Genomic DNA, 57,671 nt, shown 5'->3' with positions numbered 1-57,671 from the left:
TCGAATGACGGCCATGAACCCTCGAATCCTTACGATGGAGGTACAGCACTACCTCCGTGAACAGGAGCAGACCGTGCCAGCTGACATGGCACTGCGCCGGAGCCCTTTTCCCGGGGTGTCGGCAGCGGAGCTGGCCCAGCAACTGGACGGCAGGCAGCGGTGCCGCCTGAAATTGCCCCTTTGGTATGAAACCCCGTGCATTTATTATCCGGGCAAATTATCCATCGAACAAGCGTCGTCACATATCACCGCGGCATACAAAGCCAGCCTGATACCGCATGGAAGTCGGATGGCCGACCTCACCGGCGGCTTCGGCGCCGATGCCTATTTTTTTTCCAGGCATGCAACGTCTGTGGTGCATTGCGAAAAACAGCAAGTGCTCTCACAGATTGCCCAGCATAATGCGGCTGCGCTGGCCGCAGACAACATCACGTTCGTAGCTACCGACGGCCTGGCCTACCTGCTGGATCAACCCGCCGACACGTTTGATTGCGTGTATATCGACCCGTCGCGGCGCGTGCAGCAGCGCAAGGTGTTCCGGCTGGAAGATTGCGAACCCAACGTGGTGAAATACCAGGCACAGCTTTTGGAAAAAGCCGAAAAGGTAATCATCAAAGCAGCACCATTGCTCGACATCTCCATGGCACTCGAAGCCTTGCCGAACATCAGTGAAGTCCACGTCGTCAGCACCGGCAATGAGTGCAAGGAATTGTTGCTGGTGGCCGAGCGGACTCCCGCACCTGCGCCGCGCATTGTCGCAGCAATGGCCGATGGCGTTCAACCGCACATCTTCCCTTTCCACCTGGCCGAAGAAAAAGCCGCCGTACCCCAATTCGGGCTGCCGGAACGTTACCTCTACGAACCGGATGCCGCGCTGCTCAAAGCGGGAGCATTCAAGCTTACCGCCCAGCGCTATGGGCTGAAAAAGCTCCATCAGCACACCCATCTTTATACTTCAGCGGAAGCCATACCCCAGTTCATGGGCAGAAGATTTTATGTAGATAACATACAATATTACGCAGATTTTAAGCGGGATAAAAAAACAGTCCGCGGAAATGTCAGCACGCGTAATTTCCCCCTGAAGCCGGAAGAACTGCGCAAAAAGCACCGGATACAGGAGAGCGGTGATGCCTACCTGTTTTTCTGCAAGGGCATGAACGATAGCCTGTTGGTCATCTTTGCATCAAAATGCTGAAGGAAGCTTGCCCTTCCATACCGTAATGCAGTAATTTGCGGTTATGACTAAGCAAGTGAAGCTCTCTGCACTCGACCTTTCCATCGTCATCCAAGGAGGTGACGCCGCCACCGCCATTGCCCGTACGGTGGAAGTAGCGCAGCATATTGAACAATTGGGGTATACCCGTATCTGGCTTGCCGAACACCACAACATGGAATATGTTGCCAGTTCAGCCCCTACGGTCCTCATCGGCCATGTGGCCGGAAAAACCAGTCATATCCGTGTCGGTTCCGGCGGAGTGATGCTACCCAACCATGCTCCGCTGGCCGTTGCCGAACAGTTCGGTACGCTGGAAACGCTATATCCCGGACGCATTGACCTGGGGCTGGGCCGCGCACCGGGCACCGACCAGTTGACCGCCATGGCGTTGCGGCGCAACAACCTGAACACCGCATATAATTTCCCGTCGGATATCCGTGAATTGCAGCTGTATTTCAGCGACGACAATGCCGGAGGGCGTGTAAGGGCATTTCCCGGCGAAGGGCTCGACATCCCCATCTGGATACTGGGTTCGAGCACAGACAGTGCATACCTCGCTGCGGAGATGGGACTGCCCTATGCGTTTGCCGCGCATTTTGCACCGGCCCAGTTCCGGGCAGCGATAGCCCTTTACCGCCAGCATTTCAAGCCTTCGGCCTGGCTCGAAAAGCCCTATGTGCTGGCCTGTGTGAACGTCATTGCTGCCGACACAGATGAAGAAGCCCATATACTGGCCACCAGCATGTACCGCATGTTTCTGGGTATTGTGACCAATACGCGGCAGCCGCTGGCGCCCCCTGTACCGTCCATGGAGCCCTATTGGTCGCCCGAGGTGGAAGCCGCCGTTAAGCAGATGACCGCCTGCACCTTCATCGGAAACCATGAAACGTTGGCGGCCCAGCTTTCCCGGTTCATCGGGGAGACCGGCATCGACGAGCTGATGACCACGAGCAATATCTACGACCAAGGAGCGCGGCTGAAGTCATACCGCATACTGAAGGAAGTACTGTCATAACCGAAGGCTGGAAGTGCCCCTATTCCAGTCCGCTCACCCCCCCGGATACCACGAGCTTCATGGCATCCGTGGCGCTCATATTCAGTGGCTTCACCCGTTCCGATTTAACCACAACCACTTGACCAGCAAAAGAATAAGAATAAGGAAAGTAAACTATAACTTCACCATCCAAACCAATCTTAGTCAAGTCCCGCTGCGTTAAAAAACCAATTTTCTTCAATCCCGTTTCATTAACCTCCACAACCACCGGTTCGTTGAACTTTTTGGCATCGCCAACGAAGGCCTCCGTAAAATCCTTAATGGAAGAATACAAGGTGCTGAACAACGGAATCCGGCTGAGCACGTTATTGAACCAGTTGTATATCGGTTCAGTAACCACATTCGTGAAAACCATTCCCACAGCAACCAACAAAATCAGCACGGTAAGGATACCCAACCCCGGCACATAAAGCGGCGCCCCGCTTTCGTCTTCCCACAACCAGCTGCTCAGGTTAAGTGCCGAATCGATGCTCACCACCACCCACACAATCAGAAACAACGCGCCCGCCAGCGGCACCACCACCAATGTTCCCTTAATCAGATAATTAAAAAATAATCGTATCGTTCTATGTTTCATTCCACTAATTTACCTCTAATAAACCACCCGTTTAACCATAAAAATATACCCGTTTGACCCGCTGTGAGATACCTGCCAGCAGTTCATACGGAATAGTACCTATAGCAGCCGCCTGCCCTGCCAAATCTCCGAAAACAATTACTTCATCGCCTTCCCGTGCTTCCACCCCCGTGACATCCAGCATCGCCATGTCCATACAGATATCCCCCACCGTAGGCACGGTTCTACCATTAACGACCATGCTGCCCACCCCGTTCCCGAACCGCCGGTCATAACCATCGGCATACCCGATATTTACCGTCGCTATACTGCTCTCCCTCGCCAGCACACCCTTGCGGCCATACCCCACACTTTCGCCGGCCGGCACTATCCGGAGCTGCGCAATCGCGGTTTTTAATGTACATACCTGTTGCAGGTGCAAGGAACGCTTAGCCGCATTATGAATCCCGTATAAACCGATGCCTAAACGAACCATATCCAGATGTGCCCCGGGCCACCGCTGGATAGCCGCGGTATTGGCAATATGACGGATAAACGGATAGCCCAGCGCCGCACTCAACCGGCTTACCGCGCCGTGGAATGCCGCCAATTGCGTTTCGGTAAATGCGTCGTGTTCCGCTTCGCCCGCAGCCGCCAGATGAGAAAACACAGATTTAACTTTTACTGCATTTGTTTTAGATAAATCACTCGCTAACTTATCGATATCGTTCACGCCGAACCCCAACCGATGCATCCCTGTATCTATCTTAACGTGGACGGGATATCCGGTCATGCCCCTATTGGACAATTCCCGCACCAAATCAGCCAACACCGAAAAGCTATATACTTCAGGCTCCAGTTCATACCTGAGCAACAGCCCTATCGCAGCAGGGCTTGGGTTCATTACCATAATGGGCAGGTAAATACCCGCCTTGCGCAGCTCAACGCCTTCATCCACATAAGCCACGGCCAGGCAATCCACTTTATTGAACTGAAGAAGATTAGCCACCTCGAAACTGCCGCTGCCATAGGAAAACGCCTTAACCATGGCCATCAACTTGACCTGTGCCGGCAACAGCGATTTAAACCGGCCCAGGTTATGTTCCAGCGCGTTCAGATTAATCTCCAGCACGGTGTCATGCAGTTTCGCTGCCAGCAATTGGCTAATGCGTTCAAACGCAAACACCCTCGCGCCCTTTAGCAGTACTATCTCGTCATGGAAATCCATGCCCGGCAGCGCCTCAAGCAGCGCTTCCGTGTTGGCGAACGCCTCATGCCGCAATCCCCGGAATCGCGACGCCTGCGCGGCCAGTCCCTCCCCTACAGTAATCAATCGGTTAATATTATTATTAACCAATAACTTAAGTACCTTTTCGTAAACTTCATCTTCACGACCCCACGTACCGGGGATATCCGACAATACCAGCGTACGGGAAGGATGCTGATGCTGCTGCCGGAGAAAATCCAGCGCGATGGCAAGAGAAGCCAGGTCGTTGCTGTAGCTATCATCCACCAACGTGCAGCTATTGATACCCCGTTTCATCTCCAGCCGCATCTCCACGGGCTGGAGTCCGGCCATCCGTTCGGCCACAACCGCCGGAGCATACCCCATCGCCAGCATCACGGCCCAGCAACAGGTGGCATTCTCCCGTGAGGCCTCATCCGTGAAAGGAATGGTGATATCCATCTCGTTCCCGCGGTAGCGCCCGTATATCCGGCAGCGGCGGTCGCCTATCCGCTCATGGCGGAGCACCTGCAACGCGGCGTCCCCATGTCCCCAAGTAACGCGGGTTGTGGCGGGCGGCACGGCCATGCCATGCAGGTAACCCGGCGAATATACCACGGTACCGGCTCCCTCAAACAGCCGGAGCTTCTCGGCAACCTTATCGTTCCGGGAAGCAAACCCCTCGTCATGCGCCGGGCCAATGTTCGTCAGCACCGCAATATCAGGCCGGATCATGCGCTGCAACGATTGCATCTCGCCGGGCTGGCTTATCCCCGCCTCGATGATGGCCAGGTTATGCGTGCCGTCTAACTGCCATAGCGACAGCGCCACCCCAATTTGCGAATTATAACTTTTAGGACTGCGGACAATGCGGAATTCCGGCGACAGCAGTTGCCTCAACCACTCCTTTACGATGGTTTTGCCATTGCTGCCCGTAATGCCGATAACCGGATATGAAAACCGGCTGCGATGGTATGCCGCCAGGGTCTGCAACGCGTCCAGCGTATCCCGCACCACAATAACGTTGGCATGAGGAAGCGCGGCAGCGGCCTCTTCCCCTTCGGCCACCACAAAATTACGGACACCCGCCGCATAGGCATCGCCGATATAAGCATGCCCATTGCGCCGCCCCTTGAGGGCAAAGAACAGCCCGTTGCCGGCGTCCGACAGCTTGCGGCTGTCGTACAGGAGCGAACTTACCGCTGCCGCCGGCGACGGCAGGAAGACCCGTACAGGGCTGAGCACATCAGCGATGTGCTGAACGGTATAAAACTGCTCCGGTATAGCCATGGCACGAATTTCAACATTTTTTAGTGACTGCACCAATTTTTTCCCATTTTGGCCCGTATGGACCATTTCCGTGAACACAAACCCCGGGCGATGACGCCGCAACAGGCCAAATCCAAAGCCGAAGCGTATTGTGCATACCAAGAACGATCACAGCAGGAAGTACGCGACAAGCTGTACAGCCTGGGACTGCACAAAACCGACGTGGAAGCCATCATAGCCGACCTGATTGCCGAAGACTTCCTTAACGAGGAACGTTTTGCCCTGGCCTACACTTCGGGCAAATTCAGGATGAAAGGGTGGGGCCGCCACAAAATCAAGCAAGGATTGCAGCAGAAATCCGTGTCGCCCCCGCTCATCCGCATCGCCCTGGCCAGTCTGGACGAACGGGAATACCGGGCAAAACTCCATGATCTTTTGCAAACAAAAGCCCGCGGTGAGCGCGAGAACCACCCTTATAAACGCAAACACAAGCTGATGCAATATGCGCTGGGCAGGGGTTTCGAAAGCGAAATCATCATGGAAATATTGAATGACAACGACTTGTGATTTTTTTAAAAAAACTGTTGACAGTAGCCGAAATCTACACTATATTTGCATCCACAAACAGCAAGCGAAAGTAGCTCAGTTGGTAGAGCGCAACCTTGCCAAGGTTGAGGTCGCGAGTTCGAACCTCGTCTTTCGCTCCGGATGGAAACCCCTCCTATCGATGATAGGCGGGGTTTTTTCGTGTTTGAGGGATTTGGAAGGGAAAATCCCACCGGAAAATCCGAGGATTGGATTCCGCCTGCATAAGCCGGGCTCCCGCTCGTTAGATCCACTCAGTGGGTATTACGATGGTTTCCTGTTCACCTCGATAGACGGATTCCGCTGGGTCAATTCAGTGATCATTGCCCACTTATCTTTTGGCGAGATAACGACACTGTCGAAGCGGTTGTAGTGGATCTCAAGCCTGTCCAACGACGGCGCCGGAGCACTGATGGGATTACGCGTTTCGCTGATTTTACGGATAGCGGAGATCGGGATGTGCTTTTTATAAAACAGGCCGGCTTTGATGGTGAGGTGTTCGCCTTCAATAATGTATCGGGTAGCCAGAAAAAGAGGAATACAACAAGCGGAAGCACCCAACATAAATACCGTGAAGAGCCATCCCGTGACTTTGGCCTTTGGATCTGCCCCCACTAAGGCCAGCATGACCAATGGTACCGTACTGCCCACCAGAAGCGCAGCAATTGGTATGAAGAGCCACCAATCTATTTTTGCCTGAAACGTTTTCATGAATCGACCAAAGTTACGATAAATTGAACATAAGGATATCCTCCTTTCGCCAAGTCAACGGTTTGACCGCTACCGCTTTTACAGTATATTTGCGGTATCATGGTATTCCGGAATTATTTCAGGTTGCAGGTGTTGATGCTTAACCGGCGGATTGAGGAAGCCGGGGTGCCGTTCTACGTAGGCTACCTTATCGCCCTTGTTTTGTTCGCCGGTGTTTCGATAGGCGTATTCCGGCTGCCCGATTATCCTGAATATGTTTACCTTGTGCTGCTGGCAACGGTACTGGCCGGCATGGCTCATTATGAGAAGCACCGTTATCTGGTAACCGCCCTTGGTGCTGCCCGCACGGTACAGATCAGGGTACTTGAAAACCTCTTTGCGAGTTTGCCGTTCGCGGGGTTCCTTGCGATAAACGGCTATTTTGAGACCTGTTCGGCTAGCCTGCTGATTGGTACCGCCTCCGGCTTCGCCAAACCCCGCCGGATTACCGGCGGGCCATTGCCGACACCTTTTTCCAAATATCCTTTTGAGTTTCCGATGGGCTTCCGTAAGTACCTGCCGGTGCTTGCAGGAACCTATCTGCTGGTCGCTTATGCTTGTTATGCGGATAGGTTCGGACTGGGCTTGGCGATGTTGACAGTGCTTTTCTTCGTATGCTCGGCCTTTTACTCCCCACTGGAAGACCGGACTTATGTATGGGTACACCAGTGCAGCCCGACGGCATTCCTTATAAAGAAAATCGGTACCGGATTGGCGCTATGCGCGGCTGTGACCGCTCCGATTGCTATCGCGCTGCTAATCTTTTTCCCAGAAGACGTGGGGTGGCTATGTACAGTGGTTTTACTGGGGCTGTTGTACCTGACGGCTGTTATCATGGCTAAATACTGGGCGTTCCCCCACGAAGTGAACCTGATGCATGTGCTGGTGGTGTCATTAGTGGTATGGTTACCTCCGTTATACCTGGTTTTCTTACCGTTCTTGTTCCAGCGGTCGCGCCGGAACCTAAAACAACTGCTGCAATGATTACCATCGAGGGACTGACAAAAATCTACGGAGACGTAACCGTGCTTCACGGCATCCATCATCACTTTGAGATGGGCAAAGTACACGGCATTATCGGAGCGAACGGGGCCGGGAAGTCGACATTTTTCCGGTGCCTTACCGGATTGGAAAAATACAGCGGCCAGATAAAGGGCCTATCCGGCATGCACGGCGCTATCGGCTATCTACCTACCGATCCGTTTGTTTTCAAGCGGATAACAGGCAGGGAATACCTGCGGTTCCATTGCCTTGCAAGAAACATCAGGGATATTGACATTGACAAACATAATGCCTTTGACCTACCATTGGACCGCTATGCCGCGCAATACTCTACCGGCATGCTGAAAAAGCTCGCCCTCACGGCGGTGCTGCTACAGCGAAACGAGGTGTTTATCTTTGACGAACCTTTTAATGGTGTTGATCTGGAAAGCAACATGCTGATTACCGCCATCATCAGAAGGCTTGGTGAACAAAAGAAGACAGTTTTCCTCGCTTCGCATATCTATGCTACGCTCTCCGGATCGTGCGACTTCATCCACCGCCTGGCCGGCGGCAAGTTCGAACAGCCCGTTGGTACCGAAGACTTCCATGCATTGGGGCTGCAATTGGAAAATGAGATGGTTTCAACGAAATTGGATATGCTTCGTTTTGGATGACAGAAAGCACACTAATCCTTTACGGGATAAATATCGAGATCATGAAAATCGTAGCTCACGTCAGTGACCGGCGATACCGCTTTCATTCGTACGCGGTGAATGCTTCCGTCATGGTCGAGCGAAAATGTCACATACGCGTCGGCCCGAAGATCTCTGTTTTGCCACCGCACAACGAAAGTGTCATACTGCCAATGCTCCATTTCGCCGACCAATAAGGGGGTATGCTCAAAACGCATCACGAGCTGACCATCTTCCTCCATAATACTTATATCGCCATACCAAGCATCACGGTAGCTGCCTGCATAGGCTGCGATGGGCAGTGAAGGTCCCGATCCGGTGGCACGTTGGTTCACAGCCGCGCGTTCTTGATTGGCTATGTATTGAAAACGGCGATCTTCTTGCCTTCGGTAACCGGTAATCCAATCAAACGGTTCCGCACCCATTACGTGGTCTACAACAGCGTTAATCACTGCCATATAGGCGTTGGTGCTTTCCTGATTAGTCAATACACAAATACCTAAATCAAGGTCGGGGAAGAACATGACACAAGACACGAAACCATCCAATTTACCGCCGTGTGTCACGGCCTTTACATGACGATAAGTATGCACCCTGAAGCCCAGCGCATAGGCGTTAAAATCTGACTGGGCAGGCGCTATCCATTCCGGCACTTTAGGTATAGGCATGGGGGTTATCCCCCGCCACAGATTCTCGACCGACGCCGATGATAAAAGGTGTTCGCCTTTCGGTGTTCTGCCGGAATCCAGCTGTGTGAGCAGCCACTTGGCCATGTCGGCCGCATTGGAAACAATGCCTCCAGCCGGATTGGAAATGTCTCCCAGTCCTTGTTCGAAAAAATTCTCTAACACCCGCAGTTTGCCACCAACACGAGCATGGGAGGCCGCGCCATTTTGAACCCCTTTAAATTTGGAAAACCGAGATATGCTCGTCTCCATCCCTACTTTTTCGAAAATCCGTTGTCGAATAAATTCTTCCCACATCATTCCAGACACTTCCTCGATAAGCAAACCTGCCACCAGATAAAGCACATTGTCATAAGCATACGCACTTCGAAAGCTGGTGGCCAAAGGCAGGTAGCGAAGGCGTTCTACCAATTCCCGGCGTGTATAGGTGGTTGGCGGGAACTGGAGCAGGTCGCCCGCATATGGAGCAATGCCGCTGCGGTGCACCAATAGATCGCACACACTTAGCTCATTGGTTACCAAGGGATCCGAAAGCTTAAACCAAGGGAGGTATTCGACCACCGGTTTATCCCATTCCAGCTTACCTTCTTCTACCAGCATAGCCAGTGCTGCGCCGGTAAATGCCTTTGAGTTGGAAGCGATGGGAAAAAGTGTATGTTCATCAACCCCTGCGGGATCGTCCATCCTGCGTACGCCATACCCTTTTGCCAAGGCCACCTCGCCGTCTTTAACCACGGCCAGGGCCATGCCCGGCACCTCAAAGGTTTCCAGCACCCGCTGTACATACTGATCAAAGCCCCGTGGCAACACATCGGGTGACTGCGCCGTACTCTCCTCCCAAAGGACGACGACTGCAACAATGGCTATCCATAATTTACGCTGTACAAATTTCATTATTTTGGCTTTTGTAGGTTTACATTTTTACGATTGATCCAAACGTACACGGGCGCTCCCAACAGTACGATGACCACCCCTGGCCAACTCGTTGCTGGCCTGTATATCAGCAGGGAAACACATATTCCAGCCGCCAGCAGCATGTACACAACGGGCAGTACGGGGTAACCGAACGCTTTATAAGGCCGATATTCATGTGGCTTTTTCCGCCGCAACAGCAATACCCCCCCTACCGTAAGTATATAGAAAATGAGCTGCGCGAAAATGGCGTAAGCGATCAAAGCACTGTAAGTACCGGTAAGACACAGCAGACATGTCCAGACGCACTGGGCAACCAGCGCAAAACCGGGTACGCCCCGGTCGTTGATCTGTCCCGCCCTTGACAGAAACAGCCCATCTTTGGCCATTGCATAATACAGCCGTGCTCCGGCCAGAATCAATGCGTTGCAGGCACCAAACGTGGAAACCATGATTAGCACGGCTATGACGGCGACCGCTGCATCACCAAACACGGTGGCGAAGGCTGCCGTACCGACCCGGTCGTCCGCAGCAAACATGATACCCCGGCCAATGACATCGGGGGCGTCTGGATTGCCTTGGGCAGGCAGTAGCATCAGGTAAGCCACATTGACCAACAGATAAAGCACGGTGACCGTCAGCGTGCCCAAAAAAAGGCTCAATGGAATATTCTTACGGGGATTGATGACTTCCCCCGCTGTATAGGTAATGTTGTTCCAAGCTTCGCTGGCGAATAACGGGCCTACCAACGCACATCCTAACACACCCAATAACTGCCATCCCTTAAGCGGTTCCATAAAAACCCCTTCGGTATGACCGGCACGGGTAGTCGTCCGGAATGCATCCCATGCGTGCTCCATGTTCAACGGCCAATAACCGCTTCCGTAACCGGCCCATACGCCCACCACGATGATAGCCAGCAATGCCCATATTTTGGCTACGGTAAAAACACCCTGTACCAGTTTGCCGCTTTTCACGCCTTGTAGATTGACCCATGTGAGAAAAACAACGACCGATACAGCCAATAGATCCTGCGAAGTAATGTTAAAACCAACCGAGAACAATACGTTTGACGGACTCACCCAAGGCACCAAAACGCCGGTAAACCGAGCAAAGGCGATAGCTACCGCAGCGGCCACTCCGGTTTGGACCACAAAAAATATCGTCCACCCATATAAAAAGCCCGTCATCCGGTTGTACGATTCCCTCAGGTAGATGTATTGCCCCCCCGCCTTTGGCATCATGGCGGCCAATTCGCCATAGCTGAGCGCGGCAATCAACGTGATGACACCTGCCATACCCCATAAAAGCATCATGTACCCTGCCCCACCGACATCGCGCATCACCTCGGCAGAGACGATGAAAATGCCCGAGCCAATCATCGACCCCGCAACCAACATCGTAGAATCAAAAAGGCCCAGCGTTCGTTTTAAGCTTTGCTGCCCTTCAATAGTGGTTTTCGCTGAGCCGTTCACCGTGTTTCTTCCAGTTCCTCAAATGTTAAATCCATTAAGGGAAATTTTTCCCATCCGTTGAAATCATAGTGCCACCACTCATCGGGGTAGGTATCGAACCCGTGTTTCGTCATTGTTCCCTTTAGCAATTCCCGGTTGGCAATGACCGCCTCCGGCAACCCCGCATAGTCCACATGAGCTTCTGGAACAAAGTCGTCAAATCCCGTAGGCATAGGCAGCTCTTTACCCGTGGACAAATCCACGAGCGTGAGATCCACAGCGCACCCCCTATTGTGCCTTGATCCCGTGTAGGGGGAAGCCACGAACGTGGAGTCCAGCACTTCTTCGTAGAACGCCACGGTGACGCCATAAGGCCGGTAGGCATCCCAAATCTTCAGTCCATAGCCCTTTTGTTTCAATTCAGCTTGAACGGCCTGCAGGGCTTTTGCCGCTGGCAACCGTAGATATGCCGCCTCCTGGGTATACACCGGCCGGCGCATGAAGTTGTTATTTGTGGCATAAACCACCTCAAATTGCGCACCGGGAAGGTACGTCCGGAGGTCAACCAATGCCTGCTCGGGATTTTGCTCCACCTGGACCAGGTAATCTGTGACGGATGAGACCGTGTTCGCGCCGTATTTTTCGTAGTTGGCTTCCCTCGCTGATGATTGGATAGATGCCGGCAAAGCGAGCGAGGCAGACTGATTTGCACGGAATACTCGCATAAAATTGCCCCCCAAGATCTTCAGGACATCCGCCTCGCTATATCCCCGTTCAAGCAGGGCCTTGGTGAGTTTCGGAAATGACGACACATCGTCCATTTCTCCGACAAACGATTCCGCACCGTCAAAATCGCTGCCTATTGCTACGTGGTCCACTCCAATCAATTCCACGATATGATCGATATGGTCAATCATCATCGACAATGGGGGACGTATGCCATCTTGCTGTGCCTTAGGCAAGCCGCTGATGAGCTCACGTGCGGCGTGCATGGCATTGCCCTCATGCTTAGCCAAGAGGCTGTCGTATACCGACTGGTGGTAGGCCAGCAGACTATCCTTGCGGCGATTATAATCGGGATCAATGAAGCCCGAATAAAAATTAACACCTATCAGTCCACCGTTTTCCTTTATCGCCTTTATCTGTTCATCTTTCAGGTTCCGGGGATGAGGAGCCAAAGCATAACAGTTGCTGTGTGTAGCCATCACGGGTTTAGACGAAACCCGCAACACATCATAAAACGTCTGCTCGCCGGCATGGGAAAGGTCTATCATCACCCCCAGTTCATTTAGCCGTTTTACCACCTCTTCACCGAATCGCGTAAGGCCTTTGTGCGACAATTCACGTTCCGGGTCAGTTTCATCGGCAGCAGACGTGGCCCATGTGGTGCTGTTGTTCCAGGTAAGGGTAAGGTATTTCATGCCCCGCCTGTAAAGGCTATCAAGGTAGTCCAGCCGATCTTCAATCATATGTCCTCCTTCGACAGCCATTAATGCCGCTATTTTTCCCGAGGACGTGATGCGCTCCACATCGTCAGCACGATGAGCATACGCTACCTTGTCCGGATTGCGGGCCACTACGCTGTCCAGTGAATCGGCCATTCGGTTGGCGAAACTAAACGCGGTGCCCGGACCGTATTCCCCGTCGCAGAAAAGTACAAACACCTGCAGCCCGACGCCGCCGTCTTTGAGCCGATCCAAGTCGGTATCACCAACCTCGTTGCGCGCGGAAATGTCAATACCCCGCGAAACGGACGTAGTATATATCGCATCGTTGTGAATATCGGCCAACAGTGCTTTCTGGTGCACTTTCAGATAGTCCGCGTTGTTGGGCTGCTGGGCGCAGGACAACACAAAAAATGCCGGAATACAAATCTTTACATAAAATTTCATCTTCATTCGAAAGGTTTTCAATATCCAAAGTTAAACAAACGTCAAACGTATCCAACTATCCGGACCAGTTGGATCATTAGCGAGACGATACCGATTTGTATACCAATGACGCAGCCACCAAATCTTCGATAGCTAAGCCGACAGACTTAAACAGGGTGATTTCTTCCGGAGTTGTCCGCCCATCGTGTTCTTCCCTGCACAATTCCTTTATATCCGCTAAAATATCCCGTTGGCCGATCACACCTTCACGGGCCGGGATTCCCAGTTCGCCGGACTCGTTCAACGCCCCGTACCTTGAGTCAACAAAGATGCTGCTTTTGCTGACAGCAAGGTTGTCCGCCTCGCGCATCCCCATCTTGAATGAGCCTATCAAATCCAGGTGTTGACCGGCCCGAAGCCACGCTCCTTTAACCAGCGGCACTTCGGAAAGCGTAGCACATGAAATAACATCCGCCTTTCTGACGGCTTCCTCCAAGTGCCGCTCCCAGATTACGGGCACGGACAATGGTAACAGCCCGCGTTTAAACGTGTCAAAAGCCTCCTTACGGCGTGTCCACACCAGCACCTTTTGATAATCCCTCACGGCCAGATGCGCGGGTATCAACTCGCTGGCCACTTTACCCCCTCCTATCACAAGCAGGGTTGTTGGGTGTGCCGGGGCCAGGTAACGGGCTGCCAATGCTGAAGCACACGCTGTACGTATGGCCGTCAAACGGCCGGCATCCATCACCGCCATCAGCTGACCTGTGCGCGCATCCATTAAGCTGTATAAACCATGGATGGTGGGTATACCTTTTGCCCCATTTCCGGGAGCAGAAACCACTTGCTTAACCCCTATATAAGTATCGTTCCATGCCGGCATCAAGAGCAGTGTGTTTTCGGAACTTCCAGCTGGCCGATAAAAATGATGATGGCGATCGGGCTGTTCATACCGTTCCCTGAACCCTGTTGCCAATGCATCGATAAGCGACCGATGATTAAGTATTTCCCTTATTTGCTGTTCGGCGATTACGATCATACCTGTTTTGTGCTCCGGAACGGCGGCGTGCCGACGAATGTAAAACCTACACCCTTGCTGCCTCAAATCAAAACATGTCTATATCAGGCCAGTTGGTGGATGCGTTGTTCACTGCAGGCCAGACCAATTCATTCACTGCATTATCAAATCCGTCTGATGTATTGCGGGTGTTGAAAAAAATCGTCCAGGCGAAACCATTGGACGCCTTCACCATCCAGGTGCGGGTTCCGGCAAGTCCTCCGCCATGCCACCAGTTCTTGTTGACCGCACTGATGCGTATACCGCAGGCGTAGACAGAATTAGGTGAAGGTGTTGACATGACTTCGATGGTTGCCGGGCTCAATATATCGGACGGGGACGGTAGCCCATCGACATGCACAACCATCCGCAGGTAATCGATTGCCGACGCTATCCACCCTCCACAGGCCTCGAGCCGGGGAACAACTCCGGCGGCGTATCCATACGGGTTCTGCCCATGCTGGCCATAGTACTTTACTTCATTGGGTTTCCGTTCTGCCAGCGTTCCGCCGGCAATCTGCATATTTTTAATCCCCACTTTGTCAAATATTTCCTGCCGGATGTATTCTACATACGGCTTGCCGCTCACCTTTTCGATGATACGCCCTAGGAGGATATACCCTAAATTCGAGTAGTCCAGTTTCGTGCCCGGGGCTGCGGTTAGCGGTCGGTTTCTTATTGTCCATGCGATGAGCTCCCGGGCATTCAAACCGGGCTGCTGGAAAGCGGGATCGCCGCTGGAGTTGTTCCACCCGCCTATCTCATGCTGAAGAACATTCCGTAACGTGATATCGGTGATATATTGAGGATAAGGGGCGCCGCCATATTCGTCGCCCAGAATGGAGCCCGGGCCGAACACCTTGTCGTTCATATTCAGTTGCCCTTTATCAATCAATGTCATGATACCTACGGATGTGACAAACTTGGACAGGCTGGCGATTCTGAATAGGCTTGAAGTATCCACGGGCGTAGCCGATTCCCGGTCGGCCCACCCGTAACCCTTTGCGTACACCAGCTTCCCGTTCCTACTGATGGCGACGGACGCCCCAGGCACGTTGTAGCGGGCCATGAAATCGACGATGGGATCGTCAACCAGCGCAAGGCTAAATTCATGGTTACTACCCGGTTCCGGGAGGTCAGGCAAATCCGGCTGTAGATCCTGCTTGCTACAGGAGGTGAACACCAATGCCAACGCGAGCATCCAAATACCGGCGTGAAAAAAATGGCCGAAATGCCTCTTCATAACGCTATTCATAATAGAATAATTTATAAGTTTACGTTCCATCCATTCTAATTCCTAAACATTCCACCGATTAATTCCAGCCAGGATTTGGCTGAATATTCGGATTAGCATTCCGTTCCGCATACGGAATCGGCATGATAAACCGGTTGTTAGGATATTCGAATGTCCGGATTTGATTCGTCTGTATATGCACTAAAGACATCTTTTTACGGTTTATGTCAAATAACCGGTTGCCTTCAAAAGCCAGTTCCTTCCGGCGTTCCAAAATAATCCGTTCAACCAACGCGTCCCCCTGCAAGCCCGACACGCTTGCTTCAGGGTCGGCACGGCCTACGATCGCATTCAGATCACTTAAGGCACCTGCCGCTTTATCTGGCTGCGTTTTGCTTAGCTCTGCCCTGGCTTCCGCGCGGATGAGGTATACCTCCGATAGGCGAAGCACTTTTATGTTATCGTCACGTGATGAAGCCCCCAACGGGTATTTTTTAATAAAGTATGCTTCGGATTCGGCATTTTCCCGTGAGCCTGGCACGATGAGGTTACGACGGATATCCGTTTGCGAATAAGTATCGTAAAGTTCCTTCGTTGCCAACCATTCTCCGTATCCGCCTTGTTCAGACAGGTAACCTATACTGTTGGCGCCGTTGTTGTCCGTTGGCAGCATACCGATTTCGAGGATAGACTCAACACTGAATTTTTGCCCCCAACTGGCCACATAATCTGCATTGGACAGCAACGTATAGCCTGCACTTTCTTCAATCACCTTCGTCGCATAAATCTCGGCATTTTCCCAATCTTCCATGTACAGGTAAACCTTGGCCAGCAATGCCTGCGCGCCAGCTTTATTGAAATAGCCATTTTTCTTCGCGCTGCCCAAAAGCTCCTCGGCGCGCAATAAATCAGCCACGATATGCGTGTAAGCCTCTGCCACTGTGCCCCTCGATGGTGAGATGATTACCCCCGGCGGTTCAGTGACCAACGGTATTCCCAGATGCGAAGCATCTTCGGTGTAATTGTACGGCTGGGCGAAATAACGGACCATATCAAACCACGCCAGTGCCCGGCAGGCATATAATTCGCCCATGATTTGGTTGGCCGCTGCCCGCTGTCCCTCCGGGAAAGTCAGTTGGTTTCCTGCCTGAATGGCCAGATTTGCATTGGCAACCACACGGTTCATCTGCGTCCAAGCCCCTGTAACATAACCATCACCATTGGTGACGGTAAACCGGTCATGCCCGAGGTATCTCCCGCCATTGCGTATACTGATGAACGAGTTGTCGCCGAACAATTCAGGCGAAACGACAAATGTACGCCCATAATAGTTACTGTTGTTAAAGCTGTTGTACACCCCGGTGGTTGCCGCTGTGAGTGACTTCAAATCCTTGATGTGATCGAAACCGACGGACTGGGGGTTGGTTTCATCCAGGAAGCCCTCGCTGCACCCCGAACATAGTGCCGAAACCATGAGGAACATGCCGGCCAACCTACGGAGCTTTACCATATACTGAATCTTTGTTTCCATTTCAAATTAAATAAATTACCTAAACGAAATATCGATACCCAAGGCATACTGTTTGGCGATGGGCAAGTTCTGGTCATACTGGCCACCGTAGCCTACCTCAGGGTCGTAGGGCAGCAAATCATCCTTGACCCAGGTGTAGAGGTTGTTTGCCCGGAAATAAATACTGGCGCTGGCAAAAGGCAGGCGCAGGCGCTGTACGGGGAGCGAATAGGATAGCGTTACATCACGCAATCGAATGTAACTACCATCGTAAAGAAACCGGGTGGAATGATAGTCGTTTTGGCCCGATTGGTTTCCTCCGTATACAATCTTGGGATACTCGGCATCATCACCCGGCTGCCGCCAGCGGTGGCGATACACCATCCGGCTCATCAGCGCTGCTTCGCCCAGCATCGCCGAACCGTCTGAGTGCGTGTATGGCCCCCAAGGGTCATAAACGAAATTGCCCCAGTTGAAGTAAATCAAGGCAGAAAGTGAAAAACCCCTGTAGGAAAACGTATTGGTAAAACCCCCATAAAAATCAGCCAAAGCACTCTTTCCTTCCTGCTTGAAGATGCCTGCCTGATTGAATTCTGTGGTTGTGGCCGTCCGTGTACTGTCCGTAAACCACAAGGCCTGTCCCGTAGTACGTTCGACCCCTGCATAACCCCGCATCCGGAATTGGTAATAATCTCCCCCAACTTCGCGCACATAACGGCCTTCATAACGCCGGCCATCCTGGATAGCCGTTATTTTATTGTTGAGCGTAGTGATGTTGAAATCCGTACGCCAATCAAAGCTCCCGTTTTCGCCGACGACGTTATGTGAACTCAAGCTGATTTCCACACCGTAGTTTTTCATACCTCCCACATTGAAGTTCAATTGCGTTACGCCATTGGTATGCGACACCGGCATATCCTGAATCAGCCGCGATGTTTGCCGGGTATACCAATCGAAGGTTCCGCTCAACCGGTTATTCAACACGGAAAACTCCAGCCCAATATCCAGGGGCCTGTTCAGCTCCCATTGAAGCAACCCGCTCTCTATCTGTCCGATGGCAAAGCCCGGTTGGCCCATATAGTTCTGGTTGGTTGAGTAAAAACCCAAAGCTCCGTAATATTCGCCCAACATGTTACCACTGGTACCGTAACTGATCCGGAATTTCAGCTGGTTGACGAAATCTAAGTTCTCCATAAAGCTTTCCCGGTGTACATTCCATGACGCGCCAAGCGACCAGAAGTTGGCCCATCTCACCTGTTTACCGAAACGTGACGAGCCATCACGGCGTCCGGTAACATTCAAATAGTACTTCTGCTGATAGTTAAAACTGGTATTCAGGAAATAAGAAGCCAACGTCGCATGCGACCGGGAGCTCCAGGCAATGTAAGGCTCTGATGTATTTGCCAGGGTATACAGATCTTCAGCCACGAAGTTCTGAGCTTGCGTACTGACACTCTTCAAGTTGCGTTTTGCAGCCTCCTGACCCAAAGTCGCTGTGATACCGAAGTCGCCGAAGTCATCCTTGTATCGTAGGATATTATTTACCGTCCAGTTATTCCACAACCTATTATATTCCATGCCACGTCCGTTTACCCCCCGGCCATCCGGCCAGATTGGACTCCAATACCGGTAATCATCGGAATAATGGAAATCAATACCAGCCTTCCCTTCATACGTCAAATAATCCGTAAACTGATAAGCAGCCCCCACATTGCCGATAGCTTGATAAATATGGGTTTCGTATCTATTCTCGTTCTGCACAACCAATGGATTATAGGTGATTTGAGAATTATACTCGCCATTTTCATCCAGGGGAGACAGCCAGGGTACAAACCGATACAGGCTTCTCACCGGGTTCTGGCCGGTACCGGCCCCCGGCACGGTATTCAAATGCTGGGCTGTTAATGCGATTCGACCGTTAAACGATAATTTGTCATTGGCCTTGTGGTTGATATTCAACCGGCCTGTCTTCCGGTCGTAGCCCTGCCCCTTGGTTACGGCATCCTGCTTATAGTATCCGCCCGAAACAAAGAAGTTGGTTTTGTCATTGCCGCCCGATGCAGAAACATTGTACTGCGAATATTGCCCGATTTGGGTGATGACGTCCGTCCAGTCCGTATCAACATCCGGGTTAAGACCATTCTGAACCAAGTACAGGTAAGCCGCTTCGGGGGTCGTAATGGCTTCCAAGGTCGGGTTAATGTTACTATTGATAACCCCCTCAATCAGTAACTGCGTCATTTCCGCGGTGTTCAGGGGTTTGGCGCGGTCGCCAAAAGCCATGCGGTTCTGGCCATAATTTGCAGACATATTAATGCGGGTCTTCCCGGCCTTTCCACTTTTGGTAGTTATGAGGATAACGCCGTTCGCCCCTTGGGAGCCGTAGATGGAAGATGCCGAGCCGTCTTTCAGCACAGTAATATCCTCAATATCATTTGGATTGATGCCTGCACCGCTATTGGATGAGAAAGCCAGTCCCGCAACCCCCTGGGTGAGCATAGGCACTCCATCTATGACATAAAGCGGCGTAACCGTTCCGGAAAACGAGGTAAGCCCCCTCAGCCTAACCGTGGGGGCCGCTCCGGGTTGCCCGGTAGATTCCATTACCTGGAGTCCAGGTACATTACCCTGTAAAGAAGTTTGAAAAGTGCTCCGCGGCCGATCAGCCAGTTGTTCACCCTTGATAACGACGGCAGAACCCGTAATTGATGCTTTGGTTTCCGTACCATAAGGCACGGAAATTTCCACCTCGTCTATCGCCGTAACCATGGGTTCCATATACACGGTGAGATTCGCTAGTTCCCCGGCCAACGTGTATTCTTGAAGCGCATAACCAACAAAGGTAAACACCAGTACTGATCTGTTCGTAGGTACTTCAATAGCAAAGTTGCCCTGTCGGTCGCTAACCGTCGTACGGCTTCCCCCTTTAACGGCAATCGACACCCCCGACAGCGGTGAGCCGTCCTTTGCATCAACGACCCGCCCACGTGCAGTAAACTGCTGTACCGCTGAAATTGTTCCATTTGCAACATGGACGCCAATCGAAAGCAGCAGGATGGCCGAAATTAACACCTTATTTATATTATCTTTAATCATTTTGGTTGGCGTATGTCTCATTAATCTGATACTGTTCTCTAAGTTCAATTCAAATTCAGCACATGGCTTACTGTTGTGTAATCCTTCAGATTTATGCCGCTGGCCTGAAGCCCCCCGATTTCTTGCACTGGTACGACCACAATCCTCAATTTTTCAAAGGTTTCGGCTGCCGTCCCGCCGTCTACCCTTGCAATGTACAGCCTTGTCTGCGTTTCATTTTCAGGAAAGGTGTAGAATACGCGATAGGTTCTCCTCGGCGTTCCCACACTCGGTCCCGGCAGGTGTATCCAATTGATACCACGCGCAGCGTAAATCAGTATTACACTGCTTTCAAAGCCCTCTTTTGACAGGTCTTCCAACTGCACGTAATTTGAAGCCGAGGCTCCTTCGGGAACCGTAAAGTTCTCGTAGTTGTAAACTTTGGGACTAAACCCACCGGTGTCTCCTTTCTCTCCCTGTGGCCCCTGTTCGCCCTGCGGGCCTGTTTCACCGATAGGTCCTGCCGGCCCCATAGGCCCCTCTTTTTCACATGAAGACAAGTGGAACATCGTCAGGCAGCACAGCGCTGCATTCAAGATTAAGGTAACGGTCTTTTTCATATTGATTTTGATTAATGTTTGGTAAACGAAAAATGTTCTGCTCTCGGAATGCTTACGGTAAGTCCCATATGGCCATCCCTACTTCGGGTGAACGCGAAAAGTGCCCGCAACCCGTTTGAAAGCGTATAAAATCCTGCTTCATGGCCGTCTTCATAAGTGGGGTTAAGCGTCATGCTGTCGTGCGCTTTCCGGTACGCAACAAGTTTGCCGTCTTTAACCTTCAACTCGAGATCCAAGGAGAGTTCGTCATTCACGTAGCGCCCTTCCAACGCTTTCAGATCCTTTTCAGTGGGGTTGTACGCATTCACCTTTTTATATTCACGCACTTCATCAGCAGCATGTACCGCGATTGTACCTTCCGGCTTAAGGATATAGGTTGTATGTCCGGACACCAACGTGTCTTTCGCAATGGCGCCCAATGTGTCTTTACCTATAACAGCCACCGCGCCATCGGTCTTGATTTCGAAGCACTGAAAGTGATCGACCCCTTTATAGATACCCCGTAGATCAGCCAATTGGGAGGGCGACATGGCCACGAGGGATTTTGGCTCCGCCAACCTTTCTCCGGTTAACAGTTCACCGATGATATTGCGCACTTTCGCTATCTCGAACGATCGATCATTGGTAAGGCAGGCAACGGACACCTCTGCTTCCGGATAGTAAGCCAGCCAAGCCCTGTAACCGGCCACCAAACCACTGTGCGTGACCTCCCGTAGCCGGCCAAGATTCGTCACCCGCACCCCTCCGTAGGCATAAGCAATTTCACTCCCATCGATGAGTCGTCCCCTCGTTTCCCGCAATTTTCCCAAGGTTTCCCCGAATTTTCCGGATGCCCAGTGATTGCTCCACTTGATGAGGTCGGCGGCGGTCACCAACATACCAGCCGCACCGTGCGTCCGCTCCAACAGATCTTGCGTAAAATACCGGTTCGCTGCTTCGCTGAAGCGATAGGAATCTACCTTTTTGGTGACAACTTCCAGCGCATTGTCCCTCCACTTTGCATGCATGAAGCCCACCGGGTCAAGCACTTCACGGGTTGAAAACTTCACGAACGGCTCCTTGGTGATCCGGTATACGATGATGCTTAGGAGATCATAATTGGAGTTGGAATAGGAATATTTGGTGCCCGGCGCAAAATTCAATTCCCGCTGCCTGCAGATAATCTCTAGCGCGTCTGACTGGCTATAAGCACAGGCAAACGTAGCCTTTCCCATTAAATAGGTGATATTCCTCCAATCCCGCAATCCGCTGGTCATCGTAAGCAGATGCCGGATGGTTATTTCTTCGCCGTAGTCCGGCAACTCCGGAACGTATTTCCGCACATCATCGTCGAGCGAAAGGCGCTTTTGTTCTATTAGTTTGAGTACCGTGGCAGCGGTAAACTGCTTGGATACCGAGCCTGCTTCGAACACAGCGTCTGAAGTCATGGGTGTATTCCATTCCAGACTGGCCAATCCCATGGCCTTCTCGTAAATCAATTCATTGCCCGATGATATTGCCAGCACAACTCCCGGCTTACCCATATCCCTTCTCAATACGCTGTCCAGCCGAGCAACCCCGCCCCGACTCAGGGAGAATTGCGCCCAACATCCGTTATAAAAGCAGAAAATAAGCAAAAGACTACACCATTCTCTTTTCATAATCATGATAGACAAAGTTAACTACTATGTTTTCCCACCTATTACACGGGTTAATCACCTATAAACGAAAATTAATCAATTCGAAAACACCGGCGTTCGTTAAAAACAGGGCAATTCAATCCTCCCGGACCTGAAATAATCCGTCAGATCGGCACGAGAAAATCCGCTTTTTTATGCGGAAGCTGCAAAATTGAATGGAAGTCAATTTTTTACCGGAAAAAGCTCCAGATCATGAAAATCCCTGCTGAAATTGACCGCTGGTGAAAATGCTTTCATTTTTATCTCGTCCACTTTGCCTTCGGGGCCAATGATAAACGTAACGAACGCGTCGGATTTCAGGCTACGGTCGTCCCACCAGGCTACGAATGTATTATGCTGCCAATGCCGTAGCCGCCCCACCAACGCCGGAGTTTGCGAAAACCGTATGGCCAGGCTATCCCCTTCAACCTCAATAACCACATCGCCGTACCAGCGATCCCGGTACGTGCCAGCATATGCCTGCAAGTTCAATGACGGAGAAGATAAACTGTCGCGTTGCTGATGAGCTACTGATTCGATTGTGGCGACCCGTGCTTTTTGCAAATCCTCTTCCTGCTGATGGGCTGCCAACCAGTCAAACTCTGGTTTCACTTGCAGAAAATTATCCATTAAATGATGAGTAATGGCTTCAAAGGCATTGCGGGACTCCTGGTTGGTCAATACGGCTATCCCCAAGCCCAATCGGGGTACTAAGGTTACCCTCGAATAAAATGCACCACTCAATCCACCAGTATGCGTAACGATTTGATGATCACGATAGTTATGAATCCGGAAGCCCAGCCCGTATCCTGAATACTGTTGTTTCAATGGAGCCAGATGCGGGCGCGGTTTATACAGCGGCATGGGCGTTACGATAGTCCACAGCCGCTCAATAGCAGCCGGTGGCAGCAACCGCTTCCCGCTCGGTGACATCCCGGAATCCAGCTGGAATTTCAGCCATGCCGCCATATCACGGGCATTCGATGAGATCCCTCCAGCCGCATTAGATGCATCGCCCATCCGGATATCCGGAAAATTCCGGCCGACGGCCACCACACCCTCCACCGGCGTATGCGGATGAGCGATGTTGGGCTGCTTCATCAATTCAGAAATACGGGCGATACTCCCGCTCATCCCCAATGGCTGGAAAATACGGGATTCCACATTTTCCTCCCAGGATTTCCCAGTTATTTCCCGGATCAATTCACCTGCTACGACATAAAGGATATTATCATATGCATAAGCCTGCCGGAAACTCGTAGCTAACGGAATATATTTCAACCGCTCAACAATCTCTCTTGCGGAGTAAGTTGTGGGCGGAAACTGAAGAAGATCTCCCGCTCCCAAGCCTAGTCCACTTCTGTGCACCAGCAAATCCTCAATCGTAAGATGATTGGTAACATACGGATCGGCCATCTTAAACCAAGGTAAATGGTCAATTACCAAATCGTCCCAACCGATCTTACCCTCCTCTACTAAGAGTGCTAACAGCGTAGCAGTAAAGGCTTTTGAGTTGCTGGCGATGCAAAACAGCGTACGGTCGTCCACCGGATCCGGCTTATCCAGCACTTTTACGCCATACCCTTTCGCCAATAAGACTTCGCCGTCTTTCACCACGGATATGCTCACGCCCGGCACCCCGAATGCTTCCAGCACCTGTTGCACATATTGATCAAAACCTTCGGGCATCGCAGCGGTATGCGGTTTACCTGACTGAGCCACGGCCGTATTTAGCAGCAAAACCATCGCCAGCATCCGGGCAAGTGTATGAGCCAGCGTCCCGTGTTCCAATAATACCAACATATTGTTCATCTTATCGAGTTTTAGCCTGAATGTTATCTTGGAGCACCCTTAGCACATTAGCCCCCAAAATTTTAGTTACGTCTTCACTGGAATAGCCTCGGTCTGCCAGTGCTTGGGCAAGCCGAGGATATCCGGTCACGTCTCGTAACCCATCGGGGTAAGGGAAAGTAGCCAGCCCGAAATAATCGCTCCCGATGCCAACATGGTCTATGCCCGCGACCGACACAATGTGGTCGATGTGATCCACTACGCGGCCGATGGGCGGCCTCAATTCATCGCCCAGGTCGGGCTTGACCGACAACAAAGCAGCCGTCAGCCGATCATGGGAGTCATATCCGGCCGCTTTCAGGGAATCCACCACAAGGGGATACCGTTGCATGGCTTTCTCAATACGTTGGTTATAAGTATCGTCCAAAAACGGCGCGTAAAACGTTACGCACACTACTCCTCCCGTTTTGGCAATAGCGCTAATCTGATGGTCGGTTAAATTGCGGTGCACATTGCACAAGGCCCGGGCGTTGGAGTGAGAAGCCAGGATTGGCAGCTTAGACACCGCTATCACGTCATAAAACGTTTTTTCGCCCGCATGGGATACATCTACCGCCATGCCCAGCTTGTTCATCCGCCGCACCACCTGCTTCCCGAAATCAGTCAATCCCTTCCATTCCAGTTGCTTGCCAGCGTCCTCTTCGTCGGCAGACGATGTGGCCCAAGTGTTGCTGTTATTCCAGGTGAGGGTCATGTAAACGACCCCGCGTTTGGCCAGACTATCAAGGTTATCCAGATCGTCGCCCATCATGTGCCCCCCCTCCAGGCCGACCATGCCCGCTATCCTGCCCTCGGCAATCATTTCTTTTGCCTGTAGCACCGTATGTGCGACCCCAATTTTATCACGATGGCGGCGTGCAAGGGCATAAAGCGAGTCGATTTGCCGGTTTGCAAAACTAAAACCCTGGCTACCGGTATAACGCTGGTCGCCAAACACCGCAAAGATCTGTAATCCCACTCCGCCTGCTTTCAACCGGACAAAATCCGTATTTCCTGTGTCCAGCAGAACGGAGATATCAAAGCCCTTCAATACGGTGCCGGACAATACATCGTTATGCGCGTCCACGACGATGGGATCCGCCTTACGCTTAGACAATTCCCCGCATGAGGCTAATAGCCATACCAAAGACAATAACACTTCGTATTTCATGATAAAAAACTCTATGCCTTAAAACTCCTGAGGGTTGGGCCAGACGATTGTAGTATCGGAAACCACCGTGGTCAATACCTTCTCCAAGTCCGTAAAGAAATCACCACCGGTCACGCGGGTGTTGGTTAATACCGTCCAATTGAACCCATTGGCCATCCTCTTCAGGTGTGTCCCGGTGCCGGGAAGTGAACCACTATGCCACCAATTGCCATCGCCATCCACCCGCCATCCATAGGCGTAGGTGGTGTTATCCGTGGCATTGGCTACGGTTGTCATCAACTGGATAGTTTCATCGCTCAATATATCCGGCTTGTTGGAAAAACCATCCACGTGCGCCATTAAGGTCATTAAATCTTCAGCCGATGCCAACCATCCTCCATGTGCGTCCATCCGGGAAATGTTGTAAATGTAAGGATGCAGCCCGCCCGGTTGCTGCCCGTAATATAGGGTTTCCCCGGGAACACGGTCGGCCAGCGTATTGCCTCCTATCCGCATACTCTTGATTCCCAATCGGGTTAAGACCGAATTTTTCACATAGTTTTCATACGTCTGCATTGTCACCGTTTCGATAATCCGCCCTAAGAGGCAATAACCAAAATTGGAGTATATATACCGTTCGCCCGGAGTGTACTCAAGCGGAATGCTATCCAGCGTATAACTGATGAGTTTATCCACGGGCCACGTTGGATGCAAAAACATGGGATCTTTTCCATTCTTATTACCCCACCCCCCACACGTGTGCTGTAGCAGATGCCTGACGGTAATAGCAAATATATCCTTGGCATATGGTGCAGTGCCATACCGGGTACCAAGTATCCCATCCGATCCAAACACCCGTTGGTCGAGTGAAAGCCGTCGCTCTTCCACCAGCTTTAAGATGGCTATGGCGGTGATAGGTTTTGAAATACTTGCTATCCGGAACAGGTAGCCCGGGCTCATTTTTTCCTTTCGGGCCGTATCTGCATAACCATATCCCTTAGCATATACCAGCTGTTCATCTTTACTAATTGCCACAACGGCTCCTGGCACGTTATATTTGGTCATGAAATCAGCCATAACTTCATCGACCGCTTGAATGGGCACCGTAGCCGCCGCCCTCTGCTGGCCCCAAGCCAGAAGACTGGAGCATAACAACCAAAGTAACAGCAACTTAAACGGCAAAGTAATTTGATTATTCATGATATCCGAATAAAAGACACGCATGTAGTGATACCACGCAAAGTTAGCGGTTATCCACCCCCACCCGTTACATGAATTATCCGGGTATAATCAAATTTTAATCATTGCAAAACCGATTAAAAAAAAGCATCCGCAGAAAACGGAGCTACCGCCTTTTGCTTGGGTTTGAACCGCTCAACATACTCGCTTGGGGTCATTGCCATCGCCTTGCGGAATACCCGGTTGAACGTTATGGTATTAACGAAACCAGAAGCATAGGCTACCGCAGAAATTGTGTGGTATTCGCCATTGAGTAATTTCTTACAGGCTTCGGAAACGCGCAAATCATTGAGGAATGCAAAATAGGTTTTCCGTGTATACTTCTTGAAGTACGAACAAAACGCATTAGGCGTCATACAGGCTACGGACGCTATTTCTTCCAGCGTAATTTCGTTCATGTAATGGTCCAGCGTATACCGGTAGATGAGATCAAGCCGATCCGAGACATCCATGGTATAGGCGCTAAGCACCGACGAAAGCGGTGTCCATTCGTGCCAACTGCCAATGTCTATCAGTGTTTTGACAAACTTGAGAAAATAAACAAAACGGTCAAACCCTTTTCTGGACTTTACTTTCATGATGTCTTGCCCTACCGCCTGCACGCATTCGTCAGGCACCTGCAAGCCATTGTCTGCCATCTGGAGAAAATCCACCAGTGCCCCTAATTCCGGCACCTGCTGCTGCACGCCCGAAAGAGTTTTATGGTGATCGATATACAGGCATATCAACCGGATACTTCGCTGGTTGCCGTCTGATGCCTTGAACAGGTGGGGCTGATTAGCGCCGACAATATAGATTTCATCGGGCTTGAAAGCCTGAATGTGGTTACCTATGATAGAAGTTCCATGTCCCTCCTTAACCCAGATAACCTGCATCTCTCGATGCCAATGTAAATAAGGAACAGGATAAGTGTCCTGGAAAACGATAGACTGCTCATCAGGGTCATACATCGTCATTTGATGGAGAATCTTCATCTTGCATTGCTTTAAAATTCAACCCTGCCTCAAATGTTGGTCAAAATTGGTCGAATGTCATCCGCGTGACATCTCTGTTTGACGGTTCGAATTTACGAACACCATATCACAAAAACAACGGCATACTAACCAGCAACGATTAAAAACCGTTGCCTTTACCATGGATTTCCATCAGATTATACGATTATACGAATTTTTTACCGCTTTGCCTACTTCAGGTTCGTCGTGACACTGAATAAGAATTGATTATAACCCAATAATCGATGCACACCTGCCGCCGTAACACCAGTTTACTTTTGTACAAAAAGTAATAACCGATGAGAAAGACCAAGAAAAAAGTTGCATTACTTACTGGTGGATATACCAGCGAATACCCCATATCCGTAAAAAGTGCATCAAACGTTGCGACACAGCTGTCTGCCGAATTTGACGTGTATACGATTTATATCACACCGGATAGTTGGCATTACCTTACGGGTGATCAGCGTCGTATTGAAGTAGAAAAAAGCGATTTCTCCATTGCGTTGCAGGGGCAAAAGATTTTGTTTGACGTCATATTTATCTGCATCCACGGTTCACCGGGCGAAGACGGACGTTTGCAGGCTTATTTTGATTTATTGAATATTCCGTACACCTCGTGCCGGCAACTAACAGCCTCGGTCACCATGAACAAATATTTTACAAAAGCGATAGTTGCTGACCTTCCGGAATTGCATTTGGCAAAATCCGTGTTGCTCACAAACCGTAAAAGCGCTGAACAAGAGATATCAGCGGCCCGGCTCCGGTTTCCTTTGTTTGTGAAGCCTAACAATGGCGGAAGCAGCATAGGGCTCTCCAAGGTTAAAAATGAGCACGAGCTTACGCCTGCATTGGACAAGGCCTTTACGGAAGACGTTGGCCAACAGATCCTTGTGGAGGAGTTCATAGACGGACGAGAGATTTCCGTAGGTGTCTTCCGTTCTCAAAACGAAATCTCGGTGCTTCCGCCCTCCGAGGTTGTCATCCAAGCTGAATTTTTCGATTTCGAGACCAAATATCAATCCGCCAATACGATTGAAATTACACCCGCTCGGCTGTCACCCGACGAGGCTGCCCTGGTTGAACGGTCGGCAAAACGTATTTTCACACGCTTAGCGTGTTTTGGTGTTGTAAGGATTGACTTTATTCTCCAGGCCACCACCGGACATATCCATTTTCTGGAAATCAACACCATACCCGGACAGACCGACCAAAGTTTCATCCCTAAACAGCTCAGGGCTGCGGGCATTGACGTGCAAAAATTCTTCGTTGACCTTGTTAATGAGGCGCTTTCCATTTCCAAAGCGCAGGATCTATCAGCTGTTGTTGAACCAACCCAATAACGTTTCCTATATGCGAATCACACATACTGAGATCTATCGGTTAAACATACCGATGGAACCTTTCACCATAGCAACGGGTACCATGAACTACGCGCAAAACGTGTTTATCCGCATACATACCGATGAAGGGATCTACGGCGCAGGTGAATGTTCGGCGTTTCCGGTTATCGTGGGCGAAACCCAGGACACCTGTATAACCCTCGCTAAGGACTTTGCCCGGTTATGGAAAAACAAACCCGTCGCCCCTATCGCTTCCCGCCTTCAAGAACTGCACCATTACTGTGCCCGAAACTACACCATCAAGAGTGCTTTTGACATGGCCCTGCATGATCTTTCCGCAAAAGCGGCTGGCCTGCCCCTGTACGCCTACTTAGGTAACTCAGGTAAGGTAAAAAGGGACATCCATACCGATATTACCGTGGGTATAGCCGACAAGGAGACTATGGCGGCCAAAGCGGCAAGCTATGTGGTCCAAGGTGCACAGCACTTGAAAATAAAGCTGGGCAAAAGACCATCGGATGATATACAACGCATCGCCACTATCCGGCAGGCCGTAGGCCCAGCCGTCAGCATCCGAATAGACGCAAACCAGGGATGGGATTTCGACGCTGCCGTGAAGGCCCTTACGGGTTTAGCACAATACGACATAGCGTTCTGCGAACAACCCATGGGCAGTTGGGACGATGACCTGTTGCCGGCTCTACGCAGCAAAACTAGCATTCCTATCATGGCAGACGAAAGTTGCTACACCGCGCACGATGCCAGGCGGCTAATAAGAACCGGAAGTTGTGACTACATCAATATTAAGCTGGCCAAGTGCGGTGGATTGTCGGAAGCATTAAATATCCTGAAAGTTTGTGCGGATGCGGGGATGGCTTGTATGATCGGCGGTATGCTGGAAAGCAGATTTGCCCTCACAGCCAATCTACATTTAGCCTACGCATCGCCAAACATCCGCTTTTTCGATTTGGATAGCCCATTACTGGGACTACTTGAAGACCCTGTAGTAGGCGGTGCCCAGTATCATCAAGGTTATGGGTTAGTTACTGATGACGCAACCGGCATAGGGGCTGATATGGACAACGCTTATCTTAAAAACTGCGAAAAACATGTTGTTTGATGGCCATTGCCATAATGTTTTCTAAAAAGCAGGTTTAACTGACTCCGGAGATCCGACTTGTTGTGTAAATAGTTAAATTCGCATTATTAAACAATCGTAATCAATGAAATAGACTGTCCATGAACCCGCTATTCAAAAAGCTGAATTTCAAGGATCACAAATCCATCCTGGCTCTTAATCATCCGGCCAGTTTCCAGGCGGAACTGGATGACATGGCATCAACGGCGGTGGTTTTTACCGACGTGAACCAAGCGGCAAGCGTTCCCTTTGCCATTGTTTTTGTAACCAAACAAACGGAAATCGATAGCATCATCGCCCAGCTTGCGACGAAGCTTGAAGCGGACGCGGTCCTGTGGTTCTGTTACCCGAAAGGCACCTCCAAGAGGTATACCTGTGATTTCAACCGCGATACGGGTTGGAAGAGCTTGGGACAATACGACCTTGAACCTGTCCGCCAAGTGGCTATCGATGAAGATTGGAGCGCCCTGCGCTTCCGGTATGTGGATAATATAAAGCGCATTACCCGACGGGGAAGCATGGCACTGACGGATAAGGCAAAGCAACGGACCACGAACAAGGAGTAACCGGGCGCAGCGCGGAGACGGAGCCGAACGGACCGAATCAAAAAAAAGAGAAAATACCTTTGCAGATGAGCAAAACACGCTATATTTGCAGTCTGAAAAAAAGCCGAGCTTGATCATCATCAGCATGAGTGGTGGAACTGTAGACACGGAGGGCTTAAAAGCCTGCACAAAACAACCATGCTCGGATGGTGGAACTGGTAGACACGCAGGACTTAAAATCCTGTTCGCCCTAAAGCGAGTGCGGGTTCGATTCCCGCTCCGAGTACATTAAAACCGCTTCTATAGCACATAGAAGCGGTTTTTCTGTTAACGAGAGTAAACTCCCACCGAAATTCCTGCTTGAAGCGCGGCTCAGGGAATAATACCCTTATTCCGCTCCGCTATGATAAATCTCCGGCACATCAATCAACGTCCGCAAATACATCAGCCTTGACCCCTTGACATTAGGATGATGGTAAATTTGACCCCAATCGTAATCCTCGAGGTACATGGTACTTTTGTCCACCTCCTTACCGTCATAATCAACGGAGGTAGCTAAGTCAAACCTGCAACCTTTAATGCCATATTTCTGCCGTATCTTTTCAATAACCGCGTTGACGGCAACCTGCGTACCACTTTCGTTAGCCGGTATATTATTCAAAATAGGAATGGATCCCTGCGACAGGATATATTCGACAAGTTCACTGAGGTTTTCTTCCGTATTGCCGCCATTAGTACCGATGGTTACCATCACATATTTAGCTTTGAGGTACGGCAGTTCATTCTTGATGCGCTCCAGTACTTCCTGAATCGTCGTGCCCCCACGCCCACTGGACATAGCCTTTCCGTTGATGGCATGAATCACCAATTGCGTCCAGGATTGCGGAAAGTCCGCTGTTGGGAAGTAGCCTTCCGGTTCGGTAATGGAGTCGCCATAAATCAATAGCGACAAATCAGACTGCTTGGAAAACACGGTGATTTGCCTAACCACAAAACCCGATCCGGCCGCCACGCCAAAGCGATAGTAGTCGTGTTGAAGTCCGACGAAAAAACCTTTTCCCTTTGCCCCCCTGCCCACACCACCTGTACCGTCCATTGTAGCAGACAACCGGGCCGAATCGCCGGTATGCAAATCGATAACCTTCAGGGTCGAAGCTTGATAATCACGGTGGATTTCAACGATGTAGTCATGGTTCGGGTTCAGGAAACGCGCCTCTTCGGTTGTTATCGGATCCGTACCGATATAAATCCGCTGCCCCTTCATATCGACCACCGCCTGGAAGTCGCCTTGGTCGCTCTGAAAAATAGCTTTCGTGTCGGCCGCAAGACGAACTTGATAGCGGATAGCACGTTTTGCCAACGCATAATAACGATTCAATTTGACCCATTGATCTCGTTTTGTGAGATGAAGCCCCTGCTGTGTATAGTGTAGTACACCTCCCTCAGTTACCAACTCCTCGCACCGGTGATTTGCATTCAGCACCTGATGAAAAAGTATGCCGGTAGGCTCCAAAGGCTGTCCATATGAACATGCAAATGCGGCACCGTATACCCACAGGCAACAGACAAACAATAGCCTGCGTTGATATCCCATCAATATAGCCCCCGCTGGTGTTGGATATATCCCTTTTTTTCCCATAACTTTTCTATTTCGGTCAACCGCTTACGAAATGCTTGGTAGGTCGTTTTCCTATCCTGCGCTACCCATCCTACTTCGGCAAACGCAGCGATTCGGGGAAAGGTCTGGTAATATAAGCGTTCTGACGTCGGGATGAATTCTCCCCACATCTGGCAACCCAGTCCGAGGACTTTTTTCTTGTCGCGTTCAGCCACACCGTCGGGGACCGGATTGAACGCATACGCCTTTTCAAACGGGGTGGTTTCATATGAATAGTCGAGATACGTAAAGTGCCTATTTGAGTTGACCACATCGTAGCCTCTGTCGATGGCCTTATTGATCAAACTGACGTCCCCATCCCAGAACTGTACGATTGTGCCCTCCGCAAGGTTTTCGGAACGACCGGCTTCGACATGCGCTTCACCGCGGATATTGTCACCAGTAATCTCATTCCAGCCAATCATCCGGTATCCTTTGCCGGCTATGTAATCGGACATCCGATTAATCGCCCATACCTGCAGGTCCGCATAGGTGGGAATATTATTGGCTTGCATAAACGCATTGATTTCTTTTGAATTTTTCCAATGTGTGTAATTTGCCTCATCCCCTCCGATATGGATGACGCCGGCCGGAAACAGCTCGACCACCTCATCAAGCACATCGTGTAAAAACTGCTCGACTTTGGGGTCTGTCACATCGTACAAGTCGCCATGCACACCTTTTTCCATATGCTTGCTGCTGGCACCCAACCAAGGGTAGGCATATATGGAAGCCGTGGCATGGCCGGGCACTTCAATCTCCGGAACGATTGAAATACCGCGTACGGCAGCGTAGCTAACGATTTCCCGGATATCTTCCTGTGTATAGAATTGGGCGTCGGGCTCCACGAACAGGCTATCCCACCGGTGTTCGGAATTAGTGTATTTCATCATATGACCGTAGTCGCCTTTCGAAGCGACCTCGGTAAGCAGGGGGTATTTCTTGATTTCAAGGCGCCAAGCGGGGTCATCCACCAAATGCCAATGAAATGTGTTCAATTTTAGGCGTGCCATTTCATCCAGCAAGCCTTTTACAACCGCTTTGCCGTGGAAGTGGCGGGATTCATCCAGCATATAAGCCCGCCACGGAAATGCGGGTCTATCCTCGATCTGACAAATGGGCAACAGCAGATGACCGTCAGATCCGGCCGCCACCATCTGGCGCAGGGTTTGCAGCGCATGCAACAGTCCACGCTTTCCACCGGCTTGCGCGATGACTGTGTTGTTCATCTTACCGCTACCGATAAGGAGTCGATAGGATTCATCGTCGCGCCTACCCTTCCGCAGTAGTCGAATACCTGCTTGCCGCCTATCCCCTACCCAAACCACCTCAAATCCCATCTCGGTCAGCAGTTCCCCGGCATAGCTTTCGTCGATACCAGACGAAGGATCAAGATAAACCTGCACGCTCCGGTCGAACTGTATCACATCATTGCCGCCCTGAATAGACGCGGGCTGGGGTACAATATTCACATGTGGCTGCGCAAATGCTCCCTTAACCAAACAACAGGCTACCAAAAAAATCAAACCTCTCATATGTTCCTATTCTCGTATATTTTAACAAACGCTTCCTTCAATGCAGATCAGCTTGGAATTGATACGACCCCGATCCGATTTCCAACAATACACGACCGTCTTCAACCCCTTTAACCAGTACATCCGCCACTTCAGACAACGGCCTGCCTCCCTCATTAATGGATCCGGCATCACCAGCCGGAATACCGACCAAGGCCGAACTGTTGGGAGGAACCTCAATCGACCAACGGAGCTTTTCGGCATCCCGCTTCCAATGGCTTTTGATGACGCCGAATTTCGAACGGTAGGATGCTTTGACCTCATGCAGCCCTTCAGGAAAAACAGGTTTCATGACCACGCGCTTGAAGGCCACCTGATTGGTATCGGATTGGATGCCGGCCAGATACTCAAAATACCAGATCAACAGATCGCCAAGCAGCATCTGATGGTTCCAGGAGTTCATTAGAGGGTGAGCGGTATTTCCGTTCCATAATTCCCAGATTGTCGTAGCACCGTTCTCCACCATATAGCCCCAGCTGGGATACGTCCGTTTCGAGGCAATTGCATAGGCTAAATCAGCACGCCCGTGGTCGGTCAACCCCCGCATAAACCACATCATGCCCATGATACCGGAGTTGACATGGTAGCCATGGGCTGCCAAGCGGCCTACGATCTGTTGGAAAACGGCTGCCTGCCTTCCTTCCGGAACAAGTCCAAATGTCAACGGTAACAGATTGGCGGTCGTAGTGTTGTTACCGTAGTACCCCCCTTGTTCGTTAAAAAACTTCCGGTTGAACGCGCGCGCCACACGTTCACGGAGTCCGGCGAAATAAGCCACATCGCCATCCAGCCCCTGTAGCGCCGCAAATTCTTCCATCAATGTAAGGCAATAGTAATGGTAGGCGGACGCCAGTAAACCGCCGTCTGTGGTTTTTGCCGGGTCGCTGGTCCAGATTTCTTCCGTACCTTCCTCGGGAGGCACACACCAGTCGCCATACGTATCCCTTAAGATCAGGTCCCCTTCCCGATATTTCTCCCACATGTACGCCAGCCATTTTTTCATATCAGGATAGTAGGTACGGAAGGTTTCTTCATCGCCAAATTGCTTTCGGAGCATGTGGGGTATGATAATGAACGCACTGGGATAGGTGATGTTGTCGGTTCGCTTCAGCCAGTATTCCGGCACGATATCCGGTAGGCTTCCGTTACTGTCCTGGGCCGCCTGGGTATCGCCCATCCATTTACGGTAAATCCTGGAGTTGTCAAACACAAAGCTTTCCCCGTACGAACTCATCAAACGATCACCCAACCAGGCAACCCGTTCGTCACGTTGCGGGCAGTCCGTTGGAATCCCCCTGTAATTGCCCCGTATAGACCAATATGCGTTATTGAATACCTGATTAATCGTTGTATCGGACGTTTCAAACGAGCCTATTGTTGCGACATCATCATATACCACCTGTCCTTCGAAATCAGTTATTACCGGCTCATAGGAAAGCCCCGCTAGCTCCACATACCGGAACCCATGATACGTAAACCGGGGTTGCCAAGTTTCCACCCCACCCCCTTTCAACACATACGTATCTGTTACCCTTGCATCGCGCAGGTTATCAAGGTATAAGGTCGTTGAGTCACTAAGGCGTTCAGCAAAACGCATGGTTACGGTGTCTCCTGCGTTGCCTCTAACTTGAATGCGTAACCAGCCCACCATGTTCTGCCCCATATCCAGCAGGTAAGTGCCTCGTCCTGTTTCCCGGATTGCTTCCGGCACGACAGTCTCCTTGATGCGGATGTTCTCATTGGCCTGTGCCATAAGCGTTCCTTCAGGAGCTTCCATCACATCCGCAACCGCCCAATGTCCATCATCGTAGCCGCGCTCCGACCAGCCGTCCAGCTCCATTCGAGCATCGAATTCTTCCCCATCATACTCATTATTGGCTCGTATCGGGCCCTTATCCGTCACTTTCCAGGACGGGTCGGTAACCACGAGCGTTTCCGTCCCGTCGGCATATTGTATCATCAGTTGCAAGAGCAACCGGGGATAACCGTAATTAACGTGTGCGATGCCGGTTACCGGATTGGGGCCACCCTGAAAATCACGCAGGTGAAAAAACCGGCCATTACCGAGGATCACGCCGATTGCGTTCGTTCCCGTATCCAGCAGATGCCTTACGTCATAGGTGTTATAAGGCACCTGCCTTGCATAGTCAGTCAGCGTGGGGGAAAGGACATCATCACCGACCTTCTGTCCATTGATTTGCAACTCGTACAAGCCAAGCCCGCTGACGACCACCGTGGCCTTGGCAACCGGTTTCGTGAGAGCAACTTCCTTGCGTAGGTACCTCGCCGCCAAACGTGTTTGCGTACGATGCGGGGCATCCTGCTCGCTGACGGTATCCAAGCCAATCCATTGCGCCTTCCATTCCCGTTTATCTAAGATCCCCATCCGCCAATGGCCGACTTCGCTGGATGCTGAATCCCCCTGATTTGTCCATACCTGTACCTTCCAATAATAGTCGGCATAACTCTCTAAACTGTCGCCACCGAATGGCACCCCGAAACTCGCTTCCGAGAGGACGCGGCCACTATCCCATACATTGCCTACCCCTTGTTCGACCAGTGTTTCCGATGTGCCCACCAGAATCCGGTAGGCGGTCTGCCGGATATTGCGTTGCTGCTCGATGTGCATCATCCAGCCCAAGCCGGGGGTTCGGTCGTCTAAACCAATCGGAGCCGTCCTTCCGCCAACCGTAAGATCCGTCACGCGCAAAGCACTGCGGTTAACACAAGCGGTCAGGATCAAACTCCCTGATATGCAAAGAAAATAAAAGTAATACCTGATTAACATTTCTATTCGATAAGCGTGTTTTTATTTCGGAACAACGTGTTCGGTTAAGCTTGTCCGGGTCGAATGCAGCCCCGCATGGTTAACCGTACTCACCCTCAAGTTTGCATCAGAGGATTCGGCCAACGTCAAAACCACACGCATTTCAGCTAAAGCGGTAAAACCGATAGCGTTGTCGCCATTCGTATCAAATCGTTGATAGACATCCTGCTCAGGAAATCGTGCAATGAGCTGTTCGCCGTCATAAATGCAAAATTGCTTGATACCGGATTCCACATCGGCATCGGCACGCCACGATAGCTCAACCTCCCGATTATGGATGCGTTTGGCTTTTACATCGTATGGCGCAGGGGGAGGCGTTCGGTCGATGACATCTCCTGTGATGACATATTCCTTCCACTTGGCTGCCGTTGCCGAATCGGGCAACCAGGATAACTGTAGGGGGTCTCCTGCGTAGTCCCCGCTGCTATACGTATTGATGTGTTTGTTATCGCCCAACCATCCGCGCGACAAATCCATGTCGTTCAGGCCCAGTTCCGCGGCGTTCTCGCCCATGGGTAACCGCTGCGCTAATACCGCTTCGTAAAACGGGATCGCCATATGCCTCACGAAGGCGTGGTTATGGCTCTGATAGGGCGTATACGCTATGCTCACCAATCCCCCTGCCTTTCTCATCTTCTTAAAGATGTTTACCGATGCTTCCCAAGACCGGTCGAGATCCGATGCTCCTGCGTGGCGGATCATCAAGGGAACCTGGAGCGCATGCTCCGGATAGTCCCATTGGGCGTTATAGACCGGTGAATAGCAAAATGCGGCGAGCACACGCTCCGGAAATTCCCGTAGCATCGCAATCGTCCAATACCCACCACCGGAGTGTCCCCACAATAGCCAGGGAACACCGGATAGTTCCCGATAGCCGGAGACCTCACCGACTTGTCTCAATGACCCCATCAGCGATTGCGCAGACCCCGAGTTTGGCTCGCGCCAGGTATAGCATCCGGATTCGTAATACAAATCCGGGCCGACAATAGCTAAGCCCCACTTTTTCCCGAACGCCTGATATTGGATATCGTACGCAGCGGCAGCTCCCCTGCCTTCCATCCCACATCCATGTTGATGGATGAATACGCCCCGAAGGGCTTTGATTCCGTCCGGCACAAAAACATGGTAAACCGCTGAATCCCGTTTGCTTTCATTCCAGGCCACTATCCGGTATATGTTTCCGTTGGAAAGGCTGTCGACCACCACGCCCGAGAACTCCTGGGCACGCAGATTGGTCACGGCCAAGCCCGCAGCGGCGAACAGCAGCAGCGGCAATCGGTTGGCTTTTTTCCTGCTTTGCATGATCATTCGGATTTAATTAGTATAAGCGTAAGCCAAGCGGCCGATCGGTGCGCTGTCTCCAGAAACGTAATAATCCATGATATCCTCCTGTTTAGTGACATTGTCGGCTACCTTGATGCGGAAGGCCGTCCGTTCTGCCGTCAGGCCCAGGGAAGAGCGTGGAATCGAAAGTTGCATCACAGCTCCCGAAACCCGGTATTGCGCAACCCCGCTGCGCGTCCAGTCATAGCCTCCTTTGGACCGCTCCACCGAGGTGGTATGGTCGGCTTTGGGAAAACGGTTAATCACATAGTTAAACCCGCCGAAGTCCTCCCCGCTACCGTCATCTGTCCCGATAAAAACATTCATCCAATTCATGTCCGTTCCATTGTATGTGCTGATCGGCGCTTTCGTTCGAATGTAAACATAAACATTCCTGTCGTCGTTCGCGACTTTGATGTCGGTAATATCGTTGCGATTGCTCGTATCACGATAAACACCTGTTCCCGAAAAATCAGGATAGTTCCGCGGTAAGGCATCGCCTTCGAAATCCCTAAAATGTGCCGTTACCCCTTCCCATTGTGTTTCGTCAACATCCAAGATATCGATTGTTTTCAATACCGAACGCCTCCTATCGCCGGCAGCATATTTAAAGCGCTTCACATTCGCGATCAATTGCAAATAATAATTGTCGCCGTATCCCTCTTTCATCATTTCGATGTCTCTGGAGAACTCCTCGTTGTAACTATCTACGAAAAATACCTTTTCAGCATCCGCGCTTTTTATCGCAATCCATTCGTTCCAACCGGTTACGAAGACATTTTCGATCTGCCGCTCCCTTGAAAATACCGTTTCCCATTGCTGTTGAAAGTTTAAACCGGACGGGATACCCGACAACATATTCCGCTTCCGGATTGCGTCGTAACCTCTTCCCCGGGTATGGACGGTATCTGAAAAAACGATATTAACCGGCGAGTGCTGCGCCACAGAAACAGACACTACGCCTTGATGGATGCGCTGCGGGTAATCCCAACTGATCCAAGGGAATGCCTGTGCATGGTAATGACCAGTGGGCCATTGCGACTCCCTGACATCGAATAAATCGGCCAACTCTTCTGAAACGAAGTCTGTGAAACTCCCGCCGACGGTCTGGTCGGAAGCGCCCTTATTGTGTGGCGTGATCCCGATTATCAACGGCTTACCGCAGGGTTTGAACCAAGCGTCGGCATACCTGCCGTCGCGATAGAAATGTTCAAAAATACGTTTCACGGTTGATCCTGAATGGGAATTGGTGTAAAATCCAACGGCAGGCACCGGCCATCCCTGTGCTTTAAATTCAAGCAGTCGATCCAGCAGCTTGGTCACCACCTCAGGGTAATAAAAACTGTTAGTTGCGTCCAGCAGCACATAGTCGATTCCCGCCATCGTCAATAACTCGATGTGGCGTGTAATTACCCATGGATCCGAACTATCATAATAACCATAGAGCGGCTCGCCCCAGAAATGATACTGGCCTAACGGACTTTCCGGTGTACCCGACCGGTTGAAAAGTGCGCTCCTGTTGGTTTTACTCAGTACGGAAATATCAAATATACCCTGCTGTCCGCCTCGGTGCTGCCCCAGCCAGGTGAAATAAAACAACCCGACATACCGATCCCCTTCCTTTCGTTTCGAGTCGGTGCTAATCTGCCGCTCAAGGGCATCGACTGCTGTTATGTGGGCAACGACCTCATCGCTGGGCTCTTTCCCTTGAGGTGTTCCGCAAGCCAGGGAACCATGAAGCATCAGGCTCAGCCAGATCCCGATGTGCGTATAGATTTTTTTCATTTTACAAACGACCTTCAAACCGGAAGCTCCCCGCGTTGACCTGAAATACAACACCGCCTTTTTCAGACCGAAGCAGCTCCGCATGTTTACTCTTCTCATAGGGTTCCCCATCCACTGTTAAATTTTTCAATGTTGAAACCGGTACCCAGATGGCTGCCGACGAATTCCCCGGTACGGTAACGTCCAGTGTAATCCGACTTCTTTGTTTTTTCCATGAAACTGCGATCGTTCCCCGGATGGATTCATACGACCCTGCACACGAATCCAGACCGCTGGGAATATAGGGCCGCACAACGAATTGCTCAAAACCCGGATGTTCCTCGTTTGGAACGATGCCTAATAGGTATTTATACAACCACGAGCCTACGGATCCCATCATGGGGTGATTGTGCGAATTCATCGATCCCCCTGTTTCGTATTCCCACCGTTCCCAAAGTGTCGTTGCGCCCTTTTCCAGCATATACCCCCAGCTAGGATAGGTCTTTTGGGTCGCTACTTTATAAGCCACATCCACATATCCCCCTTCGGTCAGGGCCTCCAGCACGTACTTGGTAGCAATATTTCCGGTCGTGAGGTGATAATCGTGGGCAATCACATCATTGACCAGGTTTTCCAGCGTACGCGCATTTCGGTCTCCATCGGCCAACCCCATAACCAATGCAAACGAATTACACGCCTGGTTATTCGTACCGTAGCCCCCTGACTCCTGGTTCCAGAACTTCCGGTTGAATGCCAAAGCGGTCTTCTCGGCGCAATCTGCATAGTTTCGTGCATCTGCGTTTTTTCCTAATACGGCTGCCATACGTGAGATCATTTTCTCACAATAGTATAGGAATCCCGTTGATATCAGGTCGCCCGGCGTACTTTTCGAAACCGCTCCATAACCTACACCAGCCACACCAAATTCAGCCGGTGGAGCCCAATCGCCATAGTAACTGTAATCGACAATGCCATCCTTGGTTCTGGTCTGCAAATAATCGACCCACGCTTTCAGTCCTGAGTAATACGCATCGATGATCTGCCGATTTCCATAATAATCGTAACTTTTGAGTGCCAGCAGCAGATAACTGGCTGAAACCGGGTCTGCTGGTCGGCCACCCACTTTATAGGGCGCAGTATCCGTAATGCGTCCCTGTTCGTCCTGTGTATCATATACATCGGCCAAGTACTTGGCATAAAACCGCGACATGTCAAAATTATAAATTGCTTGTTCAATGCGTACGGTCATATCATTTAACCAGCCCATCCGCTCGTCGCGCTGCGGGCAATCTGTCGGAACGCTATGCAGGTTACTGGCTTCCGTCCGTTTCACCATGAGCCAAATGGCATTCAGCAGGCTATCACTGCTTTTGAACTGTCCGACATCGGCCACGGCGGAACGCACTTTTTTCACCGTGAAATCACGCACATCCGGCTTATAATCCAGTCCTTCCACCTGAACATATCTAAACCCGTGATAAGTAAAAGCAGGTTCCCATCGTTCATAGTATCCGCCTCCTTTCAAGGTATAACGATCCGTCGCTTCGGCAGTACGCAGATTCTCCTGGTTTACCCGCCCATCTTCATAAATGGTTTCTGCGAACCGCATGGTCACCTCAGAACCTGCCTTGCCTTTTACGCGGATGGAAAGCCAGCCGGCCATATTCTGGCCGGCATCTAGCAAATACACACCCGGCGAGGTTTCGACAAGAGCGACCGGATGAAAAGATTCCGTTACTTGAATCGGCTCCTGGTGCTGTGACACCATTTTTCCGCCTGGGGGTTCAACCACATGGGCGAACCCCCAGGTTTTGTTCGGCAGCCCTTTGATGATCGTATCGGTGGGTAAATCCCATTCATCGAAGCGGGCTTTTCTGGCGTCATATTCCTCCCCATCGATAATGCCTGAACGTACGATCGGTCCCAGCGTTACTTTTCGGATATCGCTGGACGAAATGCGCTGCTGTGTTCCATCCGCATAATCAACCACCATTTGCAACCGTAACTTGGGCATACCATACCAGCCCGGGGCAACGGAAATCAGTATTACATTTGCTTCCTTGAGCCGCTCTGTGATGTCATGTGTCGTGTAATAGATACGTTTGGAGTAATCACTTTTTGCCGGATCAAGCACGTTTTTTCCGACTTTCTCGCCATTCAGCCGTATCTCATGGTATCCGATGCCCGAAGCGTATAGCCGGGCCCTTGCCACTTCCTTCTCACATGCGAATACATGCCGGAAATACAGCACCTTTCCTGCCCACCCAAAGGGATAACCTACCCAGTCCCCCTGCCATTCGGATTCATCCAGCAATCCCATTTCGAAAAACGAAGGGTCGCTCCAGACGCCCTCGCCCGCAGCATCGTCCCAAACCTTCACTTTCCAGTAATATCGCTTCCGGCTTTCCAGTTTTTTGCCGGCGTATACGACACCTACCGATTGGGCTGAACGTTGCCGACCGGTATCCCACATATTGCCTTCATGACGAGCCAACGCCAGTGAATCGTCAGAGACAAGGAGCTGAAAGGCTTGCTGCATGCCGTTACTGCCGCTATGCTGAAGTACCCAGCTGAACTGCGGATTCATTTCATCAAGCCCGATGGGGTTTTCCGCGTAAGCGGTTTTCAGGTTAGAAATGATGAGGCCGGTTTTTCCTATCCGGGTAGAAGCGAGGCTGCTTACGTTTACAGCCAAAAGAACAACAGCAATGATTGAAATATGCATTTTTAGTCTTTATTTTCCAATACTACCACCCAGGGTTCTGCCAATTCGAGCCGGTCAACTCCTGTAGTTTAGCCACCTCGTTTCCCGGCAACGGGAAAATCAGGTACTTATCTGTCACTGCGGCACGGCTATGGTCAATAACAAAGCGTTCATAGGTGAATGTACCATCCGGCTCCGCAATGGGGCGCATTCCGGTAACCACACGATCCGTTTCGTCCAGAATTTTCCAGCGCCGGACATCAAAGAACCGATGTTCTTCATAGGCCAGTTCCACCCGGCGCTCATTCCGAATCCGCAGGCGAAAGGTTTCCTTATCGATTCCTGCCTCAATAGCAGGCATCCCGGCACGTGCCCTCACTATGTTCAATGCATCTACAGCATCACCCGGAGCTAACCCTCCTGCTGCCGCTTCATTAGCAGCCTCAGCGAAATTTAGGTATAGCTCCGCTAAGCGGTACAGCTTAAAATACCCGTCATTATTGCCCGTACGGCTGGACGTGAAATTGCCGAATTTCCGGAGGTAATAGCCCGTGCGCGTGTGTCTCAGGTCATTCTCCGAGATCGCGGCATTACCTCCGGCGTGCATCCAAACAAAACTCGACGCATTCCGCAAATCAAAACGTGCGCCGTGGTGATAAAAGGAAGCCCGAAGCCTTGGATCGCGGTTTTCGAAGGGAGCAGCTGGATTATAAAGTGTGTTCTCGCTATTGTAATTGGGTTGCAGATGATTGGCGTCCAAATAAGGGCGAGTAAGATCCAATATCGGTTTGCCATCTATCGTTTCGAAAGCATCGATCAATTCCTGAACGGGATTGTCTCCGGAGCTTACAATACCGTCAGTAAACGGCAAACCGTTATAACTGTAAATGTTCAGCTGCCGGTTTACTTCATAGATCGTTTCCCGGTCCCTCACCCGGTTAACGTCGGCCCTTGTCCGGAAATAGATGTCAAACGCATCATAGCCGTCTGTGGTGCCTGGCGCCGCGTCATACAACTTGAATCCGTTTTCAAGACAGCGATCCAATGCTTCCTTTGTGTACCGCGCAGCGTCCTGCCAGGTGATGGTTCCATCATTCCACAGTGGACTCGCAGCAAACAGGGCTGCCTGAGATTTCATCGCAGCCGCGACCGCTTTGTAGAACATTCCTCGTTGGAAATCGGTGTCGCCCTGTATCCAGCCCATCGCTTCATTGGGCACGTTTTCCAGCACGTCATTGCACTCGTCGATGATAAACTGGGCCACAGCAGAAAACGGCGGCCGCTGTTCGGAGGAGTAATCGTAGTCGACCGGCAGTGGCGCGGTATAGACGGGAACGCCTCCATACCGCTTAATGAGTTGCAGGTAATAAAAGGCACGTAGCAGCCGTGCCTGTGCTTTATAACCCTGTCTAATCGACTCTCCGGCCACCATGGCCGTATCAATATTGGCCAGGAAAACGTTACAATAACGTATCCCCTCAAAATGCCCGGCCCACCAATTGGTATTGGAACTAGTATTGGTTTCCACGGGATTATAAAATGGCGTCAGCAAGCCCTGCCACCATTGCCGGTGCACACTGTTGTTGATCTCTGAAACATGGGCCGCCTCATCACTGAAACTCGCCAGGAATGAGTTGCCGGCATAGAACCCGCCCTGAGGCTGTATTTTTGTGTAACAAAGATTTAAGTAGCCGGCTGTCTTCCGATAGCTGCTGAATACTTCATCCAAGGAGACACGCCCATCCGAGTACTCCGGTATTTTCGTACAGGAAAGCATTCCGGCGAAAAAGATCATCGCCGATATCGCTGTGTTAACTGTTCTTGTTCTCATCATAAAAAACTTAAAGCTAAAACTGTAGGCCCAGGCCTGCGTTGAACGTCCGGTATATCGGATAGGTAGTGAATGCTCCGGCCTCCGGATCTATCCCTTCAAAGATAGGTGAGTGAAACGTAAACAAGTTCTGGCCGTTGACGAAGACGCGCATGTTTGCCCCATTCTGTTTCCCGAAAACGCGCTGAATAGTATACCCCAGTTCCGCAGTTTTCAATCGGAGGTAGTCGCTGTTCCGGATAAAAAAATCGTTGATACGCAGGCTGGATGAACTTTGTGTGGAAAGTGCCGGATACGCAATGGGTTCCCCATTAGCGTATCGCTCGGGCGTCCATGCCTCGCGGTGTATAGGGAAATACTGTCCCCGTGCCCCGTGCTCCATCACCCCCACACCGCTGTAATACCTGGATGCGCGTGCGATTCCCTGGAACTGAAGGTAAAAATCAACGTTCCTGAACTCAAATCCGACGGTGCCTGCGTAAGCCAGTTCCGGAATGCTCGGCCGTCCAATAGGCGCTTCGTCGCGGTTGTCGATCACGCCATCGTTGTTAAGGTCCCGGTAGATGAAATCACCCGGACGCGGTTGTCGCCCGTCGTACCGCAAACCGCTTTGGGCGATCTCCTCCTGACTGTTAAAATACCCATTGCCGTTGCTGTAATCGATCAAATAACCGAAATGCTGCCCTATGGAGAAGCCTGTGGACCGATAAGGGTAATAAAATCCGCTGCTGCTCCGATTCAATTCGCCGATATCAAACACTTTGTTTTTGGCAAACAGCACATTGCCCGTCACAAACACCCGGAAGTCTCGGCTCACCTGCTTGGTAAAATCAATCTCGGCATCCACGCCACGGTTTTCTATCAATCCGGTATTGAGGTAAGGAAAGACATCGCTTGGTATGCCTCCCATAGCCGGTACCAGATTATTTTGCGTGGATATATCGGTCTGCGACTGTTTGAATACATCCACCCGGATCGACAGGCTGTTGAACAGCCCGACATCCACGCCCAAATTCAGCTGCCTTTGCGTTTCCCAGCGTACGAAGGGGTTAGCGATGCTGTTTTCCCGGGTCAAGCTACCGATAAACAGACCGGCGATTGGCCCGCCGGAAGTGGACGTGATGTAATCGAGGTAAGAGAATCTCGGATTGGGTAATTGGTCGTTACCGGTAAGTCCGAACGAACCCCGCAGTTTCAGAAAAGACAGCCAATCCGCTGATGGTTTAAGGAAATCCTCTTCCGATGCAATCCACGCGGCGGAAATCGCGGGGAAAAAACCGGTGCGCCTACCCGGTGCAAACTGATCGGACGAAGTGTACCCCGCAGTGAACTGCGCAATGTACTTCGATTTAAAGGCATATTTCACCTTACCCCCCAATGAAATCCGATCGTACGGAATGATATCCTGAGCGCTTCCGGTCGTGACCGTCGTATAGTTCTGTGCGAAATAGTTGACCACCCCTTCAATGCGATGGTCGTTTGCGAATGTCCGTTCATAATTCAACATGCCATTGAAATTCAGGAAGTAGCCAAAGAAAGAATTTCTACTTAAGGAAAGTGGTCTTTCAACGTTAGTCCCATACGGCACAAACACGACGCTATCCCGCCCATCGGACGTCTGTACCACCCCATCCCGAATGTAGCGCGGATAATCCTTTGTTCCGCTTATCGTTCCAAAGTATTTGGTTTCAAAAGCCAAGTACGATTTGGCACTGAGCCCCTTGGTGATGAAATCCATGTCAAAATTCAGGCCCAGCGTACCGTGGTAGTCTGTTATCGTTTCCCGCCGATATCCGCCCATATTGATTTGTCCATAGGGCGGGGTATCCTGAAACTGGGTAGCGATCACATGGCCATCGGGTGTCAGCGGTCCGTTCTCGGTTGCTGGCAGCGCAAATATACTGGATAGAATGCCCCCCAACCCGACCGTGGGTCTGTTCCTACGGTCGATGACAATTGACTGGTACAGAAACGCATCCAGTCCATCAAGCACGTTGACATCCACATTTGCACGCACGGAAAACCGCTCAAGCGCGTATTTGGGGTCGTAGCGTTCCTGTTCAATAGTTTTTAGCAAAGACCCTTGCTGCATATAGCCCGCATTCAGGTAGTATTTAACGCGCTCCGTCCCGCTTCTGATGTTGACATTGTAGCGGCTCAGCGATGCGTAATCTTTCAGGAATTCATCGTACCAGTTGTTATCAGGAAATACGTCCCTGTTCGCATCGGGGTTCTTAAACTGTGCAATCTGCTCATCGGTAAATGGCAATGTGGATATCCCGTCATTCCGTGTGGCCTGGTTGCGTAAAGAAGCATACTCCCAAGAAGGCAGCAAGGTTGGTTTCGCGAGCGCCTCTTGAACCGCCTGGTTTGCTGAAAACGAAATTTCGGTTCCGGCGTTCAGTCCTTTCTTTGTAGAAATCAAAATCACGCCATTTGACCCCTGGTACCCATAAAACGCCGTTTCGGCCGCATCTTTCAACACGGTAATCCGGTCGATTTCCTCGGTGTTGACCATGCTCAAATCCAACAGCGGAGAAGGCACACCATCCAGCACGATCAGTGGTGCGTTGCCATTTATCGTGCTTCTACCGCGAACCAGCAGGGACACGCCATCGGCATAAGGTTGCTGGGAACTTTGCGATACCATGGCTCCCGGCAAACGACCGGCCAAAGTGGAAGACAAGCTGGCCGCGGGGGTTTTCAACAATTCACTCCCGTGTACTTGGGATACTGCCCCGGTCACGTATCTTCGATCCGACTCATACAGTAAAGGCAAGGCTATCACCTCCCCCTGCTTGCTGTTGTCCGCACGCAGCACCACCTGCAGGGAATCAGTATCCGGTACGAGATCGATTCGTGCACTGAGAAAATCGGGATGCGTAGCCTGCAGGTGCTTGATATCAACCGGATGGCGGATCGAGAACCGTCCGTCTTTATCGGTCAGCGATACAAAGCTACGCTGATCCGCGAACCGGATCAGTACATGTCTGACTGGCTTTCCGAATTCATCAGTCGCCCGCCCATGGGTCATCCGATAGCCGATGGAGTCTTCCGCGGTTACGTAAACTGTTCTAGCCTCAGCCCCCGCCGCTATGTGGAGCAACAGCATCACATATAACCTGATACGCGGCACGATGTTGTATTTTTGACTTTTCATCTTCTTCAATGCTCGATTACCACCCTGCATTCTGCCAAGGTGTATTGGTGACAGACTCCAGCTTAATAACTTCTGACTGAGGAATCGGAAAAAAATGCCATTTTTTTCCGTAGTTTGCCTTGCTTGGCCGGCCTCCCCCCTGGCCCAGAACAAAGCGTTGATAATTAAATGTACCGTCAGTTTGTTTGGTAATCCTCATGCCGGTGACGAATTTTTCCTCCTGGATATCCTGATCTAAAGGTGTCCATCTTCTGACATCAAAATAACGGTCCTCTTCATAATGCAGTTCGACCCGGCGCTCGTGTCTTACGATCAGTCTGGCTTCTTCTATGCTGGACGCGGCCTTGTCAACCTGAGGTGAAAAACCTGCACGATGGCGGATTCTATTCACGTATTCCATTGCTTCGGTCAGCCTTCCCGTCTCTGCCGCGCACTCGGCCAAATCCAGGAAAGACCTTCCGAGACGGAAGATCCGCGGTTTTCCGTCCACAAAACGGAACATCGCCGGCCAGTACATTGTAAAGTAGAATTTTCGCGAATAATAGCCGGTGTGGGTATGTTTTTCGTTGGTCAGGTCGAGGCCGCAGTTTCCGCCCACAAACGTTTCTATGTTTGCCGTGTTATTCGGATACCCGGCCACACGGTAGGTACTGCCGTTGTAGAAGATAGAGGCATAGAACCGGGGGTCGCGGCCCTCGTATGGATTTTCGGGGTCGTAGCCCGAATCCGGCACATAGTTGGGTTGCAAGTGCTGCTCATCGAGATAAGGCCGCTCCAAGTGCAGGACAGGCTTCCCGGTTTCGAGCATATCAAAGGCATCGACCAACTCCTGCGTTGGCACGTTGCCGGCGAAGGACCCTCCGAGGATTGGCAAAGTTTGGATATCAAAATAATCCATTGAAGCACGCCAATTCTCCATAATCGTCTCCCGGTCGTTCGGAGTGGCGGAGTAATCGGGATTTTGAGCAAAATACTCCTGATAAGCGCTGGTATAATTTCCACCGACGTTATAATGATCATACAGCTCGTAGCCGTTTCGAAGCAAAAGCTCTACGCTCGATTTATTCACCTCATATGCCCATTCCCAGAGATCTTCGCCCCCATTATGAGCGGGGCTTGCAGCAAACAATGCCGCCTGGCCGCGCAGGGCAGCGGCAATCCCTTTGGTAAGCCGATGGCTTTCATTCCCGCTGATCAGTCGCCAGGGCAAGTGCTGCGATTCCAGCGCCACATCGCAATCCGCTACGATCTGCCTGCATACGTCCACATAGCTTGCCTTAGCAAACTGCGAATAGTCCGCGTCAATAGGTATGACAGACGTAGTCAGCGGCACCGCTCCATACCATTTCAGGAGTTCCATATAGAAATAAGCCCTTAAGATATGAGCTTCTGCGTTCCAGCGGTCGCGGTTTTCTTCCGAATCTACATTCGCTGTTCCGATATTTGCAATGAAGAGGTTTGTCAACCGAATCTGCTTATAATAAGAAGCCCAGAAATCACCGTCCCATGGATAGTTTAAGGCCGCAGTGGTTTCCAGCGAGTTATTGGAAGCGGAGATACTTCCGTTATACGCATCCGTCAATGGGCCGGAGGTGCGGGTATACCACGCTTCATCGGATAGCCCCACCGGATTATTTGCGAAAAAAAAGTAGTTCAATCCTTTCAGCGGCAGATGATCGAAACATGTGTTAAACTGTGCCCTGACCAACTCCGGATCCTGGAATACATCTTCATAAGAAATGCGTCCGTCCGGCGTAGCGTCCAGCACCTTTTTACACGAAAATGCGAGCGACGCACTGATCAACACCAATATGAGGTATTTTCTTATCCGTTGCATATTTTTAGGGTTATTAAAAGTTAACATTGACGCCAAGCGTATAATTCTTCATCAGTGGATAGACAAATCCATTGGCCTGCTCAGGATCAAAACTATTCATCCGCAAGCCATGGAACGTAAATAAGTTCGTGGCGTTGGCATATATCCTGACGGTCCGTGCAAAGCGGTTGGTCCACCGTTCGGGCAACGTATAGCCGACTAATACATTCCTTAACCGGAAATAGGCAATGCTCATGATGTAATAGTCGTTGGCGATGTGGCTAGATGAAGTAGTTGTGGCCAGGCGGGGATGTGTAATAGCGATGTCCTCCCCATGGAGCCTACGTTGGTACCGTTCTTCCGACCACCGATTCAATTGCCAGGGATAGAAGCTGGCAGAGCCCATTTCTTCAAAAATACCAGGTCCTTCGTAATACTTAGAGGCGCTGGCTACGCCCTGACCCAAAAAAGAAACATCGAAATTCTTATACCGGAAGTCCAATTGTATCCCATAAGTGGTGTTCGGCAGGTTGGAAGCACCGATAGGTACCATATCCGCATCGTTTATCAAACCGTCGCCATTCTGGTCTACATAGATGAAATCGCCGGGTCTTGGTGTTCCGATCTGATAGTTGAGCCCTGAATTGGCGATATCCTCATAGGAGTTAAAGAACCCTGAACCGTCCCTTCCTCGTTCGGGGTCGGTTGAGTAGTCAATTTTATATCCCCACTGCTGGCCTAAAGAGAAGCCCTCGATTCTTCTGCGATAAACGTAGTCTTCCGTGCGGAGTGGTTCATCGAAAGATTCGACGCGGTTTTTGTTATAGCCTATATTGACACTGGAGTTCAATGAAAAATCCGGGTTAAAGGATTTGTCATATTTGAGCAGCAGTTCAAACCCCGTGTTCCTGATCTCACCGATATTCAATGCAGGCATGGCGCCCAACGGCAGCCCCTGGAAAGCGGGTACCGACTGCCTTGTCAGCAGGATATTCGATCGATTTTCGACATAGAAGTCCCCTGTGAACGACAAGCCGTTGCGCGCCGATATATCTAGGCCTAAATTCTGCTTTTGAGCAAGTTCCCATGTGATATTGGGGTTACCGATCATGGTCTCATTGATTTTATTACCCGAGCCACCTAACGAGGGTATATCCTTTCCATACAATCCAGAGCTACCTACGGCGAGGTTATCGAGGTAAAGAAACCTCGAAGAACCAAACCGATCGTTGCCTACATACCCGAAAGAATACCGGATTTTAAGCTCGGATACTCCGTTGACCCTCGCGAAAAAAGGCTCATTGGAAACCACCCATCCTGCGGAGAATGCCGGGAAAAACCCAAATCGCTTTTTCGGTGAAAACTGTTCAGAACCATTGTAGCCCGCGTTGAACTCAAATAGGTAACGGTTGTCGTAACCATAAGTTGTCCTTGCGGATAGCCCCAACACATTAAACGGCAAATAAGGCGCTTGGTAGCCCGAACCTTCCGCCACCTCCCAGTAATCCCGCTGTACGAGCACCAGTCCACCCAGGTTATGTTTACCGAACGACCGATTGTAGTTCAATTGTCCCTGGAAATTTGCACGGATTGAGCTTCTGGCTGATTTGCTAAGTGATAGCGGGTTATCTTCGACCTCATTCCCTCGATTTATCACATAGACCCGTTGTTGTTCACCATCCTGTATGAGGTCCTGATAATTGAATACCACGTAATTTTTCGTGCCGTTCATGGTGGTTACCCCCGTGGTGGTCAGCGCCACCGACGCCCGGAAGTCCAGTCCCTCAGTAATTGTTCCCAAATCGAAGTTCATCCCGAAATTGCCATTGAACCCCGACCTGGTGCCTAGGCTGTATCCCTGTCTGTTCAGGTCTCCATATGAAGATCCCGTACCGTACCGGTCGGACACGATCCGGCCCGGTTCGAGCGGTTGCAGTTCCCCGTTAATGTACAGCGGAACGCCCTCTTGGGACAATGGGCCTACGTTCGTCGGTCTGCTCGTCAACGCGTCCACGAATAACGTGGCAAAGCCAAATTGGCCATTGATCAGGTTGGAATTGTTCACCCGCTCGATATGCGCGGATAAGTTTGCATAAGCCGTTATGGCTTTGCTAATCGTAAAATCAACATTTGCACGGAAGTTATAGCGATTTACTTTCGTCTGTGCATCGTACTTCAGCTGTTCCTTCGGCTCTACATTGAACAAGCCGCCCTGTGTCAGGTATCCGGTGCTCACAAAATACTTCAAACGTTCGGTTCCACCGCTTAAATTAATATTCGATCGCGACATCGGCGCAAACCGCTTGAACAAGATATCCACCCAATTGTTGTTAGGATGCCAATACGGATCCACCGGATTTCCCGTGCGCCAACTTTCAAACTTTTCTATGGATTCATCCGAGTATTCCAGCGGCATCCCTTCGTTCGCCAGCGCCTCGTTGCGCAGGTGGACATAATCGTACGAATCCAGCCGATCCGGAAGGTATGCCATCTCCTGCAAGCTTTGGTCGGACGATACGCTGACATTTACTTTACCTAATTCACCCCGTTTGGTTGTGATAATAATCACTCCATTGGCTCCCCTTACACCAAAAACCGCTGTAGCCGACGCGTCTTTCAATACGCTGACATTCGCTACAGAAAAGGGATCCAAATGCCGCAATTCGCTCATTTCTGAAACTACCCCATCGATAAGCAATAACGGGGAGACCCCGTTGGTCGTTGCTACTCCCCGGAGGTATAGCGCGGCATCGTCGGCCCCCGGCATACCGGTGGACTGCACCACCGTCAATCCTGGCAGTCTTCCTTTCAAGGACCCAGCAAAATCAGGAGAAAGCTGCTTCACCAACTCGGTCCCCGAAACCGAGGATACCGAACCGGTCAAGGTTACTTTCCGTTGCTGCCCATACCCCACCACGACTACCTCATCCAGGCTGCTGTCGTCGGCTTCCAACACGACCCTGATTTCCCTTTCTTTACCAATCAGCAGTTCCCGGGTGATATACCCCACGGAAGAAAAGCGCAGTGTCAGACCATCCGGTTCCTGACCCGTTAATGAAATCGAAAACGCACCATTGTTGTCGGATACGGTACCTTTTGACGTGCCCTTTACCTGCACGCTCACCCCTTGGATACCATCGCCCACCACATCGACGACGTTTCCCTTAATTACAGGCGGCTCCTGGCAGAACGCCATTGCGGGAAAACAACAGGCGAAAACAATCCGAACCAAAAGGCTAGTGTAAATACGAATCATATTTCTTCATAATATAGGTTACCAAATAACAATTGATCTTCCTGAAAGCGGTTAGCAACGCTATACAAAGAACGCCTTATCGTTCCATCCAGACCAGTACGGATTTGGCGACAATCAGTATTTTTTTGACTTCAATTAAGGTTGGCTAGGTGCTGCAGTAACCTTATTGTATATGTTGCGGATATTCATCCGGTATTGTTGCGGCGTGATTCCCTTCATTTCCTTAAAGCGCCTATTGAAATTGGAAATATTGTTGAAGCCGGCTTCAAAACAGATCTGTGTGATGCTGTGTCTGTTTTCTTCGAGCAATTGGCAAGCATAGTTGATCCGTAGGTCGTTCACAAACTCCTTGAGTGTCCGTTTGGTGCGTGCCTTGAAGTACCGGCAGAATGCCGAGGGGGAAATATGGGCTTGGGCCGCAATGTCTTCCAATGCGATGTCTTTCGTGAAGTTTTGGGTGATGTACTCATAGATACCACTCATCCGAACCATATCGTGTTCATTCAGGTTATCCCAGTAGCCGGCGGAAGACAGCAGGTTTGTTTCAGGAGTCCTTGATAATTCCTCCAGAATCTGGAGCAATAAAATAACCCGCTTGGCTCCGGTATGTTCCAGTAGTTCTTTCATCCATTGTGCGATACGCTGCCGCGACTCACCGTAGACCAACAACCCACGTGCACTTCGCTGCAGCACGGTCTGGATGGCAACCATTTCTGGGATCGAAAAAAAGGAATCATCGAAACAAGATGCACTGAAATGCACCACGATGGCATAATGAGACAACCCGTTGTTATAGGTAGACTGCTCGCCCCCTTCCTTGGGCTCATGCGCCCAAGCATGCGGAAAATTAGGCCCATAAAATACCAGGTCGTCGTCTTCAAAAAGTGCAACGCTATTTCCGGCAATGCGTTTACCGTATGGGTAACTGATGTAAGCCAACTCAAACTCGGAATGATAATGCCATTTGGTATCTAGGACATCCAGGTAATCTTTCCGCACCTGAAAAGCCGCGCGGTTTCCTATGGGGGGCTTGGCATAAATTGGTTTCATGGTATTTATTTAACAGAGTCGCCGTAATTTTACGCTGATAACATCAATAATCCATCAAAAATAGCTTAAATTTCACTATGGATTACCAATTCATCAATTTGATACATATACTAGTCAATTCAGTATCACCGGCAACCTTCATTTCATTATACCTTTAACCAATTTTTTATGACGATAGTAAACACCAACGATTATCCCATCAGGTTCACGGATTCCCATGTGCATTTCTGGGACCTGGCATTGATGCACTACCCCTGGTTGGCGGATGTCCCTGCCATCAACCGTTCGTTCGGATTAGCCGAGTACCGGAGGGCAACGGCGGGAATTCCCATTGAGAAACTGATTTTTGTGCAATGCGAGTGCCTACCGCATCAGTACGGTACGGAAGTGGACTACGTATGCGAGCTTGGTGCGCTGGACCCACGCATCGTTGGCATTGTCGCCTATTTTCCGCTCGAAGAAGCGGATGCCGAAGCCCGGCTACAGGAACTCTCGTCCAGCAGGTTGGTAAAAGGCATCCGTCGGTTGGAGGAAGAGCCGGATTCGTTGTATGATAACCCCACCTTCATCCGTAACCTGGCGCTGCTTAACACCTACAATTTTTCGTTCGACCTGTGCGTCAAGGCGCACCAATTGCCCGCAGCGGTCAGGTTAGTGCAACGGCAACCCGGCAATCGTTATGTGCTTGACCATTTCGGCAAGCCCGCCATAAGGGCCGGATCCTTCCCTTCGTGGAAATCTCACATTGTCGAGTTGGCCAAAAACCCTAGCGTTTATTGCAAGCTTTCGGGCTTAGTAACGGAGGCCGATTGGAACCGTTGGACGCTGGCCGACCTGCAGCCCTACGTCGAAACGGTGCTGGAGCATTTTGGAGCCCAACGAGTGCTATTCGGGGGCGATTGGCCCGTGGTTACACTGGCCGCATCCTATCGCCAATGGTTGGAAACCGCCTTGCGGCTCTGTGAACAGCTTACCCCCGAGGAGCGGCATCAGGTATTTTATCAAAATGCGTTAACGTTTTACCAGATTGATTAACACCATGAGTTCTTACACGTTATCCACCTCATTTAATCGGCCTATCCGGTCCTTCCCCATTGTGGTTATCGGGGCTGGTGGCATTGTGGAAGAGGCACACCTGCCCGCCTATAGGAAGACCGGTTGGCATGTTCTCGGCATCCACGACCGTCAGGTCGACAAAGCCGACCGCTTAGCCGAACGATTCGAAATTCCTAATGTCTACGATTCGCTTGACGCCTTGATTGCCAACACCCCGGCCGATGCCGTCTACGATATTGCCGTACCCGCATCACAGCTATTGGCCATCCTCAGGCAACTGCCAGATGGCGCAAACGTACTGATGCAGAAACCCATGGGAGAAAATCTCGGGGCGGCCAGGGAAATCCTGCAACTTTGTGAGGCCAAGCGATTCACCGCCAGCGTCAATTTCCAGATGAAGCTTATTCCATCGGTCATCGCCGCTAAAAGGCTCATCGAACAAGGCGCCATCGGCAAGTTACATGACATGGAAATCCGGATGAATATCCATCATCCCTGGGAACTCTGGGATTTCCTGTTCGGCTTACCCCGGATGGAGATGCTTTATCACAGCATCCATTACATGGACATGATCCGGTATTTTCTAGGCATGCCAATACGAGTGTATGCAAAAACCTACCAGCATCCAATGCAGATGCAACTGGCCTCAACGCGTTCGGTTATCATGTTTGATTACGAGCAGCCTATCCGCGCCTTTGTGAACACCAATCACGGACATGCGTTCGGCATTGCCCATCAAGACTCATTCGTGAAATGGGAAGGCACGCAGGGAGCCATTAAAGCCACGTTGGGCAAAAACATCAATTTCCCCCAAGGGGAAGCAGACCGATTTGAATACTTTCTGTCCGATCAGCCGCAGCAAGGTTGGATAACTGCCCCTATTCGGGGCGCCTGGTATCCCGATGCGTTCATCGCTGCTATGGCAGACCTGCAATGCGCCATTGAAAACCCCGCTTCGCCGCATGTGACATCGGTCAAGCACGCGTATGATACCATGCGACTGGTTGAGGCTGCCTACCTATCAAGCGATACAGGCGGCACAGCCATACCCGAATAATCCGATAACCCTCACGATACACGAAGTAATGATTACTTATGGATTCCGTTCTGAACAAATTTAGCCGTAAACTCACTGAAAACGAAGACCAGCCCGGTTCCCGGGCGATGTTACATGCTACCGGACTGGATGAGCGAACCATCCGGTTTCCACAAATCGGTGTAGCCAGCGCTGGATTCTCCGGCAACCCTTGCAATATGCACCTCAATGACCTCGCTGCCATCGTAGCCAAAGAGCTGAAAGCGCTGGATCTGAACGGCATGACCTTTAATACGATTGGTGTAAGCGATGCTATCAGCATGGGTACCTCCGGAATGAATTTCTCTTTACCCTCGCGCGATCTCATTGCAGACTGCATTGAAACCGTCATGGGCGGCCAATGGTACGACGGGTTGGTAACCATCATGGGCTGCGACAAGAACATGCCCGGCGCAGCCATCGCCATGGGCAGGCTCAACCGGCCGGCCCTGATGATTTATGGTGGAAGTATCCGTTCCGGCCGACATAAAGGAGAAAAAATCAATGTCCTTTCCACCTTTGAAGCCTATGGCGCCAAGGTAGCGGGGCACATTGACCAGCAGGAACTCAATGAAATCATCCGCAACGCATGTCCCGGTGCCGGTGCCTGCGGCGGTATGTATACGGCCAACACTATGTCTTCATCGATCGAAGCGCTGGGGCTATCGCTGCCTTACAGTTCGTCGAACCCCGCAACCAGTGAAGAAAAGAAACAGGAGTGTGTGGCGGCGGCGTCCGCCATCAAAAACCTGCTTCAGCTTGACCTCAAACCCCGTGATATCGTTACGCGTCGTTCATTGGAAAACGCCTTGGTGGTCGTTATGGCGCTCGGCGGCTCCACCAATGCGGTCTTGCATTATCTGGCCATTGCGAAGGCCTTTGGTCTACCCTTATCATTGGACGACTTCCAGTACATCAGTAACCACACGCCCCTCATTGCGGATCTAAAGCCAAGCGGCAAATACATGATGGAAGACGTACACGACAGCGGGGGTACACCGGCCATTCTGAAAATCCTGTTGGATGAAGGACTGCTTCACGGCGATTGCCTAACTGTAACCGGCAAAACACTCCGTGAAAACGTCGAAGGCATCAAACCTTGGAATAATGCGTTAAATATCCTAACACCTTTAAGCAAGCCGCTTAAACGCACCGCACACCTGCAGATCATTTACGGTAATGTGGCGCCTGCGGGATCCGTAGCCAAAATAACGGGAAAAGAAGGCGAGTTTTTCAAAGGGATTGCCCGCGTATTCGATAGCGAGGATGAAGCCGTAGGAGCCATAAAAAACGGACTGATCCGGAAGGGTGATGTCGTGGTCATCCGCTATGTGGGCCCCAAAGGTGGGCCGGGGATGCCGGAAATGCTTAAGGCTACGGCTGCCATCATGGGCGCTGGGCTCGGCCAACACGTAGCCCTGATTACTGATGGGCGATTTTCTGGAGGCACACACGGCTTTGTCGTTGGCCATATTTCACCCGAAGCCAGTGAGGGCGGGCCGATTGCTTTACTTGAGAAAGGAGATCTACTGACCATTGATGTACGGAATAACCGCATCGATGCCGAACTGGATGAGGGAGCCTGGGAGCGGCGGCGTGCCGCCTGGGTGAAGCCAGCGCCGAAAATAACGCAGGGGGTACTCTATAAGTATATACAACAAGTGTCATCGGCATCCAATGGTTGCATTACCGATGGCAAAGCAGACTAAGCTGGCGCAGACTAAGCTGGCGCCGGGCAATCAACCAACGCGATCGCTGAGTCATCGGGAAGTATAATTCCCTTAAATACCCGGGCCGGCTGCTGCTCCGGCCCGGGATGTTCCTCCCCCAGTTTTATCAAAACGTATACCTCACCCCCAGCTGCACCTGTGCGCGGGAGTTGAAGTAGTCGATGCTGTAGGGCCTGCCCGGGTCGCTGAAGGTGAACACCGGC

Annotated in this window: 39 protein-coding genes and 2 tRNA genes (1 of these 41 running past the window's edge); 14 read left to right on the top strand and 27 right to left on the bottom strand. The window is 51.0% G+C overall.

The genetic code is table 11. The features are described 5' to 3' along the window. The 3 genes in view from BM030_RS16295 to BM030_RS16285 are tightly spaced (at most 43 nt apart) and all read left to right on the top strand, a layout consistent with a single transcriptional unit that may run on beyond the window. On the top strand, positions 1-8 hold the final stretch of the coding sequence (locus BM030_RS16295; RefSeq protein ID WP_090974672.1) for a cysteine desulfurase family protein. It extends 1,180 nt beyond the left edge of the window; the window shows 8 of its 1,188 coding nt (coding positions 1,181-1,188); its start codon lies beyond the left edge, outside the window; it ends in the stop codon at positions 6-8. A gap of 5 nt (positions 9-13) precedes the next feature. Next, positions 14-1,195: a THUMP-like domain-containing protein gene (locus tag BM030_RS16290; RefSeq protein WP_170845783.1), complete on the top strand. Its 1,182-nt coding sequence runs from the start codon at positions 14-16 to the stop codon at positions 1,193-1,195. Between the two features lie 43 nt (positions 1,196-1,238). Then, complete coding sequence (locus BM030_RS16285; protein ID WP_090974670.1) at positions 1,239-2,231, top strand: LLM class flavin-dependent oxidoreductase; 993 nt, start codon at positions 1,239-1,241, stop codon at positions 2,229-2,231. Positions 2,232-2,250: 19 nt separating this feature from the next. On the opposite strand, the gene BM030_RS16280 is transcribed toward BM030_RS16285, so the two are convergent. Both BM030_RS16280 and BM030_RS16275 read right to left on the bottom strand, forming a co-directional pair. Next, a complete protein-coding gene (locus BM030_RS16280; protein ID WP_090974669.1) occupies positions 2,251-2,847 on the bottom strand; it encodes a DUF502 domain-containing protein in 597 nt (198 codons plus the stop codon). Positions 2,848-2,878: 31 nt separating this feature from the next. Further along, positions 2,879-5,341, bottom strand: coding sequence for a bifunctional UDP-N-acetylmuramoyl-tripeptide:D-alanyl-D-alanine ligase/alanine racemase (locus tag BM030_RS16275; RefSeq protein ID WP_090974668.1), 2,463 nt, complete (start codon positions 5,339-5,341; stop codon positions 2,879-2,881). Between the two features lie 57 nt (positions 5,342-5,398). On the opposite strand from BM030_RS16275, the gene BM030_RS16270 reads away from it, so the two are divergent. Then, the gene (locus BM030_RS16270; protein WP_090974667.1) at positions 5,399-5,887 is read left to right on the top strand and encodes a regulatory protein RecX; all 489 of its coding nucleotides are present in this window, start codon (positions 5,399-5,401) and stop codon (positions 5,885-5,887) included. 64 nt (positions 5,888-5,951) lie between these two features. Then, positions 5,952-6,024, top strand: a tRNA-Gly gene (locus tag BM030_RS16265). 145 nt (positions 6,025-6,169) lie between these two features. Here the strand turns inward: BM030_RS16265 and BM030_RS16260 are convergent. Then, on the bottom strand, positions 6,170-6,616 hold the full coding sequence (locus BM030_RS16260; protein ID WP_211657639.1) for a PH domain-containing protein: 447 nt from the start codon (positions 6,614-6,616) through the stop codon (positions 6,170-6,172). A 99-nt stretch (positions 6,617-6,715) separates the two neighbouring features. Here BM030_RS16260 and BM030_RS16255 point away from each other — a divergent pair, with 99 nt between their 5' ends. Both BM030_RS16255 and BM030_RS16250 read left to right on the top strand, forming a co-directional pair. Further along, complete coding sequence (locus BM030_RS16255; RefSeq protein ID WP_090974666.1) at positions 6,716-7,639, top strand: hypothetical protein; 924 nt, start codon at positions 6,716-6,718, stop codon at positions 7,637-7,639. Continuing rightward, positions 7,636-8,313 (top strand): ATP-binding cassette domain-containing protein, encoded by a 678-nt coding sequence (locus tag BM030_RS16250; protein WP_090974665.1) that lies wholly within the window; start codon positions 7,636-7,638, stop codon positions 8,311-8,313. Before BM030_RS16255 ends, BM030_RS16250 begins: the two co-directional genes overlap by 4 nt. 11 nt (positions 8,314-8,324) lie before the next feature. Here the strand turns inward: BM030_RS16250 and BM030_RS16245 are convergent, their stop codons facing one another. The 13 genes from BM030_RS16245 to BM030_RS16185 all read right to left on the bottom strand — a co-directional run bounded on the left by BM030_RS16245 (position 8,325) and on the right by BM030_RS16185 (position 27,601). After that, entirely contained in the window at positions 8,325-9,911 is a 1,587-nt protein-coding gene (locus BM030_RS16245; RefSeq protein WP_090974664.1) for a serine hydrolase, read from the bottom strand. Further along, positions 9,911-11,404, bottom strand: a complete 1,494-nt coding sequence (locus BM030_RS16240; RefSeq protein ID WP_244519008.1) for an APC family permease — start codon at positions 11,402-11,404, stop codon at positions 9,911-9,913. The genes BM030_RS16245 and BM030_RS16240 overlap by 1 nt, the downstream gene beginning before the upstream one ends. Beyond that, positions 11,401-13,281 (bottom strand): membrane dipeptidase, encoded by a 1,881-nt coding sequence (locus BM030_RS16235; RefSeq protein WP_090974663.1) that lies wholly within the window; start codon positions 13,279-13,281, stop codon positions 11,401-11,403. Before BM030_RS16235 ends, BM030_RS16240 begins: the two co-directional genes overlap by 4 nt. A gap of 70 nt (positions 13,282-13,351) precedes the next feature. Continuing rightward, positions 13,352-14,293 (bottom strand): bifunctional Delta(1)-pyrroline-2-carboxylate/Delta(1)-piperideine-2-carboxylate reductase, encoded by a 942-nt coding sequence (locus tag BM030_RS16230; protein WP_090974662.1) that lies wholly within the window; start codon positions 14,291-14,293, stop codon positions 13,352-13,354. Positions 14,294-14,360: 67 nt separating this feature from the next. Beyond that, the gene (locus BM030_RS16225; protein WP_170845782.1) at positions 14,361-15,554 is read right to left on the bottom strand and encodes a serine hydrolase domain-containing protein; all 1,194 of its coding nucleotides are present in this window, start codon (positions 15,552-15,554) and stop codon (positions 14,361-14,363) included. A gap of 70 nt (positions 15,555-15,624) precedes the next feature. Continuing rightward, positions 15,625-17,076 carry a RagB/SusD family nutrient uptake outer membrane protein gene (locus BM030_RS16220; protein WP_090974660.1) on the bottom strand — a complete coding sequence of 484 codons (1,452 nt, stop codon included), beginning with the start codon at positions 17,074-17,076 and terminating at the stop codon, positions 15,625-15,627. A gap of 15 nt (positions 17,077-17,091) precedes the next feature. Then, a complete protein-coding gene (locus BM030_RS16215) occupies positions 17,092-20,151 on the bottom strand; it encodes a SusC/RagA family TonB-linked outer membrane protein (protein WP_170845781.1) in 3,060 nt (1,019 codons plus the stop codon). A 44-nt stretch (positions 20,152-20,195) separates the two neighbouring features. Further along, the gene (locus BM030_RS19895) at positions 20,196-20,750 is read right to left on the bottom strand and encodes a collagen-like protein (protein WP_090974658.1); all 555 of its coding nucleotides are present in this window, start codon (positions 20,748-20,750) and stop codon (positions 20,196-20,198) included. Positions 20,751-20,761: 11 nt separating this feature from the next. Further along, entirely contained in the window at positions 20,762-22,396 is a 1,635-nt protein-coding gene (locus BM030_RS16205) for a serine hydrolase domain-containing protein (protein ID WP_090974657.1), read from the bottom strand. A 195-nt stretch (positions 22,397-22,591) separates the two neighbouring features. Further along, complete coding sequence (locus tag BM030_RS16200) at positions 22,592-24,220, bottom strand: serine hydrolase (protein ID WP_090974656.1); 1,629 nt, start codon at positions 24,218-24,220, stop codon at positions 22,592-22,594. Between the two features lies 1 nt (position 24,221). Then, positions 24,222-25,409: a dipeptidase gene (locus tag BM030_RS16195; protein ID WP_090974655.1), complete on the bottom strand. Its 1,188-nt coding sequence runs from the start codon at positions 25,407-25,409 to the stop codon at positions 24,222-24,224. A gap of 18 nt (positions 25,410-25,427) precedes the next feature. Further along, complete coding sequence (locus BM030_RS16190) at positions 25,428-26,588, bottom strand: serine hydrolase domain-containing protein (protein ID WP_170845780.1); 1,161 nt, start codon at positions 26,586-26,588, stop codon at positions 25,428-25,430. A gap of 116 nt (positions 26,589-26,704) precedes the next feature. Beyond that, on the bottom strand, positions 26,705-27,601 hold the full coding sequence (locus tag BM030_RS16185) for an AraC family transcriptional regulator (protein WP_090974653.1): 897 nt from the start codon (positions 27,599-27,601) through the stop codon (positions 26,705-26,707). Between the two features lie 317 nt (positions 27,602-27,918). Here BM030_RS16185 and BM030_RS16180 point away from each other — a divergent pair, with 317 nt between their 5' ends. The 4 genes from BM030_RS16180 to BM030_RS16165 all read left to right on the top strand — a co-directional run bounded on the left by BM030_RS16180 (position 27,919) and on the right by BM030_RS16165 (position 30,931). After that, positions 27,919-28,962 (top strand): D-alanine--D-alanine ligase, encoded by a 1,044-nt coding sequence (locus BM030_RS16180; RefSeq protein WP_090974652.1) that lies wholly within the window; start codon positions 27,919-27,921, stop codon positions 28,960-28,962. 10 nt (positions 28,963-28,972) lie between these two features. Further along, positions 28,973-30,082, top strand: a complete 1,110-nt coding sequence (locus BM030_RS16175) for a mandelate racemase/muconate lactonizing enzyme family protein (protein WP_090974698.1) — start codon at positions 28,973-28,975, stop codon at positions 30,080-30,082. Between the two features lie 119 nt (positions 30,083-30,201). Beyond that, positions 30,202-30,666: a hypothetical protein gene (locus tag BM030_RS16170; RefSeq protein ID WP_090974651.1), complete on the top strand. Its 465-nt coding sequence runs from the start codon at positions 30,202-30,204 to the stop codon at positions 30,664-30,666. A 179-nt stretch (positions 30,667-30,845) separates the two neighbouring features. Next, positions 30,846-30,931: transfer RNA gene (locus tag BM030_RS16165), tRNA-Leu, on the top strand. Positions 30,932-31,033: 102 nt separating this feature from the next. On the opposite strand, the gene BM030_RS16160 is transcribed toward BM030_RS16165, so the two are convergent. The 11 genes from BM030_RS16160 to BM030_RS16110 form a co-directional block, all read right to left on the bottom strand. Then, positions 31,034-32,284, bottom strand: coding sequence for an SGNH/GDSL hydrolase family protein (locus BM030_RS16160; protein ID WP_211657638.1), 1,251 nt, complete (start codon positions 32,282-32,284; stop codon positions 31,034-31,036). Then, complete coding sequence (locus BM030_RS16155) at positions 32,239-33,837, bottom strand: beta-N-acetylhexosaminidase (RefSeq protein WP_090974649.1); 1,599 nt, start codon at positions 33,835-33,837, stop codon at positions 32,239-32,241. The genes BM030_RS16160 and BM030_RS16155 overlap by 46 nt, the downstream gene beginning before the upstream one ends. Positions 33,838-33,874: 37 nt before the next feature. Then, complete coding sequence (locus BM030_RS16150) at positions 33,875-36,580, bottom strand: alpha-L-rhamnosidase (RefSeq protein WP_211657637.1); 2,706 nt, start codon at positions 36,578-36,580, stop codon at positions 33,875-33,877. A 105-nt stretch (positions 36,581-36,685) separates the two neighbouring features. Continuing rightward, the gene (locus BM030_RS16145; protein ID WP_139215926.1) at positions 36,686-38,005 is read right to left on the bottom strand and encodes an alpha/beta hydrolase family protein; all 1,320 of its coding nucleotides are present in this window, start codon (positions 38,003-38,005) and stop codon (positions 36,686-36,688) included. A 12-nt stretch (positions 38,006-38,017) separates the two neighbouring features. After that, on the bottom strand, positions 38,018-39,811 hold the full coding sequence (locus BM030_RS16140) for a glycoside hydrolase family 71/99 protein (RefSeq protein ID WP_090974646.1): 1,794 nt from the start codon (positions 39,809-39,811) through the stop codon (positions 38,018-38,020). A gap of 1 nt (position 39,812) precedes the next feature. Next, positions 39,813-42,515, bottom strand: coding sequence for an alpha-L-rhamnosidase (locus BM030_RS16135; RefSeq protein ID WP_090974645.1), 2,703 nt, complete (start codon positions 42,513-42,515; stop codon positions 39,813-39,815). A 22-nt stretch (positions 42,516-42,537) separates the two neighbouring features. Continuing rightward, positions 42,538-44,328, bottom strand: coding sequence for a RagB/SusD family nutrient uptake outer membrane protein (locus BM030_RS16130; RefSeq protein WP_211657636.1), 1,791 nt, complete (start codon positions 44,326-44,328; stop codon positions 42,538-42,540). A gap of 13 nt (positions 44,329-44,341) precedes the next feature. After that, positions 44,342-47,485, bottom strand: a complete 3,144-nt coding sequence (locus BM030_RS16125) for a SusC/RagA family TonB-linked outer membrane protein (protein ID WP_170845779.1) — start codon at positions 47,483-47,485, stop codon at positions 44,342-44,344. A 16-nt stretch (positions 47,486-47,501) separates the two neighbouring features. Next, positions 47,502-49,322 (bottom strand): RagB/SusD family nutrient uptake outer membrane protein, encoded by a 1,821-nt coding sequence (locus BM030_RS16120; RefSeq protein ID WP_211657635.1) that lies wholly within the window; start codon positions 49,320-49,322, stop codon positions 47,502-47,504. A 13-nt stretch (positions 49,323-49,335) separates the two neighbouring features. Next, complete coding sequence (locus BM030_RS16115) at positions 49,336-52,497, bottom strand: SusC/RagA family TonB-linked outer membrane protein (RefSeq protein WP_170845778.1); 3,162 nt, start codon at positions 52,495-52,497, stop codon at positions 49,336-49,338. A 195-nt stretch (positions 52,498-52,692) separates the two neighbouring features. Further along, positions 52,693-53,607 carry an AraC family transcriptional regulator gene (locus BM030_RS16110; RefSeq protein ID WP_090974641.1) on the bottom strand — a complete coding sequence of 305 codons (915 nt, stop codon included), beginning with the start codon at positions 53,605-53,607 and terminating at the stop codon, positions 52,693-52,695. 168 nt (positions 53,608-53,775) lie between these two features. On the opposite strand from BM030_RS16110, the gene BM030_RS16105 reads away from it, so the two are divergent. Genes BM030_RS16105 through ilvD form a run of 3 tightly spaced genes read left to right on the top strand, consistent with a single transcriptional unit; the run spans position 53,776 to position 57,447 of the window. Further along, positions 53,776-54,642 carry an amidohydrolase family protein gene (locus BM030_RS16105; RefSeq protein WP_090974640.1) on the top strand — a complete coding sequence of 289 codons (867 nt, stop codon included), beginning with the start codon at positions 53,776-53,778 and terminating at the stop codon, positions 54,640-54,642. A gap of 4 nt (positions 54,643-54,646) precedes the next feature. After that, positions 54,647-55,720 (top strand): Gfo/Idh/MocA family protein, encoded by a 1,074-nt coding sequence (locus BM030_RS16100; RefSeq protein ID WP_090974639.1) that lies wholly within the window; start codon positions 54,647-54,649, stop codon positions 55,718-55,720. Positions 55,721-55,758: 38 nt separating this feature from the next. Continuing rightward, complete coding sequence (ilvD, locus tag BM030_RS16095; protein WP_090974638.1) at positions 55,759-57,447, top strand: dihydroxy-acid dehydratase; 1,689 nt, start codon at positions 55,759-55,761, stop codon at positions 57,445-57,447. Positions 57,448-57,671: the final 224 nt, after the last annotated feature.

This window comes from Parapedobacter composti, from assembly GCF_900112315.1.
GTDB classification, from domain to species: Bacteria; Bacteroidota; Bacteroidia; order Sphingobacteriales; family Sphingobacteriaceae; genus Parapedobacter; species Parapedobacter composti.
This window is presented reverse-complemented; position numbering and strand designations above follow the sequence as displayed.

What these genes read in the sequence shown, in the direction of transcription:
- BM030_RS16290 (WP_170845783.1), top strand. Translation starts at nt 14, where the DNA reads ATGAACCCTCGAATCCTTACGATGGAGGTACAGCACTACCTCCGTGAA.
- BM030_RS16285 (WP_090974670.1), top strand. Translation starts at nt 1,239, where the DNA reads ATGACTAAGCAAGTGAAGCTCTCTGCACTCGACCTTTCCATCGTCATC.
- BM030_RS16280 (WP_090974669.1), bottom strand. Translation starts at nt 2,847, where the DNA reads ATGAAACATAGAACGATACGATTATTTTTTAATTATCTGATTAAGGGA.
- BM030_RS16275 (WP_090974668.1), bottom strand. Translation starts at nt 5,341, where the DNA reads ATGGCTATACCGGAGCAGTTTTATACCGTTCAGCACATCGCTGATGTG.
- BM030_RS16270 (WP_090974667.1), top strand. Translation starts at nt 5,399, where the DNA reads ATGGACCATTTCCGTGAACACAAACCCCGGGCGATGACGCCGCAACAG.
- BM030_RS16260 (WP_211657639.1), bottom strand. Translation starts at nt 6,616, where the DNA reads ATGAAAACGTTTCAGGCAAAAATAGATTGGTGGCTCTTCATACCAATT.
- BM030_RS16255 (WP_090974666.1), top strand. Translation starts at nt 6,716, where the DNA reads ATGGTATTCCGGAATTATTTCAGGTTGCAGGTGTTGATGCTTAACCGG.
- BM030_RS16250 (WP_090974665.1), top strand. Translation starts at nt 7,636, where the DNA reads ATGATTACCATCGAGGGACTGACAAAAATCTACGGAGACGTAACCGTG.
- BM030_RS16245 (WP_090974664.1), bottom strand. Translation starts at nt 9,911, where the DNA reads ATGAAATTTGTACAGCGTAAATTATGGATAGCCATTGTTGCAGTCGTC.
- BM030_RS16235 (WP_090974663.1), bottom strand. Translation starts at nt 13,281, where the DNA reads ATGAAGATGAAATTTTATGTAAAGATTTGTATTCCGGCATTTTTTGTG.
- BM030_RS16230 (WP_090974662.1), bottom strand. Translation starts at nt 14,293, where the DNA reads ATGATCGTAATCGCCGAACAGCAAATAAGGGAAATACTTAATCATCGG.
- BM030_RS16225 (WP_170845782.1), bottom strand. Translation starts at nt 15,554, where the DNA reads ATGAAGAGGCATTTCGGCCATTTTTTTCACGCCGGTATTTGGATGCTC.
- BM030_RS16220 (WP_090974660.1), bottom strand. Translation starts at nt 17,076, where the DNA reads ATGGAAACAAAGATTCAGTATATGGTAAAGCTCCGTAGGTTGGCCGGC.
- BM030_RS16215 (WP_170845781.1), bottom strand. Translation starts at nt 20,151, where the DNA reads ATGATTAAAGATAATATAAATAAGGTGTTAATTTCGGCCATCCTGCTG.
- BM030_RS19895 (WP_090974658.1), bottom strand. Translation starts at nt 20,750, where the DNA reads ATGAAAAAGACCGTTACCTTAATCTTGAATGCAGCGCTGTGCTGCCTG.
- BM030_RS16205 (WP_090974657.1), bottom strand. Translation starts at nt 22,396, where the DNA reads ATGATTATGAAAAGAGAATGGTGTAGTCTTTTGCTTATTTTCTGCTTT.
- BM030_RS16200 (WP_090974656.1), bottom strand. Translation starts at nt 24,220, where the DNA reads ATGAACAATATGTTGGTATTATTGGAACACGGGACGCTGGCTCATACA.
- BM030_RS16195 (WP_090974655.1), bottom strand. Translation starts at nt 25,409, where the DNA reads ATGAAATACGAAGTGTTATTGTCTTTGGTATGGCTATTAGCCTCATGC.
- BM030_RS16190 (WP_170845780.1), bottom strand. Translation starts at nt 26,588, where the DNA reads ATGAATAATCAAATTACTTTGCCGTTTAAGTTGCTGTTACTTTGGTTG.
- BM030_RS16185 (WP_090974653.1), bottom strand. Translation starts at nt 27,601, where the DNA reads ATGAAGATTCTCCATCAAATGACGATGTATGACCCTGATGAGCAGTCT.
- BM030_RS16180 (WP_090974652.1), top strand. Translation starts at nt 27,919, where the DNA reads ATGAGAAAGACCAAGAAAAAAGTTGCATTACTTACTGGTGGATATACC.
- BM030_RS16175 (WP_090974698.1), top strand. Translation starts at nt 28,973, where the DNA reads ATGCGAATCACACATACTGAGATCTATCGGTTAAACATACCGATGGAA.
- BM030_RS16170 (WP_090974651.1), top strand. Translation starts at nt 30,202, where the DNA reads ATGAACCCGCTATTCAAAAAGCTGAATTTCAAGGATCACAAATCCATC.
- BM030_RS16160 (WP_211657638.1), bottom strand. Translation starts at nt 32,284, where the DNA reads ATGGGAAAAAAAGGGATATATCCAACACCAGCGGGGGCTATATTGATG.
- BM030_RS16155 (WP_090974649.1), bottom strand. Translation starts at nt 33,837, where the DNA reads ATGAGAGGTTTGATTTTTTTGGTAGCCTGTTGTTTGGTTAAGGGAGCA.
- BM030_RS16145 (WP_139215926.1), bottom strand. Translation starts at nt 38,005, where the DNA reads ATGCAAAGCAGGAAAAAAGCCAACCGATTGCCGCTGCTGCTGTTCGCC.
- BM030_RS16140 (WP_090974646.1), bottom strand. Translation starts at nt 39,811, where the DNA reads ATGAAAAAAATCTATACGCACATCGGGATCTGGCTGAGCCTGATGCTT.
- BM030_RS16135 (WP_090974645.1), bottom strand. Translation starts at nt 42,515, where the DNA reads ATGCATATTTCAATCATTGCTGTTGTTCTTTTGGCTGTAAACGTAAGC.
- BM030_RS16130 (WP_211657636.1), bottom strand. Translation starts at nt 44,328, where the DNA reads ATGATGAGAACAAGAACAGTTAACACAGCGATATCGGCGATGATCTTT.
- BM030_RS16125 (WP_170845779.1), bottom strand. Translation starts at nt 47,485, where the DNA reads ATGAAAAGTCAAAAATACAACATCGTGCCGCGTATCAGGTTATATGTG.
- BM030_RS16120 (WP_211657635.1), bottom strand. Translation starts at nt 49,322, where the DNA reads ATGCAACGGATAAGAAAATACCTCATATTGGTGTTGATCAGTGCGTCG.
- BM030_RS16115 (WP_170845778.1), bottom strand. Translation starts at nt 52,497, where the DNA reads ATGGCGTTCTGCCAGGAGCCGCCTGTAATTAAGGGAAACGTCGTCGAT.
- BM030_RS16110 (WP_090974641.1), bottom strand. Translation starts at nt 53,607, where the DNA reads ATGAAACCAATTTATGCCAAGCCCCCCATAGGAAACCGCGCGGCTTTT.
- BM030_RS16105 (WP_090974640.1), top strand. Translation starts at nt 53,776, where the DNA reads ATGACGATAGTAAACACCAACGATTATCCCATCAGGTTCACGGATTCC.
- BM030_RS16100 (WP_090974639.1), top strand. Translation starts at nt 54,647, where the DNA reads ATGAGTTCTTACACGTTATCCACCTCATTTAATCGGCCTATCCGGTCC.
- ilvD (WP_090974638.1), top strand. Translation starts at nt 55,759, where the DNA reads ATGGATTCCGTTCTGAACAAATTTAGCCGTAAACTCACTGAAAACGAA.